We start from the raw sequence: 54,839 nt of genomic DNA, 5'->3' as shown, positions 1-54,839 counted from the left end.
CCGGCAGCGGCGGACACGGCTGCATCAGGTTCTGCGCCGACCGCCACCTCACCGCCGGCCGTCGTGCCGCCGGCGGGGCCGGGAACGGCGGCGAGGGAGCCCGCCTCGGCCACGAGCTCCGGCTCCGCCGCAGAGAATGCGGACAGCAACGAGGGCACCGATGGCACGGATCGCAGCGATGGCACCGACCGGTACGGCCAGCGCGTGGAGGACCCGTTCCCCCTCCAGGCCGCCGTCACTCATCGCGAGTGGGGCGACGGGGTGGTCATGAGCCACGAGGGCCGGGACCGGATCACGATCTTCTTCGACCGGGAGGGTTACAAGACACTCTCGCGCCGGCTCATCGCCGATCAGGGTCTGCTCCGGCGCACCGGGTCCGGAACCAGCTGAGCGACGGGCCGCTGAGCCGGTCCGGGCCGCTCCGGTCCGGCCCGGCCGGCGACAGCCCACTCGAGCCGGCGGGAAGTCTCGATGTCTATTGACTCCTGATCGCCGCGGCAAGAGGCTAAGAGCAGCGTTCTTCTTCTGCTGACGCCGGGTGGCCGGCTTGGATGAACGGGGGTGGACGACGTCATGGTCTCCGATGTCACGTTTCCTCGCTCGAGCGAGGACGGCGCCGCCGGCGAGGTCATGCTCCGGTCGACGGACGGGCGCGTGCGGCTCGTCCTGACGGGTGAGATCGACGCCAGCCTGGCGCCCAGGCTGTCCAGCGCTACGGCCGAGGCCTTGGCCCGAGAACTCCCGATCGACATCCACACCCGGAGCGTGACGTTCATGGACTCGTCGGCCCTGACCTACCTCGCTCGGATGGCTTCCACGTACCAGCCCCGCCGCCTGACCTTCGTCGATCCGTCGGACGTGGTGCTGTTCCTCCTCGACGTCACCAAGGTCGGGGACGTCGTCGAGGTCGTCGAGCGTGATCGGGGCATGGCCGGCCAGTAGCCGTGGGCGGCCAACCGGGTGACACGGCGTCCTGACCAGGCCCGACGGGTCCTGCTCCCCCCGTTGGCGCGGACGACTTCGAAGTGCGGAGCCGCTCGTCCCGGTCCATGCTCGTTCCCATGCCTTGCGGGACCTGTCCCGATCAGGATGAGGAGGGCCGCCGGTGAGTTTGGAGATCGAGCAGCACGAGCGCTTCCAGCGCCTCGAGTGGGCCTGGGAACGTGTCGGTACGGCGCTGGTGACGCTGTTCATCCTCGCCGGTCTGCTCGGCCTGGTCGCCGCCGGCCCACTGAGCTGGTCGAGCCGCTCCAGCGCGACGGAGGTCGTCACTGTGGAGTTCGACCGCGTCATCGGTCACGAGGCCGACGAGAGCATCACCCTGCATTTCGGCCCCGAGGCCGTCGTCGACGGCGCGATCACCGTCGAGCTGACCGGATCCTGGCCCGGTGGGATCAGCCTGCAGGGCATCACGCCCCAGCCGTCGGAGCAGCGGGCCGTGCCGGACGGCATGGTCCTGGAGATCCCGGTGGCCACCGCTGGGACGACAGAGGTCTCGGTGAGCTTCCGTGGCCAGGAGTACGGGACGCTCGACGGCGAGCTCGCCGTCGGTGACGAATCCGTGTCGTTCTCACAATTTGTGACGCCCTGAGGAGGCCCATTCCATGGATGCCGTGATCCGGGCTGCTGCGATCTACCTGATCCTCTTGCTCATCTTCCGGCTCACCGGGAAGCGCTCGCTCGCCCAGGTGACCACCTTCGACTTCGTCATCCTGCTCATTGTCGGTGAGGCGACTCAGCAAGCGTTGCTGGGCGAGAACTTCTCGATCACGCACGCCGCCCTCGCCATCGCCACCCTGGTGATCCTCGAGCGGCTCTCCGACTACGCCTCCTGGCGCTTCCCGATGTTCAAGCGCATCACCGAGAGCATGCCCGTGGTGCTGGTCGAGAACGGCAAGCAGCTCCGCACCGTGATGGCCAAGGAACAGGTCACCGCCGACGACATCCTCAGCTCGGCCCGTCAGACCCAGGGGCTGGAACGGATGGACCAGATCAAGTGGGCCGTGCTGGAGACCTCCGGCGGCATCAGCGTGGTGCCGAAAATGAACGCCGCGCCCCAGCAGTGACCCCGGGCAACTCGAGGAGGAGCATGGGAGGCGACGACACCGCGGAGGCCACGGCGCAGGAGGCGCGGGAGGTGGCCGGTCAGCACGAGCTGCCGCTGCTGGAGGACATCGGTCAGGTTGTCGACCTGCAGCGCAAGGTGGGCCAGCTGTACGTGCGCTACAGCAAGGGGCCGGACGCCGACGTGCCCGAGGAGAGCGTCGACAAGGAGAGCGGCTGCCGCCTCCCCGGGCTGAGCGCCAACCCCATCACGCCCGAGCCGTGGTGGGATCGCCCGTCCGAGCAGTGGGTCGCCCGCCAGCTCTGCCAGTACGACCACCTCAGCCGGCGGCGCGGGACGGTCGGTTGGCTGCTCACCGGGAAGATGGTGGGCCGCGGCCCCGACTGTGAGCCGTTGCTCAGCGATGTCGCCGCGCTCGCGGTGATCTCACCGAAGTGCCAGGACCAGGCGAAAGACGTCTACGAGAAGGCCTTCGAACCCGGCCGGCGGTGACCATCTGCTGACGCCGGCTCGGCGTCCGTCAGCCCGTCCCGTCCTCAGTCGAGGCCGAGGTTGTAGGCGCTCAGCCGCCAGGCGGGCTCGCGCCCGGGATTGGGATGCATCAAGGCCCAGCCGCAGTTCTCCAGGCCCGTCAGGCCGAACCACTGCGACGGCTCGAGGCCCAGCAGGATCGTCTGCCCCACCGTGATGGCCGCGCCGTGGCTGACCACGACGAGCACGTCGTCGGCGGCGAGCTCGTCCGAGACCTCGTTGACGGCGTCCGCCACGCGCACGCCGCACTCGGTGCGAGTCTCGGCGTCGACGCCCTCCGGTTCCCGGCCGTGTCGCCACGCCACGAACGCCTCGGGCCAGGACGCCTGGATCTCCTCCTGGGTCAGCCCCTCCCACCGGCCGAAGCTCCGCTCACGGAGACGGACGTCCGTCGTCGGCCGGACACCGGTGCGCTCGGCGAGGGCCTGCGCGGTCTTGGTCGCGCGGACGAGATCGGAGGTGATGATCCGGGTGGGCTCGAGAGGCGCGAGGGCCGTCGCCGCGAGGTTTGCCTGGCGGATCCCGGCGTCGTTGAGCCGGATGTCGGACTGGCCCTGGAGCCTGCCGGCAGCGTTGAACTCCGTCTGGCCGTGACGCCAGAGGACGACGGTTCCTGCCGTCATGCGCTCACGTCACCGTGGGCGTCACCCTCACCGTCGGCGGGACCGGACAGCTCGTCCGGCAGATCGATCGCCGGGCAGTCCTTCCACAGCCGCTCGAGGGCGTAGTACTCGCGGTCCTCCTCGTGCTGGACATGGACGACGATCTCGCCGTAGTCCACAAGGACCCAGCGTGCCTCGTTGACGCCCTCCTTGCGCGTGGCCTTCGCGCCCTCGCGGTGAAGGGCCTCGTCGATGCCGTCGACGATCGCCTTGACCTGGCGTTCGTTGTCTCCGGAGACCACGAGGAAGACATCGGTGAGGACCAGCCGCTCGGAGACGTCGAGGGCGATGATCTCGTGGGCCTTCTTATCGGCCGCGGCACGCGCCGCGACGACGGCAAGATGGCGGGCACTAGCGTCAGCAACCACAGGTCTCCTCGGGACGGACTCTTCTCCGGCGATCCTACGTGGTTGTGCCAGTCCATCCCGACGAGGCCGCGGCCACGGTGGACAGGGCCGATCGACCGGCTGCGCCGTCGTCACCCTGGTTGAGGTAGAGCAACGCGATGAGGATGCCGATGACGATGGCCGCGAGCACCAGCGCCACGATCCTGATGACGGAAGTCGCGGGGTTCCGGGCGCCCGTGCGCTCCTCGTCGTCCGCGCTGAGGCGGCGCGAGCCCTCCGTGGACCCGTACGAGGTCCCGGTCGCGGAGCTCTCCGCGTCCGCCTCACCGGCGGAGTCGGCCGCTCGGGCAGCGTCCGCGTCGTCGCGGCTGTCGGGAACGTCACCCATGCGTTCGCGCACGGAGCGGCGCTCGGGCTGAGCAGGTGTCTCGGCGCTGTCGGGCGAGTAGTCGGACAGCGGCGACCACCTCGGGGCGTCACTCCCGCCGGTCTCGTCGCTCTCCTCGTCCGCGGAGAGGGCCGCCGCCGCGACCGCCTCCGGGCCGGTCAGGGTCCGCTCGTCCGCGGACGACGTGTCCGCGGAGGTGGCGGCGGGTGTCGTCAACCAGCCCGGGACGGTCCGGGTGGACTCGGCACTGTGCGAGGTCGAGCCGGCGACTGTGTCGCCGGTCGCCCCCTCGTTCCCGTCCTCGACGTCGGCCGTGCTCGCGGCGCCAGCGTCACCCTCAGATGTGCTGTCGGCGTCTCCCTCCGGTTCCGGCGCCGGTGGCGGCCCGACCGACGACGGCGTCGCGGGCGCCTCGGGAGGTGAGACGACGGCGGACCAGGCGCCCGGGTCGGTCGTCGTCTCGGCCTCGTCCGGCTCGGGGGCGGGCTCGGGTTCGTGACGTGAGACCGGCTGGACCGCGGTGAGCGCGCCCGTCGAGTCGACGGAACGGATCCCGCTCGCCGTCCGCGGCGTGCGCACGACCGGTCGGCGCCCGGTGCCGGTGCGCTCGCTGGGAGCTTCCGGCTCGGCCGCTCCCGCGTCGGCCTGGCGGGCGCGCTCACGCATCGAGCGGCGGGAGGGAAGCTTGGCAGCACCGGCGACCGGCGTCGGTGGCGCAGGAGCGTTCGAGTCCGCCGTGCCGGCATCACCGGTGGTGTCATCATCGGCGGCGATGTCGCGCGCAGGCGCCTCGGCCTCGGCAGCCCTTCGGCCGGCGACCGGCTCATCGACAACCGGCTCCTCGTCCGTGGAAGCCTCCGCCGCCGACGTGCCCCCTGGGCTTCGCACCGCCTCCGTGCCGCCGTCGCTCGCCGTGGTGTCCGCGTCCGGGGCGCTCTCAGCGCTCTCCGTGGCCGAGCCGCTCTCGGTCCTCTCGACGCCGGAGCCGCCGCCTGAGCCAGGGTCGCCCTGCTCGGGGAGACGACGGCCGGCGGCAGGTGGCCTTGATCCCGGCTCCTCGTCCGTGACCTGCCCATCGGGTGCCTGCGTCGCGCCGGCGGCGTAGGCCTCCGCGACGACGGGGTTGCCGTCATCGTCGAGCAGCGGCAGCTCACCGGTGGCGATGGCTTCGAGCTTCGCCTCCTCCTCGAGCTGTCGGCGGCGCAGCTCGCGGCGCGTGAGCGGCTGCGGCACCCCGGCCTTCTCGGCGGCTTCGCGCGCGGCACGTTCGGCCTCGCGTCGACGGCGCCGCTCCCCGACCACGCGCTGCTGACCGGTGGCAGACAGATCCTGGTCGTTCAATTCCCTGCTCCCACTGCCCGGGGCGGCAGATTCACGCTCGCCTCCGAGCCCTCGTTCACCGTCCGCGGCCGCGGACGGGAGAAGTCGTCGACCCGCGCCCTGCCCTGGCGGTAGAGCCCGTACTTGGCGATGTATTGCACCACACCGTCCGGCACGAGGTACCAGACGGGATTGCCGGCCTCGACCCTCACCCGGCAGTCGGTGGAAGAGATGGCCATCGCAGGAACCTCGAGGAGGGACAGCCCGGTCTCGGGCAGGCCCGCTCGGTCCAGCGTGTGCCCCGGACGGGTGACGCCGATGAAGTGCGCCAGCGACCACAGCTCGTCGGCATCCTTCCACGTCAGTATCTGAGGAAGTACATCGGCACCGGTGATGAAGAACAGCTCGGCGTCAGACATCTGGACCCTGAGCTCCCGGAGCGTGTCGATCGTGAACGACTTGCCGGGCCGGTCGATCTCCATCCGGGAGACCGTGAAGCGCGGGTTGGACGCCGTCGCGACGACCGTCATCAGGTAGCGGTGCTCGGCCTCGGTGACCCGGCGGTTCTCCTTGAACGGCTGCTCACCGGTCGGGACGAAGACCACCTCGTCCAAGTTGAAGGACTCCATCACCTCGCTCGCAGCCACGAGGTGCCCATGGTGCACCGGGTCGAAGGTGCCACCCATGACACCGACCCGCCGTTTCGGCCGCACGCCCCACGCCATTCGTGCTCCCCGTCAGAGACGGTGCGCGACGTTACGGAAGGCGAAGGTGAACAGCAGGAGTGTCAGCAGCACGAGCAGCGCGATACCGCCGAGGAGATACGGGTTGATGGCGGCCGTCTCCGCGGCCTCGGCGTGCTCCGCCTCCTGCTGCGCGGCGAAGATCACGAGCGAGGTCTTCATGGGTTTCCTTCCTCAGGTCGTGCCGTTGCCAGGGAACAGTCTCGCACGAGCGCACCCTGCCGCTCACATGCCGGACGACGACGCAGGATGCCACATCGCCCGGGTCTGCGGTTCGGTCACCTTGAACAGAATGTTCAGTCGGACATGCGGAGCTTTCTGCCGAAGCGGTAGGACAGCTGTGGCCCCTTCCGAGCGTCGCCGGTGCCATGCACGTACCTCGGCTCGAGCTCGTCGATGCCCTTCAGGGTGGCGCGACGGAGCAGGTCGCGCTGCTCGTCCGAAAGACCGGCCAGCACCGTCCTTGCCTGCTCGTGGAAGCTCCGGCTCACGAACGTCAGTTCCTCCTCCGACGGCGCTCGCGCGGCGCGCACGGCATCTCTGTCGGCCCGTCTGGCTCGACGCACCTCTCTGGCCCCGGGTCGGGCCGAGATTGCGACAGCCAGTGCGAGCGCGGCGCCCGAGGCGAGCAGCGCCCAGGGCAGGGGGCCGACCGAGGCCTCGTCCACCCCGACCGAGCGCCACCGGATCAGCCCCGCCGCGACGGCTGCGACGCCCGCGACGAGGCCCGCCGCGACGTCGGTCGACCTCGGTCGGCGACCTAGCCGTCGCCGCACGGCCTCGTGGACCAGCAGGACGAGGGCCGCGGACACGGCCAGGGCACCGGCCGTCAGGGCCACACCAGGCAAGGCGAAAGATGGTTCACCCTCTCCCGCCAGCAGGAGGATCGGGCCGAAGACCGCGAGCGTGAAGGCCAGCCACCCGGGCCACTCCGCCTCGCTCGGTTCCGGGCTTTCCGGCACCACCCTCGTGGCCGCCCTTCGGGCGTCGGCCTCGTTGATGAGCCGATTGCGCTCGCGCGCGAACCGCTGGTCCAGCTCTGCCATGGCGTCGGCCGCCTCGACGTCGATCCGCCTGAGCGCCGCGTTCTCGATGTGCCCCACCCGGAACGGAAGCGACCCGGCGCCACCCTCCCGGCGCAGCTTCTCGCCCATGGAACGAGCCGCCTCCACCGCGGCGTCGGACTCGTGCTCCTTCATGACCGGCGAGCTCTCATGCCGGAGAGCCTGCCACAGCACCGCCGTCGACCCGCGACCCGTGACGCTTCGATCCAGCTGAACCTTGATGCCCGTGTGGGTGGGCGAGCGTACGTTGGCCATCGAGCGATCGCCGTCGAGACGAGGAGGACCCATGGCGCTGTCGAAGGACGACCGCGAGCAGTTCCTTGCCGAGCCGAGGATTGGCGCCCTGTCGGTGGCCGGTGAGGAGGGCCGCGGTCCGGTGACCGTGCCGATCTGGTTCCACTACACGCCGGGCGGGCCGCTGTGGGTGCTCACCGAGGCGGACTCGCGCAAGGTGAAGCTCATCCGTGCTGCGGGACGGTTCACGATCATGGCGGACCGGAAGAAGCCCTCGCTCCGGTACGTCTCGGTCGAGGGTCCAGTCACCCGGATCGAGCCCGGCACCGAGGATGATCTGCGCGCGATCACCTACCGGTACCTCTCGGGCGAGAGCGCGGAGAAGTACCTCGACTTCGCCCGCACGGAGCTGGGTGCAGAGGTGGTGGTCGAGATGCGGCCGGAACGCTGGTTGAGCGCCGATCTGGGCTGAGGGTCAGCCCGTGGCCCAGACGCCGAGCTCGTTGCCGCTCAGGGGCACGGAGGGCCGCCGGTGCCCGGCTCAGCTCGCGGCGTACTCGGCGAGGTGCCGGCCGGTGAGGGTGGCGCCGTCGGCGACGAGATCGGCGGGCGTACCGGTGAAGACGATCTCGCCACCCTCGTGACCGGCGCCCGGTCCCAGATCGATGATCCAGTCGGCGTGCGCCATCACCGCCTGGTGGTGCTCGACGACGACCACCGTGGCGCCACCGTCGACGAGCCGGTCGAGCAGCGCCAGCAGGTTGTCGACGTCGGCCAGGTGCAGGCCCGTCGTCGGCTCGTCCAGGACATAGACCTTGCCCTTGCCCCCATCTGGGTGGCGAGCTTCAGCCGTTGGCGCTCCCCGCCCGAGAGGGTGTTCAGGGGCTGGCCCAGCCCCAGGTAGCCGAGCCCGACGTCGGAGAGCCGCCCGAGGATGGCGCGAGCCTTCCCCATGCCCATGCCCATGCCGACGCCGCCGGCCGAGAAGAACTCCCGCGCCTGCTCGACCGACATGCTCAGCACTTCGTGGATGTTCTTGCCGGCAAGCCGGTAGCCGAGGACCTCCCTGGTGTAGCGGCGGCCGTCGCACATCTCGCACACGGTGGCGACGCCCATCATCATCGCGAGGTCGGTGTACACCAGGCCGATGCCGTTGCAGTTGGGGCAGGCGCCCGCGGAGTTGGCGCTGAACAGAGCAGGTTTGACGCCGTTGGCCTTCGCGAACGCTGACCGGATCGGGTCGAGGAGGCCCGTATAGGTCGAGGGATTCGAGCGACGTGAGCCCCGGATCGCCGACTGGTCGACGACGGTCACGCCCTCGTGCTCGGGCAGGTAGCCATGGATGAGCGAGGACTTGCCCGAGCCCGCCACACCGGTGACGACCGTCAGGACGCCGAGCGGGATGTCGGCTGCGTCGTCCTTGAGGTTGTGGAGCGTGGCTCCCCTGATCGGCAGGTGTCCCACCGGCGTGCGAGGCGTCTGCCGAAGCCGTGCCCGGTGGCTGAGGTGCTCGCCCGTGAGCGTTCCGGAGGCGTGCAGACCCGGGACGCCGCCCTCGAAGCACACATGTCCGCCCGCCGTCCCGGCGCCCGGCCCGAGGTCGACCACGTGGTCGGCGATCTCGATGACCTCCGGTTTGTGCTCGACGACGAGCACGGTGTTCCCCTTGTCCCGCAGCCGCAGGAGAAGGCGATTCATCCGGCGGATGTCGTGCGGGTGCAGGCCCACGGTGGGCTCGTCGAAGACATACGTCACGTCGGTGAGGGACGAGCCCAGGTGACGCACCATCTTGACGCGCTGCGCCTCGCCGCCGGACAGGGTCCCGGACTCGCGGTCGAGGCTCAGGTAGCCGAGTCCGATCTCGACGAGACTGCCGAGCGTCCCCCTGAGGTTGGTCAGCAGGGGCGCGACCGAGCTCTCCTCTATCTGGCTGACGAACTCGGCCAGGTCCGAGATCTCCATGGCGGCGCACTCGGCGATGTTGCGGCCGGCGATCTTCGACGACAGCGCAACTTCGTTCAGCCGGGTCCCGCGGCAGTCGGGGCAGGTCATGAACTTCACCGCCCGGTCGACGAACGCCCGGATGTGACTCTGCATCGCCTCGCGGTCCTTCGAGAGGTAGGTGCGCCGGACCTTGGGGATCAGGCCTTCGTAGGTGACGTTGTGCCCGCCGACCCTCACCTTCGTCTGCGGGTGGTGAAGGAAGTAGTCCCACTGTTCGTCGGTCCAGTCCCGGAGCTTGATGTCCGGGTCGACGACGTCCGGAGCGATCATCGTGTTCCAGTACCAGGTACCGACACCGAACTGCGGAACCGTGATCGCTCCCTCGTTGAGGCTCAGATTCCGGTCGACGAGCTCGTCGACGTCGATGTCCGAGACCCGACCGAGTCCCTCGCACGTGGGGCACATGCCGCCGCTCTGCTCGATGCTCGTGGTCCGCGACTCGCCGTCGTAGTACTCGGGGTCGCCGGTGGTCGGGCCCCCCGGGGGTGTCGCCGGTGGTCGGGCCCCCCGGGGGTGTTGAAAGAGAAGGCCGTCGACGGACCGATGTACGGGTCACCCAGACGGCTGAACAGGATCCGCAGCATCGTGTAGGCGTCGGTGGCAGTACCTACCGTGGAGCGGGCGTTGGCACCGAGGCGCTCCTGGTCGAGCACGATCGCGGCGCTGAGGCCGCCGAGGTGGTCGACGTCCGGGCGGCTGACCGCCGGCATGAAGGACTGGACGAACGCCGTGTACGTCTCGTTGATGAGGCGCTGGGACTCGGCCGCGATGGTGCCGAACACGAGGGATGACTTCCCCGATCCAGAGACGCCGGTGAAGACCGTGAGGCGGCGTTTGTGGAGGTCGAGGGAGACGTCCGCCAGGTTGTTCTCCCTGGCGCCGCGCACCTCGATGGTGTCGTGCGTGTCGGCCGGGTGTCGGTGGTCGCCGTCGGCAGGCTTCTCGAGATCGGTTGTGTGCGGCGAGGCCGGCGAAGAGGTAGGCATGAACTCGACGCTAAGGCCCTATGCGGTCAGCTCCTGACCTCATAGGGGACCTCGACCGGTCGAGTCAGCGCGCGTCGCGCCAGGCGATCCACTTCGTCAGCAGGTCGAGGTCGTAGTCCGGCCCGCCGATGCCGACCGTGAAGAGGGTGGCGCCTGCCGCGACGAGGTCGTCGCCGATCTCCTCCGGCGGCTTGCCGACACCGACCGACCGCTCGATGTCGTCGGGGTCGCGGCCGACATCGGCGCAGTGCCGGTCCAGGACCGCGCTCTTGTGCTTCAGCGTCTCGACGTCCGCGAAGCCGTGCCAGATGTTGGCGTGCTGCGCGGCGTAACGCAGCGTCTTCTTCTCGCCGCCGCCGCCGATCAGCACCGGGATGTCACGGGCCGGTGCCGGGTTCAGTCGCGCCCAGCGCGACTCGATCCGCGGCAGGGCCTCGGAAAGCGCCTCCAGCCGGCTGCCGGCCGTGCCGAACTCGTAGCCGTACTCGTCGTAGTCCTTCTCGAACCAGCCGGCACCGATGCCGAGGATCAGACGTCCGCCGCTGATGTGGTCGACGGTCCGCGCCATGTCTGCCAGGAGCTCGGGGTTGCGGTAGCTGTTGCAGGTCACCAGGGCGCCGATCTCCACGCGGCTGGTGGCCTCGGCCCAGGCGCCGAGCATGGTCCAGCACTCGAAGTGCTTGCCCTCCGGCTCGCCGGAGAGCGGGAAGAAGTGGTCCCAGTTGAAGGCGATGTCCACCCCGGCCTCCTCGGCCCGTGAGACGGCATCACGGATCTGGGCATACTCCGCGTGCTGGGGCTTGATCTGGACTCCGATACGGATGGGTCGACTCATGAGAGCGACCTTAGAGCCGGTCCCGACGTCGCCGCGAGGGATGCTCGCCGAGCGGTCCCGAACGCAACGGATGAGGACTTCTTCATGTTTGCTTCATGCGCGGATCATCGCGTCGGTGCAGGCTTGTGGCCATGAGCTGGTTGAGGCGTGTGCTGCTGGTGGTCGCCATCCTGGCGGTCCCGGTGGGTCTGACCGTCGCCAGCCAGGCGCTCAGCGGCCAGGCCGACGACCCGAGCGTCGGTGACGACACGATCGACCTCGAGATCCCCGCCACCCCTCCCTCGGCGGAGCCGACGCCCACCGCGTCACCGTCCACCGAACCGCCGTCGTCGCCGTCCCCCGACCCGTCGCCCAGCCCCTCACCCTCCGGGGGCGACGGGAACGACGGCTCGGGCTCCGGCGGATCCGGAGACACCTCCGGGTCCGGCGGTTCAGGCGGATCCGACGGTTCAGGCGGGTCGGACAGCGGCGATTCGACGCCGCGGACGGTGCCCGTGGACCCGAACCCGCCAGCTGTCGACCGGACGCCCGACGACGACGATGATGATGGCGACCGGGATGACGACGGCGGGGACGACGATGACGGTGGCGATGACGACGGCGATGACTAGCCGCCGCCCGGCGGCCGCTGCGTCGTCGTCGGGCTCGACGCCGTCCGCCACGGCGGATCGCTCGCAAGAGACTGGGGGCGGCGGCCAGGAGCACGGTAGGCAGGAGCACAGTGCCGAGCCCGATCCCCCGTCGGTAGAGCCGGCAGCGTCACGGGGCTCGCGGATCCCCGCTCGCTGGCGGATCGCCGGTTGGATCGTCCTGACCACCGGGTTCACGCTCCTCGTGCTGATCCTCGTCATGCGCTCGTTGCTCATCAACGACGTCGAGACCGCGGCCAACGTCGCGATCGAGCAGGAGGCCGATGAGTTCAGGACCTTTGCCCGGGAGGGTGTGGACCCGCGTACCGGTGAGCCGTTCGAGAGCGTCGCCGAGCTGCTCGAGCTCTACCTCTCGCGTCAGCACCCGGACCAGGGCGAGGTGCTGATCGGCGTCGGTGGGGACGAGATCCTCGTCTCGGACAACAGCCGGCTCACCACAGAGTCCGGCGAGGAGTACCACCTCGCCTCGGACACCGCGACCCTCGACCGGATCCTCGACTCCCCCGACAGCGGCGGCGTCCTGACGGGCGAGCAGGGGCAGCTCCGCTGGGGCAAGATCACCATCAACACCCAGGGCGAACCCGGCGTGTTCGTCGTGGCGGAGTTCGTCGAGAACAGCATGGAGGCCAACGACCGCATCATCCGCATGACCGTGCTCGTCGCGCTCGGCGGCCTGCTCCTCACCGCCGGGATCAGCTACCTGGTGGCGGGCCGGATCCTCGCACCGGTGCGCTCGATCGGCCGCGCCGCCGCCGAGATCTCCGAGTCGGACCTCAGCGTCCGGGTCCCGGTGCGCACCCGCGACGACCTCGGTGAGCTGGCCCAGTCGTTCAACAACATGCTCGACCGGATCGAGGACGCCCACACGGCCCAGCGCCGCTTCGTCGACGACGCCAGCCACGAGCTGCGCACACCCATCACGGTGATCCGCGGCCACCTCGAGCTCCTGGGCGAGGATCCCGGCGAGCGCGCCGCGACCCTCGCCGTCGTCGACCGGGAGCTGGGCCGGATGTCGCGGATCGTCACGGACCTGCTCATGCTCGCCAAGGCCGAGCGTCCCGACTTCGTGGTCAGGGAGGAGACGGACCTGGCCAAGATGATGCTGGACGTCGAGTCGACGCTCCAGGCCCTGGACGATCGCCCGTGGCTGCTCATGGAGGTCGCCGAGGGCCGGGCCGCGGTGGACGCGCAGCGCCTGACCCAGGTGATGGTCCAGTACGCCACCAACGCGGTCCAGTACAGTCCGCCGGGCACTCCCGTGCGATTCGGCTCGACGGTCGTTCCCGACGACGACGCGGGCGCGGGCGGCCCGGTCGGTGGGCTGCTGCGGCTGTGGATGTCGGACGCCGGACGCGGCATCGACGAGAAGGACATGCCGCGCGTCTTCGACCGGTTCAACCGCGCCGGCGCGGGCTCCGCGCACGAGCCGGGCGTCGGGCTCGGGCTGTCGATCGTCCGGGCCATCGCCGACGCGCACGGCGGACGGGCCTGGGTCGAGTCCGCCGTCGGCGAGGGGTCCACCTTCGGCATCGACGTCCCGGTCCCGCTCGACCGGACGGCGGTCGCGACGTCCGACGAGCACGCAGCCGTGAGCCCGCAGCGGGCGGCGCTGCGCGTGCGCCGCCACGGAAGGGAGCCTCGATGAGCCGCATCCTCATCGCCGAGGACGACGGCGGCATCGTCTCGTTCGTCCAGAAGGGCCTGCGGGCAGCGGGCTACAGCACCGTCGTCTCCGAGGACGGCCAGACCGCACTGATGATGGCTCGGGTCGGTGAGTTCGACCTGATCATCCTCGACGTCGGCCTGCCCGTCATGGACGGCTTCACCGTGTTGCAGCGGCTCCGCGAGGAGGGGGTGACCACGCCGATCATCGTGCTGACGGCGCGGGACAGCGTCACCGACCGCGTCCACGGCCTCGAGGGCGGGGCCAACGACTACATGACCAAGCCGTTCCAGTTCGCGGAGCTGTTGGCACGCGTCCGGCTGCGGCTGCAGGACCAGCCGACCACCACGGCGAGCGTCCTGCGAGCTGCCGGCATGACCCTCGACCTGCGCACCCGGCAGGTCGAGGTGGACGGGAGATCGGTGGACCTGTCCGGCCGGGAGTTCTCACTGCTCGAGGTCTTCATGCGGCACGAGAACCAGATCTTGTCCCGCGAGCAGATCCTCGGGCACGTGTGGGGCTACGACTTCGACCCGGCCTCGAACGTGGTCGACGTCTATGTCCGCGCCCTGCGCGGCAAGATCGGCTCCGAACGGGTCCAGACCATGCGCGGCTCCGGCTATCGCCTGGCGGCCGCCCGCGCCTGATCGCGCCTGATCGCGCCGAAGCACCTCAGGGACGGCGCCAGTCGTCCGACGTCAGGTGCGAGCCGGCCATCGGCCCCATGGTCAGCATGCCCCCGTCGACCGCCCAGGACGCACCCGTGACGTAGCCCGAGTCGGGGCCGCACAGGAAGGCCACGGTGGCCGCGATCTCGCGGGCGTCGCCGGGGCGCGCGACCGGGATGCCGGGTCGGTACTTGTCTTCCAGGACCGACTCGTCCTCCTGTCCGGTCATGGGGGTGGCGATCTCACCCGGCGCGACGGCGTTGACGGTGATCCCGTGCTCGGCCAGCTCGATGGCGGCGACCTTGACCAGCAGCCCGAGCCCGCCCTTCGCGGCGCAGTACGGGCCTGCCCCGACCCGAGGGGCGTGCTCGTGGACGGAGGTGATCGCGACGACGCGCCCGCCCCGCCCGGCAGAGACCATGTGCCTCGCCGCCGCCTGCAGGCAGCAGAACGCGCCGTCGAGGTCGACGGAGACGACGTCGCGCCAGTCCGCGTAGTCCATCTCGAGCAGGAGGGTCGAGCTGCCGGTCCCCGAGCACATGACGAGCGTGTCCACGCCGCCCATGAGATCGGCGACCTCATCGACCAGCGCGGTCCCGCTCGGCGGATCGGTCAGGTCGAGGTGCCGGACGTGCGCCGTGGCGCCGGCGGCGCGGACCTCCTTCGCCGTCTGCTCGGCACCACGCCGGTCGTGGTGCCAGGTGACGACGATCTGGCGGCCCCGCGCAGCCAGCTGGACCGCGGTGGCCTTGCCGATGCCGGAGTCGGCCCCGGTGATGACGATGCGGTTCGGCTCGAACGCGGCTGCGCCGTTGGTGGGTTCGGGCTGGGCGCTCACCGCGAGACCAGTTTGTGGAACGTGCTGTCACTGCCGTCGGCCTTCTCCTGCTGGTACAGCAACGCCAGGTTCTCCTGGTCGAACTTGGCGAACCACTCGTCCCAGCCGATGTGGTCGAGCTGGTCGGTGCCCGCGCCACCCGGGAAGTCGATGCGCAGCACACCGGCTCCCTCGGCGTTCTCGGTGCCGCTGACGCTGGCGGGCCGGCCGCCGTGGGCTTCGACCCAGCGGCGGATCTCGTCGTGGTCGGTGGTCGTCGTAGTCTCCGAAGCCATGGTCGGCTGCCTCCTCGATGAACGGACGGGTCGGGTCTGGTCTGGCGGGTCAGGTAGGTCTGAGCGGGTCGTGCCCGATGGACATCAGCCGATGCCGCCAGGCGGCGTCACCGGCCGTGGGCTCGAGGTCGTCGCCACGCTCGGCGCGGACCTCCTCGACGACGGAACGCATGGTTGCGACGTCACCCTCGGTCAGGTCGGTGCGGCGCTTGCCGAGGACCTCGAGCACGTCACGCGAGCGATCGCTGCCGGCCTGGTCGGGAAACCCTTCGGTGCCCTCCCCCGCCTCGTCGGTGGTGAGCCACTCGCGGAGCTCGGCGGAGGTCATGTTCACCAGCTGGTGGAACTCTTGCCAGAGCTCGTCGTCGACGGCAGAGTCGGCCATGCTCTTCTCCTCGGGTCGGGTGCTGTGCCCGCTCCGACGGTAAAGCGGTCCCTGTGGCTCCGCACGCCGGACGATCGTCAGGGCTCGATGCCGTCCACCAGGAGTTTGCGCGGGCCGGGACCGGAGGCGGCCATCTCGTCGCGGGCGTTGGTCAGGGCGCATCTGCGCAGGGACAGGCAGCCGCACCCGATGCAGTCGGTGAGGTCGTCCCGCAGCCGCTGGAGCTGCTCGATGCGGGCGTCGAGGTCGGCCTGCCAGCCCTTGGACAGGCGGCGCCAGTCCTTCGCGTCCGGAGTCCGATCCCCCGGCAGCGTCGCGAGAGCCTCGCCGATCCGCGCCAGGGGGATGCCGACGCGCTGCGAGACCCGGATGAACGCCACCCGCCGCAAGGTCGCCCGGTGGTACCGGCGCTGGTTGCCGGGGGTCCGGCGGCTGCTGATCAGGCCCTGGCGCTCGTAGAAGTGCAGTGCCGAGACCGCGACGCCGCTGCGGGCGGCCAGCTCACCGACGGTGAGTTCCTCGTGGTCCCACGGGACCGCTTCGGACATGTGTGCCACCTTTCTCCGTCCGGCACCCCTCGCTGTGCCGACCTACCGGACTTGACCTGAAGTTAGGTTCAGGTTCCAGGCTAGCGGCATGGACGCCATCCGACACCACTCCTACGGACCGCCGGAGACGCTCGTACTCGAGCAGATCCCCGAACCGACACCCGGCGCAGGCCAGGTCCTGATCGCCGCGACCGCGCACGGCGTGCACCTGATGGACACCTCGCTGCGCCGCGGCGAGGCCAGCGGGCCTCTCGAGGCGCCCGAGCTGCCCGCCGTGCCCGGGCGTGAGGTCGCCGGCACGGTCGTCGCGGTCGGCCCGGAAGTCGATCCGGCCTGGGTCGGCACGCGCGTGGCGGCCCACCTCGGTGCGACGCCGGACGGCGGCGGCTACGCCCGACGGGTCCGCGCACCGGCGAGCGCCCTGCACCTCGTCCCCGACGGTCTCGACGAGGCGGACGCGATCGCCATGATCGGCACCGGTCGGATGGCCCTGCACACACTCGAGATCGCGAGGCTGAGCGGCGACGACGTGCTGGTGGTGACGGCGGCCGCGGGCGGTCTCGGCTCCCTGTTCGTACAAGCCGGCCTCGCCGCCGGCGCGCGGGTGCTCGCACTCGCCGGCGGACCCGAGAAGGTCGAGCTGGTGCGCGGTCTCGGGCCGGCCGAGTCGCTGGTGGTGCTCGACTACCGCGCCCAAGGCTGGCCGGCGGAGGCGCTGGCCGTCCTGCGGACGCTAGGCGGCCCCGCCACGGTGGTGCTCGACGGTGTCGGAGGAGACCTCGGGACGGCGGCGGCCCGCCTGCTCGGACCCGGTGGCCGCCTGGTCGTGCACGGATGGTCCTCCGGGCACCCCAACCGCCTCGCCGACCCGGACGACGGCGGCACGAGCGAGATCGAGGTCCGGTACGCCGTCGGGCCTGGAGCGCCGGCACCGGCGGACCTGCGCGGCTACCAGGAGGAGGCCCTGGCACGCGCCGCCACCGGCTCCTGGCGAGTTCTGACGCACCGGGTGCCGTTCGCCGAGGCGGCCAGGGCCCACCGCGAACTCGAAGAGCGACGCACGACGGGCAAGGTGGTGCTCGTATAGCCGACCGAGCGCCGAAGCCTCTCACCGTCGCGCGCTAAGTCCAAGCACTCAGTCCAGGCAGAACTCGTTGCCATCGGGATCCTGCATGACGATGTGCCCGGCATCGAGCCCGCCTGGCTCGAAGCGCTTCACCCGCGTGGCCCCGAGCTCCACCAGCTCGGCCGCCCGTGCCTCGAACGCGGCCATGCGCTCCTCGCCCTCGAGCCCGACGGCGGATCGTACGTCGAGGTGCAGACGGTTCTTGGCCACCTTCTGCTCCGGGACCTTCTGGAAGAACAGCCTGGGCCCGCGGCCCTCCGGGTCGACGAGCGCCGACTTGTCGTTGCGGCGCTCTTCGGGGACGCCCCAAGCCTCCAGCGCCTCGTCCCAGCTGGCGAACCCCGCCGGTGGGTCGTCGAGCTTGTAGCCGAGAACCTCGGCCCAGAAAGTGGCGAGCGCGCCGGGGTCGGTGGCATCAAAGGTCAGCTGCACTGGTGCTGTCATGTCTCCTCCTCGTGTCGGAACGAGCCAATCACGCACCACCGACATGGCGGCCGAACGGCGCCGTGCGGACTCGCGCCCGCCGAACAAGCCCTGGGTGCGCATCCCGGCGCGCATTCGACCACTCAGGGCTTGCTCGGCGTGAAAATGCTTTTCATCGTGATTTGCGGCGACGTGCAAATCGTTGACAGCGGGCCGGGTCGGTCATAACGTGCTGGACGTCAGGCGCGGCCGAGCAACGACGCCCCGGCAGGCACGGTCGGGTGAGGACGCCCGCCGTCGCCGAGACCCACGCGCCTCGGACGATAGGAGGACCCGTGAGGCAATCACGACCACAGCGCCTCGTCCGCGCGACGACGTTGGCGGCGGCCGCCGGCCTGCTGGTCGCCGGCACCGTGCCGGCGCAGGCGAGCACCGGCACGACGGCGGCCGTCGGCGCCGTCGACAGCGACGTCGAGGCGATCATCGACTCGATGACGCTGGACGAGAAGATCGGCCAGATGACATGGACCCACGTCTACGGCTCGTCCGCGCAGGACACCTCGATGGCCGCGAGCAACCAGGCCCGGTACGGCGTCGACACCCCGGCGCAGGTCGTCGAGAAGTACGACCTCGGCGGAGTGCTCTACTTCGCATGGTCGGGCAATACCAATGACCCGGAGCAGGTGACCGACCTGTCCAACGGACTGCAGGACGCAGCCCTCGGCGAGGACGGACCCGGTGTCCCGCTCGCCGTGACCATCGACCAGGAGGGCGGGCTCGTCGCCCGGATCGGGCCGCCCGCGACGCAGCTGCCCGGCAACATGGCCCTCGGTGCCACCTTCGACACCGACCTCGCCCGCGCCCAGGGCGAGATCCTCGGCTCGGAGATGCGAGCGATGGGCATCAACGTCGACTTCGCGCCCGTCCTGGACGTCAACACCAATCCCGCCAACCCGGTCATCGGGATCCGGTCGATGGGGGCGGACCCGGAGGCGGTCAGCGAGCTCGGCGTCGCGCAGATCGAGGGGATGCAGGAGCACATCGCCGCGACGGCGAAGCACTTCCCCGGCCACGGCGACACCGAGACCGACTCGCACTTCGGCCTGCCCGTCGTCACCTACGACCGGCAGACGCTCGAGCAGCACCTCCGTCCCTTCCAGGCGGCGATCGACGCCGGCGTCGACATGATCATGACGGCCCACATCATCGTCGAGGCGATCGACCCGTCGCTGCCCGGCACCCTCTCCCCCGCCGTCCTGACGGGCCTGCTGCGAGAGGACATGGGCTTCGACGGCATCATCACCACCGACGCGCTCGACATGGACGCGCTCGCCTCGAACTGGAGCCAGGAGGAGATCGCCGTCATGGCGATCCAGGCCGGCTCCGACATCCTGCTGAACTCCCCCGACGTCGACGCCTCCATCGCCGGCGTCAAGCAGGCCGTCGCGGACGGCACGATCACCGAGGACCGTCTCGACGAGTCCGTGCGCCGCATCCTCGAGTGGAAGGCCGAGCGAGGCGTCCTCGACGACCCGTACGCCGACCCGGCCCGGGTCGACACCATCGTCGGCAACCCCGAGCACCTGGAGACCGCCGCGACGATCGCAGACGAGTCGATGACTCTGCTGCGGAACGAGGACCGCACTCTTCCGCTGGACCCGGGCGAGGACACCGTGCTCGTCGTCGGCTCCGGGTCCGCGTGGCCCGAGCGGCTCGGGCCGATGCTCGCCGACCGCGGGTTCGACGTGGTCGAGGAGTACGAGAACGGCCGCTCACCGTCGGACGCCTACCGGGCGCGGGCGGTGGAGGCGGCGTCGGACGACGCCGTGGACGCCGTCGTCTTCACCTCGTACAACGCGAGCGGCAACGCCGCCCAGGAGCAGATGGTCGACGAGCTCGCCGCGACCGGGAAGCCGGTGGTCGTCGTCTCGGCGCGCAACCCGTACGACATCAACGTCTTCCCGGACGCCGACGCCGTGCTGGCCAGCTACGGCTGGAACGTCGTCAACTATGCGGCGGTCGTCCGCGCTCTCGCGGGCGACATCGACCCTTCCGGCGAGGTGCCCGTCGCCATCCCGACGGCGGACGGCACCGAGACGCTCCTGCCGCTCGGGTACGGCAAGAGCTACCCAGGTCGGCCCGGCCACGCCGGACCGCCCGACCACGCCGGACCGCCTGACCACGCCGGACCGCCTGACCACGCCGGACCGCCCGACCACGCCGGCTGACCACGTCGACCACCGCTGACTGCTGAATCCTGCGGCCGGTGCTGATGTCTTGAACGTCAGCACCGGCGGGGATCGTCAGCAGTCGGCGGGGCCGCACCGCAGCCCGTGCCCCTCCCGCGGGCGTCCTTGAGCACGACGGCCCTCTCGGGCCGCGCACACCCGGAAGTTCACCAAGGGAGACAGACATGAGAATCCGCAAACGCACCGCGGCCGTCGGAGCCGCGCTCGCCCTCGTCGTCGCCGCCTCGTCGGCGTCCGCGCAGGGTGGACGGCCGGACACCCCGCCCGGCCAGGACCGCCCGCTCGAGCTCGGCGTCGAAGTCCTGCTCTCCGAGCGGCTCGGCCTCCTCGAGGGTCAGCGCGTGGGTGTGATCACCAACCCCACCGGCGTCACCAGCGACCTGACCCACACCGTCGACGCGCTCATCGCCGGCGAGGAGGCCGGCGGGTACGACGTCACCGCGCTGTACGGCCCGGAGCACGGCGTCCGCGGCGGCGTGCCCGCGGGTGAGTACGTGGAGAGCTACACGGACGAGCGCACGGGCCTGCCGGTGTACTCCCTGTACGGCGAGACCCGGAAGCCGTCGCCGGAGATGCTCGAGGGCGTCGACGTCCTCGTCTTCGACATCCAGGACATCGGCGCGCGGTACTACACCTACATCTGGACGATGTACTACGCGATGCAGGCAGCCGCCGAGAACGGCAAGGAGTTCGTCGTCCTGGACCGGCCGAACCCCCTCGGCGACCGCATGGACGGACCGGTGCTCGAGTATCCCGAGCTCAGCTCCTTCGTCGGCCTCCGGGAGATCCCGCTGCAGCACGGCATGACCGTCGGTGAGCTCGCGCAGCTGTTCAACGGCGAGTTCCTCGAGTCCCCGGTGGACCTCGAGGTCGTCGAGATGGCCGGGTACGAACCAGACGAGATCGTCACGGACTGGGACCTGCCGTGGGTGCTGCCCTCGCCGAACATCCCCACCCGCGAGACGGCGCTGGTCTACCCCGGCATCGGTCTCGTGGAGTCGATCAACGTCTCCGAGGGACGCGGCACGACCAAGCCGTTCCACTGGTTCGGCGCGCCGTTCATCGACGAGACCGAGTCCTACGCTCTGGCCGAGGACCTCAACTCCCGTGGTCTGGAGGGCGTGACCTTCCGGCCGGCGTCCGCCACGCCGTCGTCGAGCAAGCACGCCGGGGAGTTCTCGGGCGGCATCGAGGTCCACGTCACCGACGCGGCGACCTACGAGCCGGTGCCCGTGGGGCTGCACGTCCTCGACGCGCTCTTCAGCAACATCGACGAGGTCGACTGGCGCGAGGGCGAGAACTGCCGCACCGCGGACGACAGGTGCTGGATCGACCTGCTGTCCGGGACCAAGGACGTGCGCGCGCAGCTCGAGGCGGGCGTCGACCCCGATGAGATCGTCGCCGGATGGGACGAGGAGCTGGCGGCGTTCGCCGACCGGGCCGAGCCCTACCGGCTCTACGGCGACGACCACCCGGGCCGAGGTCGAGGTCACTGACCCGACCAGCATCCGCCGTTGAGAGGGAGAATCCGGTTGCTGAGAGCGACCAGATTCTCCCTCTCACGACCCGGACGGGCCGGAATGACGGCGGTGCGGCCGGGGTTGTGGCGGACATGAGCGAACCGATCTCCGTCCAGGTGTGGTCCGACATCGCGTGCCCGTGGTGCTACGTCGGGAAGCGGCGCTTCGAGAAGGGCGTCGAGAGCTTCGGCGGGGACGTCACGCTCGAGTACCGCTCCTTCGAGCTGGCCCCCGACACCCCGGTGGACTTCGAGGGTTCGGAGGTGGACTTCCTCGCCGGCCACAAGGGCATGCCGCGCGACCAGGTGCTCCAGATGCTCGAGCAGATGACGACGCTGGCGGCCGCCGAGGGCCTCGCGTACGACTTCGACGCGATCCGGCACACCAAGACGCTCAAGGCGCACGAGGTGCTGCACCTGGCCAAGGCGCGCGGCGTGCAGCTCGACGTCGTCGAGAAGCTGTTCTCGGCGTACTTCGCGGAGGGGCGGCACGTCGGACGCGACAAGGATCTCGCCGAGCTCGGCGCCCAGGCCGGCCTCGATGCCGAGGAGGTGCGCACCGCACTGGCCGAAGGCACCTACACGGAGGCCGTCCAGCAGGACATCGCCCAGGCGCGTGCCTACGGCATCACCGGGGTGCCGTTCTTCGTCATCGACGGCCGGTACGGCGTCTCCGGCGCACAGTCCCCCGAGGTCTTCGCGCAGGCACTCGCCCAGGTCGCGAACGAGAGGGCCGGGACGACGGCGGAGGAAGCCGTCCGGTGAGCGAGGCCTCCACTCCCAGGACCGGATACCCGGACGGCATCGCCGCGCCGAAGAGCGCCGTCAACCGGACGAACCTGCGGGAACTGACCGCTGTGCCCGGCCTCGAGAGGTTTGGTGCCGACGCCGTCGGGTACTGCGGCCCGGAAGGATGCGTCGTGCCGGACACAGAGACGACGAGCGCAGAGGTACGGGGCGCTAGCCTCGGACAAGGGTGATGCCGACGGAGGGAAGCCCGCGATGGTCGAGCGCTGGGAGTCCTTCCACGAGGGCGGCCACAAGATCGGCGGCCTGTGGCGGCTGTCCGAGGAGAACGACCTGTTTACCCGGATCGGGTTCTCCGCGGACGGGGCGATCGTCTGTGCCGAGTCCGTGATCACGTTCACCGGCGACGGCAGGACGTGGGTGTCGTCGACCTACCGCGAGGAACCTGGCGGGGTGCACGTCAACGTCGTGCGCGAGGAGGCCGGCCTCGGCGAGGACACGATCCCGACCTACGGCGAGCACATGCTGGTCCTCGACATGATCGCCACCGGCGACGACCGCCGGCACGTCACCCGCCTCATGGACTCCGAGCCCAACGACGCGGAGACCGTCTCGTTGACGTGGGCCGGGCCGGCACGGTCCGACCTTCCCGAGGGGCCGGGCGAGGCCCGACGCCTGGACGTGCGCGCCGGCGCGAGGCGCGTGGGCTCGTACTGGGTGGTCGACGACGAGATCGTCAAGAGCGACTGGGGCGGCGCCGAGTCCTACCCCGGCACCGCGGACGATGTCATCGACGGCCTTGATCCCGCCGTCGCCGCGTTCCTCGTCGACGGCTTTGACCCGGGGTTCCGGGACATCCGGGTGGCCGACGGCGCAGCCGCAACCGGTTTCCTCGCCCCGTGGGTCCTCGACGGCCCGGACGGGGACGCCGGCTGAGCCCCTGGCACCTCAGGCGCCGGGAACCAGCTTCTCGGTGAGCTCGCCCGGTGCCCAGGCGATCTCCCATCTGTAGCCGTCCGGGTCGCCGAAGTAGCCGCTGTAGCCGCCCCAGACCCGGTCGACCGCCTCGGACACCGGGTCGGCGCCGGCCCGCCGGGCGGTCTGCAGCACGGCGTCGACCTCTTCCCGGGACGCGAGATTGTGGGCGAGTGTGATCGGTACGAGACCTTCGCCGCGCCGGATCGGCCCGACCTCCTCCTCGAACTCGGTCTCGTCCCACAGCGAGAGCACGATGTGCTCTCCCACCAGGAGCATGAGCACGCCGGGTGCCTCGACCTCGGGGCGCCAGCCGAGGCCGTCGACGTAGAAGCGGCGGGTGGCGGACAGGTCGCGGACGGCGAGGGTCACGAGGGAGAGTCGTTGGTCCATGGGCGCCAGCCTGGCACGCCGCACCGACACCACGCCGGAACTGGGTGCGCCGACGCGGCTCAGCGCAACGTCGCGGTGACGGTGCGCCCGTAGGCCTGGCGGGTGTCGGCGGTGATCTCCGTGCCACCAGGAACACGCCGGATCGTCACCGCACCGTCGGCCGACTCGAGCTCCAGCGGCCGCCCCCGGACGGTGACGGTGACCGTGTCCCGCTCCATCGTCGGATCGCTGATGGCGATCTCCCGGTCTCGCCCCCGTGCCCGCGTCAGGACCGATGCCGGACCGTCCACGACGAGCCGTTCCGCCTGGTGCGGCCCGCCGGCGAAGGCGTTGAGCGCGACCAGACCGAGCCTGGCGTGCTTGACGGCCTGCAGCTGCGGGGTGTTCGCCAGCACGCTCAGCGCCCCGGGGTAGGCGGACAGCTGCTGCTCGTCGGCGTGGGGGACGAGGGCGTAGGCGAGCGAGGCCGGGCCACGATCGGCGGGGTGCTCGACGGTGAGGCCGAACACGTCCTTGGTGACGTCGGTGTCGGGGTTGCGGCTACGGATCACCCGGCGACTGCGGGTCACTCGCTCGAGGCCGACCTCGACCTCCTGGTCGTCCAGGAGCACGTAGCCGACGGCGACCTCGTCGGTGCGGTTCTCCCAGCGCAACCACGCGAGCCGGCCGGTACCCGTACCGGCCCAGGCCGCGCCGTCGCGTCCCGCCCCGGTGAGGCGCACGCCGTCGGACGGTGCCGAGATGCGGCTGTCGATCGTCGTGACGGCCGCCCGTCCCGACCCACCCTCGATGCCGGCGGCGAGGACCACGATCTCGTCGTCGAGCAGGAACCACGACTTGGTTCCGCGGGCGTTCTGGTAGACGACGAAGTCGTCCGGCAGGATGCCCGCCTGCTTGTCGACGTACGCGGCGTCGTCGGACAGCACCATGGCGGCGGCACCGTAGGCACCCAGCGTGGCGCCGCCGGAGATCTGGTTCGTCCCGCGCGGGAAATAGACGTAGGTGTTCTGGGACTCGGACGAGGACGTGAATCCGAGCGGGTGGTCGGGATTCTCGTACCAGTCCTGCCCGTACAGCTCGGGCACCGTCCGCCGCTCCTCCACCGGTGCCGTGACGCCGGCGAGCCGGTAGGGCGAGACGGTCGTGTAGTGGTCGACACCGAACGCACGCGTCTGGTTCTGGCCCGTGAGGTACAGGTAGTGGGCGCCGTCGCCCTGGAACCAGGGCACCAGGTTCTCGCCGCTCATGTACTCGTACCTGCTGATGCGCTCGGAGCTACGCGCAAGGGCGAACGCGTACCCGGGGCGGCGGTGGACGGTGCGGTCCATGGCGTTGAACGCCACGCTGCGGGCCGGCGGGTTGAGGTCCGCCTCCTCGATCGAGCCGTCCGCGACGATGTCCGCGTAGCGGGCGATGCTCAGCGGAGAGGCGAACGCCTCGGGCTCGAGCGACTCGGGCGAGGACGTGCGGATGTGCTTGACGTAGCCCTGGAGCGCGCGGGCGGCGTCCGGGTCGGTGTAGGCGCTGAGGTCGACGATCGCCTCGACCACGGCGCGCACGTCCGCGTAGCCGGTGCGCTGGCGGGAGACGGCGCGGCCCTTGACGACCTCCATCATCCAGCCCTCGACGATCAACGGGGCGAACCCGTTCTCGACCCAGCCGGTCACCACGGCGACCAGGTCGGTGAGGTCGCCGCCGCCGGTCGTGGCGCCGTCGAGCATCGTGACGGTCTGCACGATGCGGCCCAGCAGGACGCGGCCGTAGGAGCCCGTGTAGGCGACCGAGTGGTGCTGGATGAACGAGCCGTCGGCGTAGTAGCCGTCGGTGACGCCGTGGTCGAGGTGGTACGGGTCGATGGTGTCGTAGACGGTGGCCTGGTCGGCGATCGCCTTGGTGATGCGGGCGTCGTCGTCGAGCAGGGCGCCCTGCAGGATCCGGTTGGTCGTGATATCGGCGAGGTTGGCGCCGGTGTGGAACCGCGAGTCGAGGTCGACGTCGCCGTCGACGCCGTTGCGCAGGTATGCGTCCAGCGTGGCGACGTAGTCGGCGACGAGATCCGCAGCTGGCTCCTCCGAGGTGCCGGCGAGGAGGGCGAGGGTCCGGGTGGCGTGGGTCGGGATGCCGATCTCCCACGCGTACCAGTTGCCGTAGTAACCGGCGCCCTGGTCGGCCAGGTGGTGCTCGTGCAGCCAGGCGAGGGCGTCGACGACGAGGCCCTGCGTCGCGGCGTCGTCGACGAGGTCGGAGTCCGTGCCCGGGGTCCGGGTGGCCAGGGCGATCTGTGCAAGGTACTGGAACGAGCGCTGCAGGTTGGCCTCGTCGGACCCCAGGGGCAGTCCGGCGAAGAGCTCACCGTCCCCGGCGGTCTCCATCGCGGCGAGCCGGTCGCGGGCCGCGTCCTGGATCGCGTCGATCTTTTCTGCCACCTGGAGCCGCGTGTTCGACTCCGCGGTGCCGGCGAGCATGCCGACCGTGTTGGCCAGGATCCGCGACCCCTCGGCGGTCTCCGCGGCGGCCAGGGCCCGCATCGGCATGCCCACGGTGAGCAGGCCGGCAGCCGGGATCATGGACAGCACGCTTCGTCGGGTGAGTTCCATCGGTTTCCGTTCCTCGACATCTTTGTCGGAGCCGATTGAACCACGTTCGGCGCGGAGCCTGCCATCACGTCCGGCCGGCCCGGACCGGTTCGCGGCTCCCTGCCGGGCGCTACCTGTGCCCAGCCGCTACGCCGACGTCGTCGTCAGGCGTGGGTGGGGGCCGGCGGGGCTCCCGAGAGTTCGAAGAGCAGGTCGTCCGGGTAGCAGTAGAACCAGCTCTCCCCCGGCTCGTACGAGCGGATGACAGGATGCCCGGTGTCCATGACGTGGGTCCGGGCGTGACGGCCGGGCGAGGAGTCGCAGCACCCGATGTGGCCGCAGCGCTGGCAGGCCCGCAGGTGCACCCACTGTCCGCCGCCGGCGAGACACTCCTCGCACCCTTCCGCGTCCGGGTCGACCGAGTCGTAGTCGATCTGATCGAGATGGGTGCACAGGGTCATTGCCTTATCTCCTCGCACACGACCCCACATCGTCAAGCCCCTGGACATCGAACGTTGGACAGTCGTTCACTTTCGCACCGGAGGTTCACTCACGTCACCGTGCGCGTGGGTCGCGGGCCTGTCATTGCCGTTCCTCGGCGTGCGATGCTTGCGCCAGAACGGAAGGAGCCAGTGTGATTGTTACACCCCGCCTCGACGAGAAGATCCTGGTCGACAAGGCGGTGCGCGACTCCGCCGTCGCCCTCCGAACGGTCCTCGAGGCCATGGAACGTCTGGACGCCGACGCTCTGGCGCGGCCGTCGAGGCTGCCGGCGTGGAGCCGGGGCCACGTCCTCGCGCACATCGACGGCGCCGGCAACGCCGCGGCGCGGCAGGCCGAGGCGGCCGCTCGTGGCGAGCTCGTCGACTTCTACGACGGTGGTCGCGCGGGCCGGAACGCGGCCATCCATGCGGCCGCCGGCCGCACCGTCGAGGAACACACCGAGGCCCTGTGCCGGCTGGCCACCCGGCTCGACGACGCATGGCCCGGGGCCGGCTCACCGGTGTGGGACGCGCCCACCTCCTACCGCGACGGCCCGCTGTCCGGTGTCGCCCTGCTGTGGTGGCGAGAGACGCGGATCCACCTCGTCGACCTGCAGGTCACGGTCGGCCCCGGCTCCTGGGACGACGACTTGTGCCTGCACCTGCTCGACTTCCTCCAGCCTCGTCTGGACAGCGCCGGGCACGTGGAGCTCGTCGCCGACGACACCCCGGTGCGGTGGTCGGTCAACGACGACGCCGCGACCCAGAGCGCTCCGGTGGTCGTACAGGCTGCACTCCGGGACCTCGTGGCCTGGCTGGCCGGTCGCGAGCCCGAGGTGATGCCGGTGGCCGTCCGCGCCGACGAGCCCCACGAGCTTCCCGAGCTGGGTCCGTGGCCCTCGCTCGCCGCCGCACCGCAGGACAGCGGGCGCTGACGCCGATCCCTCAGCGGAGCAGCGCCACCGTTCCGTCCCCGAGAGCGACCACGGCCTCGGGCCCGTCGAGCAGGTACGCGTCCGTCGGCACCACGCCGAATTCCGGGTAGAGCGTGCTCGCCCGTGTCCCGTCCGGCTGCCACAGCGTGACCGCGGCGAGGTCGGCACCGCCGGCCCACCTCTGCCACCGGTCGGGCGAGTCCTCCGTCACGATTCCGTCCGCCCCGACGGCGAGCACGCCGCGCAACGTGGTGGACGACGGCGTAGCGGTCCAGGTGTGCTCCCACACACGATCGCCGGTCGCGGCGTCGTGGACGACAAGACCGTCCTGCGTCCCCGTCACGAACCACCGGTGACCCTGATCCAGCGGGAAGTACGCGCCGACGGAGAGGGTGTCCGGGGCAGAAACCGGAAGTTCCTGGGCGGCGCCGGACCTGAGGTCCAGGGCGATGACGCGCGCGCCGGCGTACGGGGACTCGCTGATGCTCGACGTCTTCGGAAGATCCGCGGCGACGTAGGCGTAGCCGCCGGCCGCGGATACGACCTGGCAGTTCTGCGGCTGGTCGATGTCGCCCCAGTCGACGCGGGTCTGCTCTCGCCCGCGCAGAACCCGCAGGTTGCACTCGGCGGTCTCCGTCACGACCGCCTCCCGCCCGACGACGACGCCGCCACCCGGCCCCGTCTCCACGGTCGCCACCACGGAACCGTCCGCGGTGGAGACCAGGGTGCGGACATCGCTGTCGAAGAGCTCGTCGGCGAGCACGCGGACCTCCGCAACCATGCTGTCCGCCATGAGGTGACCCGGCCGCCGGACCTGCGCCGCTGAGCGCGACCAGGCTTCCTCCCCGGTCCGACTGTCCAGACCCACCAGCGTCCCCGTCCGCCATTCGAAGACGACGACGATGCCGCCGCCGGGGTCGAGACCGACCACCTTGCGGCCCCGGTCCAGCTCGTGCCGCCACCGCCACCCACCGTCGAGCCCGAGGACCCCCGTCATCGAGTACCCGGCGCTGAATGACCCGGAGACGAGGACACCACCGTCGACGAAGGCCAAGGCGGAGCTGCCATGAGTCTGCAGCGCCTGGTCGTTGATGCCGGAGACGTCGTGGGCGGCGACGGGTCGGCCGTCGGAACGGGACAGCACCGTGTAGCCGGTTTCCGTCTGGAGGAGGATCCGCTCCTCGTCCGAATCGACGACACCGAGGACTCCGTCGACGTCCGTCGCCCAGACGGGATCGTCGTCGAAGTGCTGCCGCGCCCAGATGGCCGCAGCCACGAGCGCGACGACGAGGAGCACCGCGACCACGGCCACCCCTACCCGTGCCTTCTCTCCGCGACCGGCGGGCTCGGCGCCCACCCACCCCTCATCGCTCATGATTCGACCCTATGCAGGGCCGCGGCACGCGCGTGCCGGTTCCGGCCTCGCCGACGTCAGCACCGCCGCGGCCGTCGGCGCAGCACGAGGACGGCGCTGTCGTTGCGCGGCGGCGGCCGGAACGCGGACGCCGGCACGTGTCGGCCGAGCTGCGCCGTGAACCCGCGCGGGGGGTCGGCCAGGTACCGGTTCACCTGCCAGCGCGGCAGCACGAGGTCCCCGCGCATCAGAGCGCTCCCCCGGCCGGTGAGCCGCCGGACCAGGGCCGCGGCGACGTCGTACGGCGGGTTGGCGACGACCCGATAGGCGCGCCGCGGCAACGGTATGCGCAGCACGTCACCCTCGACGACCGTGACCCCGTCGGGGACGCGGCCCCGCAGCTGGGCGGCGCGCCCGGCGTGCAGCTCGACCGCGACCACGTGAGCCCCCAGCGCCGCGAGCGGAAGGGTCAGCGCACCTCGTCCCGCCCCCAGGTCAAGGACGAGATCGTCCGATCCGGCTCCGGCGGACGCGACGATCCGCCGGGCCCAACCAGGGCTCAGCTCATGCGCTCCCCATCGGTGCGGCCGGGAGCTGGTCCTCGAAGCGGCACTGCGTGCCGAGGCCCGCGCCCCGGACACGACGCACCATCACCATGATCATGGTGGTGACCGTACGGGGGGTGGAACCGCCGTCTCAACGGAAATTCGCCGGCCCGTACGCGTGGGCGGCGGGGCGGTGCCAGCTGTCGTCCGCGTCACGTCGAAGAGCGGGGCCCCTCCGGCCGTGCTACGACGTTGCGATGAAGATCCGGCGGCCGTCGATCCCTCCACCCTCGCGCGAGGAGATCCGCAGGCAAGGGCGGCTGCTGCGTGCCTACCGGCACCACCCCCGCATCGCGCTCGCGATTCGCGGCGCGATCGCCACCGCCCTCGCCTGGTGGATTGCGCTGCTCCTTCCCGCCCCGATGTCCGAGTACCCGTACTACGCCCCGCTGGGGGCGGTGGTCGCCACGACGATGACCGTCGCCGGTTCGGTGCGCGAGTCCGTGCGGGCCGTCACCGCCGTCCTCCTCGGCGGTGGGATCGCGTTCGCCGCCGACTGGTGGGCCTCCTCCGCCGATCCGGTCACCATCGCGCTTGCCGTGGCCCTCAGCATCCTGGTCGGTGGCTGGCGGTGGCTCGGCACGTTGGGGAGCTGGGCTCCGATGGCCGCGCTGTTCACGCTCGTCATCGCCGGTGGCGAGGCCTTCTACGTCGGGGCGTACGCGGGACTGATGCTGCTCGGCGCGGCGATCGGCGTCGGAGTCAACTTCGTCTTCCCGCCGCTGCCCCTCGCACCGCTGCGGCAGGTCCTGTCGAGGATGCGCAAGACCCTCGGGGACCAGCTCGGCGCCCTCGCGGGCGCGCTCGAGAACGACGAGATGCTGGACGAGGAGGCCTGGGCCGAGCGCAAGCACGACCTCGAGCCGCTCCGGTCCGAGATGCGTCAGGCGCTGGACACGGCGCGAGAGGCGCGGCGGGCGAACCAGCGGGCCCGCCGCTACGCCGTGGACTACGACCGCCTCGCCCGGCAGGCATACGCGTTCGACCGGATCTCCCTGCTGGTCGCCGACCTGACGGACCTCCTGGCGGAGCGGGAGATCGCGGGACGCGACGAGGTGGCGCTCGGTCCCCGCCTGCGGCCGGCGACCGCCGAGGTGCTGCATCACCTCGAGAACGTCGTCCGGGACGCCGGCGGCGACGGGCCCGAGGAGGCGCGCGCCGCCGGCGACTCCCTCGAGCGGCTCGTCGTCGAGATCGACCGCTCGCACAGCGACCGGATCAGTGGCAGCACGATGGCCGCGGCGGCGCTCGCGATGGCCATCCGTCGCAGCCTGGACGAGCTCGCCGTGCTGTACGCCGACTAGCTCACTCGCGGATCTGGCCGTCCCCCTCGACGATCCACGTCGTCGTGGTCAGCTCGGCCAGTCCCATCGGGCCGCGCGCGTGCAGCTTCTGGGTGGAGATGCCGATCTCCGCCCCGAGGCCGAACTGCGCACCGTCGGTGAAGCGGGAGGAGGCGTTGACGATGATCGCGGCCGAGTCCAGCTCGGTGGTGAAGCGCTGCACGGACACGGTGTCACGGGTGCAGATCACCTCCGTGTGGCCGGACGAGTAGCGGCGGACGTGGTCCAGCGCCTCGTCCAGGGAGTCGACCACCCGCACGGCGAGATCCTTCGAGAGGTACTCGGTCGCCCAGTCGGCCTCGGTGGCCGGCTCGAACCGCAGGCCTTCGGGTACGGCGGCGGCGACCGCGCCGTCACCGTGCACGGTGACCTCCTCCGCGCGCAGCGCCTCCAGCACGGCGGGCAGGACGGCGGGTGCGGCGTCGCGGTGGACCAGCAGGGTCTCGGCCGCGTTGCACACGCCGACGCGCTGGGTCTTGGAGTTGACCACGATCGCCGCGGACTGGGCGACGTCGGCGGACGCGTCGACGTAGACGTGGCAGTTCCCGACGCCCGTCTCGATGACGGGCACGACCGACTCCCGCACGACGGTCTGGATGAGGTCGGCCCCTCCGCGCGGCACCAGGACGTCGACGAGGCCGCGGGCACGCATCAGCGCGACCGCGCCGGGGCGGCCGTAGGCATCGACAGACTGGACGAGTTCGCGGGGCAGCCCTCGTGCGGCGAGGGCCTCGCCGAGCACGTCGACGATGACCGCGTTGGAGCTCGCAGCCGCGGACCCGCCGCGCAGCACGACGGCGTTCCCGGACTTCAGCGCCAGGCCGGCGGCGTCGACGGTCACGTTCGGCCTCGCCTCGTAGATCATGCCGACGACCCCCATGGGGACCCGGACCTGCCGAAGGCGCAGGCCGTTGGGCAGCGTGGAGCCGCGGACGATCTCGCCGACCGGGTCCGGCAGCGCGGCGAGCTCGCGGAGGGCGCCGGCGATCCCGGCGATACGGGCGTCGTCCAGGGCCAGCCGGTCGAGCAGCGACTCCTTCATGCCGTTCTCGCGGCCCCGGACCAGGTCCTCGGCGTTGGCCTCGACGATGCGCGGGGCGGCCGCGACGAGGGCGTCGGCCATGGCGTGCAGCGCGGCGTCCTTGGTGGTGCGGGTGGCGGTCGCCAGGGCACGCGAGGCCGTCTTGGCGGCACGCGCGATGGCGGCGACGGCCTCGTCCGGTGCTGCTGCGCCGGTGGCGGCCTCGTCATCCTTGTCTGCGCGGTCGTCACGGAGCGCCGGCATGGTCTCGGTCATGGCTCCAGCGTAGGCCGACGGGCCGAGAGCGCGGCGCCCCGGTACCGTCGGTGTTCAGCACGTGAACGTTCCATGCACATGGTCGGCCCCACAACCGGGAGGAGCAGTCATGGCCTTCGTCCGCAAGCTCTTCAAGGGCGCCCTGGCGTCCAAGGCGATCGGCGTCGTCCGCCGTCAGGCCGCCAAGCCGGAGAACCAGCGCAAGGCGCGCTCGCTGGTGCACAGGCTGCGGCCCCGCCGCCGGCGCTGATCCCGCCGCCGCCGCGCCCTCCACGGTTGCGGGCCCCGACCCGCCGGCGCAGGCTCGACAGCATGAAGGCAGCAGCGATCCGTTCGTTCGAGGGCCCGGACGCCGTCGAGATCACCGACCATGACAACCCGCTCGTCGGCCCCGACACCGTTCTTGTGGAGATGGCCGCGGCGGGCGTCAATCCGGTCGACTGGAAGATTCTCTACGGCGGCATGCAGGGCGCGATCCCGCACCACCTGCCGCTGATCCCCGGCTGGGACGTGGCCGGCAACGTCGTCGGCGTGGGGCCCGCCGTCGAGGGAGTCCGTCCCGGAGACCGAGTGGCCGCCTACGCCCGCAAGGATCACGTCCGGGACGGCACGTTCGCCGAGCTGGTGTCGGTGCCCGACCGGGCGTGGGCGCACGTCCCCGACTCGGTCGAGCTCGACGTCGCCGCGTCCGTGCCGCTCGCCGGCATGACGGCCGACCAGCTGATCGATGCCTCCGGTATGGCCATGGGTGACACGGTCCTGGTGCACGCCGCCGCGGGCGGCGTCGGCTCCTTCGCCGTGCAGCTGGCCCGATTGCGCGGCGCCACCGTCATCGGCACCGCCAGCGAGCGCAACCACGACTACCTCAGATCGCTCGGCACCACCCCGGTGACGTACGGCGAGGACCTCGTGGCGAACGTCCGGAGCGTGGCACCGGACGGCGTTGACGCCATCATCGACCTCGTCGGCGGCGACGCCCTCGATGCCACGCCGGAGCTGCTCGCCGAGGAGGGCCACGTGGCATCGGTGATCGATCCCGAGGTCAAGGAGCGGTTCGGCGGTTCCTATGTGTTCTGCGGTGCCGACCGTGCCCGCCTGACCCGCCTGCTGCACCAGGTCGCCGAGGGCGACCTGCGGGTGGAGATCGCGGAACGCTTCCCGCTCGACCACGCCAAAGACGCCCTGCAGACCAGCGAGGGCGGCCACGTGCGCGGCAAGGTGGTGGTGACGTCGACCTGAGGGCTCGGTGCCGGAACGCGATGCGACAACGAGCCGCGGGAATGAATCGCGGAGCGCCGTGTTGCACCCTGCAGTGCCATCGATCGGGAGAGGAAGCATGGCAACCAAGAACATCACCACCGAAGAGTTCAACAGCACGGTGAACTCCGAGGGCATCACACTCATCGACTTCTGGGCCGACTGGTGCGGGCCGTGCAAGCGCTTCGCCCCCGTCTACGAGGAGGCCTCCGAGACCAACCCGGAGATCACCTTCGCCAAGGTGGACACCGAGGCCGAGCAGGACCTCGCCGCGCAGCTGCAGATCACCTCGATCCCGACCCTCATGGCCTTCCGTGACGGGATCATGGTGTTCAACCAGGCGGGCGCGATCCCCGCGAAGGGCCTGAACGAGCTGATCGAGGCCGTGAAGGGTCTCGACATGGACGAGGTTCGCCGCCAGGTCGAGGAGAACGCCTCCGCCACGTCCTGACCCAGGACTGACTCACCGGCTCGCCCTCGCGACGAGCCGAACCGCCCACGAGAGTGTCGATCCTGCTGCTATAGCAGCGAGATCAACACTCTCGTGGGTTCTTTTCGGCCTGCAGCCGGTCCCAGACCTGGTCCGTGACGCAGCTCGCAGCTGCAGCGTCACCTTTGCGCGCACTGCGCCATGTACCCACGTCAAGCCAGGAGACCTCCTCCGGGGTCTCGGGCCATCGCGGCAGCAGGTGGACGTGCAGGTGCGGCACCCCGTGCCCCACGGCCATCACGTAGACCCGCTGAGCGCCGAGAGACTCCAGGGCCCGACTGAGACGGGCTATCCATCGCCCGACGGCGGCCGACTCTTCGTCCGAGAGGTCTGCGAAGCCGGGGACGTGGCGCCGGGAGGTGACCATGAGATAACCGAGGTAGACCTCATGGGCAGGAGGAGGCCACGGCGGAAGGTGGAATGCCACCACGGCGTCGTCCGCCACCAGGTGACCACCGGGAACGCGCACCTCTCCGCTGTGCTCCTGACAGACGAGGCACTCGTCGGTCGTCGGACTCATTCGTCGAGGATGGCACCGCGGCGCGGGGACGCCAATGCGTACTGCCTTGGACTCCTCAGGCGGACCTGGCCCGACGGCGGTGCTCGGCCACCTTGTGCCGGTTCAGGCACCCGTTCGAGCAGTAGATCTTGCGGCCCGACGGCGACAGGTCGGCGAACGCGTCGCCGCACCTGGTGCCGTGGCAGGTGCCGAGACGCTCGGCACCGCGGGTGTGCAGCCAGTCCAGCAGCGCGATGGCGATCGACGCCCGCAACGTGTCCGCACCCTTGTGCACCTCCCACTCGATGCCGCCCTCCGAGGTGCAGGTCGGCGTGGGCGCGGCCGGCGCCAGGAGTGCGTTGACCGGACCGGCCACGTCACTCCCGGCCTCCGCGGCGACGAAGACCTCGTAGGCCTCACCCGCGAGCGACTGCAGCTCGGTGAGCCGGACTGCCGGGAAGGCGTCCGCCGTCCCGCCGACGACCTCGGCCAGCAGCGGATAACCCTTGTGCTCGTCGTGCGCGGCGGCGCGGGCCTCGGCTGCGTAGCTGTTCACGATCTCGATGACCTCGGCCATCTCGAGCTTGGGCACCTCGACCATGCACCCAGTGTAACCACTGACATCGACCCTGTGGGTTACAGGGCCGTGTCGTCCGGGCAACTCACACACCCGTAGGCTCGTCCACCATGAGTTTGCCCGCACGCTCCGGCGGCGCCGACGACGCCCGCCGGGCACGGGCCGCCGTCTCCGCCGTGTTCCTCACCAACGGCGCCCTGCTGGCGAACATTGCCCCACGGCTACCGGAGATCAAGGCCTCGCTGGGCCTCAGCGACGCCGCCTACGGCACCACGCTCGCCGCGATCCCGACCGGCGCCCTGATCGCGGGACTCTTCGCCCCCGCCCTCATCGGACGCTTCCGCTCCTCCCGCGTCGCCACGATCGGCATCGTCGCCCTCGCGGCCGCGACGTTCTCGGTCTCGGTGGCCCCGATCCCCGCCGTCCTCGCCGCGGCGTTCCTGCTCATGGGAGCGGTCGACTCCGTGGTCGACGTCTCCCAGAACGCCCACGGGCTGCGTGTCCAACGCATCTACGGACGCTCGATCCTGAACGCCTTCCACGGCCTGTGGAGCGTCGGCGCTGTCACCGGTGGCCTGATGGGCTCCGCCGCCGCGGGCCTGGGCGTACCGCTGCCGGTCCACCTCGGCATCTCCGCCGGAATCTTCGCGACGGTCGCTCTCGTCGCGCTGCCGTTCATGCTGCCGGGGCCGGAGAACGCCGAACGCGCGAAGCCGGTCGTCGACCCGAACGCCCAGACGACGCCCAGGCCTCGCCGCATCCGGGTGCCGCGCCCCGTCGTGACGGCACTGACGCTCCTCGGGGTGATCGCCGTCTGCGGCGCACTCGTCGAGGACGCCGGCAGCTCGTGGGCCGCCCTGTACCTCGGCCGCGACCTCGGCGCGCCGAGCGCCGTCGCCGGGCTCGGGTTCGTCGCCGTGAACGTCGCGATGACCGTCGGCCGGCTCACCGGAGACCGCTTCGTCGACCGGTTCGGGCAGGCCGGCGTCGTGCGGTCCGGCGGCCTCCTCATCGCCGCCGGCATGGGCCTCGCACTCGCCCTACCGAGCGTGCCCCTGACGATCATCGGCTTCGGCGCGGCCGGGCTCGGCTGCGCCACCCTCATCCCCGCCGCCATGCACGCCGGCGACGAGTTGCCCGGCTTGGCGCCGGGCGTGGGCCTGACCGTCGTGAGCTGGGTGCTGCGGATCGGCTTCCTCGCCTCTCCCCCGCTCGTCGGGTTCGTCGCCGAGCACACCAGCCTGCGTGTCGGCCTGCTCGGCGTCGTCATCGGCGGCCTGGTCGCCGCCCTGTTCGCGGGCGTGCTCGGTGGCAGGCGCCCCCGCGCACACCTGTGACGCACCCTCGCCAACCTGAGCCGTCGGCATGCCGCACCAGCACCCGCTGCGGCCTCGATGTCAGTGGTCGGTGATGGAGTCGTCCCTACCACCGGAACGCGACTAAGAGACCAGCAGTAACCTCTAATCCGTTGACAACAGGTTACGACGGTGCGTAACCTGAACCACACGTTCAACTAGTTACATATCCACGACACGGACCCCGTGCCGCAACCGCGTCACCACGAGATTCACCGGGCAACGAGGACGAAGGAACGAGACGTGAACCCCTACATCGGCGAGCCGCACGACGTGCTCGCGCGCATCCACCACGAAGAGCTGGTCGCACGCGCGGAGGAGATCCACCTCCTGCGTGACCTGCGCCGCGCGAGCCGGGTCGAGCGCCAGGCCCGGCGTCGACAGCGCCGCGCCGGCCTCATCTGAGAGCGCCTGACCCGAGAACGCCTGCGCTCCAACCAGCGCGCCGTTCTCGACGAGACCGCCGTTCGGTCGCCGGGCGAGCGGCTCACGGAGCCTGATCGTCCCGGATCCGCCTCGGGACGGTCAGGCTTTCGTCGTCCCGGGCGCGGCCACCAGATCGTCGGGGCGCGGCTCGACGTCGGAGGGGGCCTTGTCCGGTCGCCAGCCGCGCCACCGCGGGTGCCGCATCCGCCCGTCCTTGGTCCAGTGTGCGAGCTCGACCTCGGCCACCCGTTCCGGATCGACCCACACGGCGTCACGCGCCTCCAGGCGTGGCACGTCCCCGACGGCTGAGGACGAGCGGGCGCGCCGCTGCAGCTCGTCCTTCCACCGCACGGCCTCCGCATGGCTGAAGCCCGTCCCCGCCCGGCCGGCATAGTGCAGCGTCCCGTCGTCGTCGGGCACGGCGAGCAGGAGCGATCCGACGGCGCCCTCGCGGTTCCCGCGGCCGGGCCGGTACCCGATGACGACGGCCTCGTGCGTGACGGTGTGCTTGAGCTTGATCCAGGCCCGCGAGCGCCGCCCGACGGCGTAGCGGGAGTCACGTCGCTTGGCCACCACGCCCTCGAGACCCCAGCGCTCGGACGCCTCCATCGCGGCATCGACGTCGCCGTCGAAGGCGTCTGGGACCGCCACGCGGGCGTGTGCGTCCGGGTCGACGATCTCTCGGAGCCGCTCGCGCCTGCGGTCGTAGGTCTCCTTCACCGTCGACTCCCCGTCCACCTCCAGGACGTCGAAGAGCATCAGATGGACGGGCGCGTCCCGCACGCCGCGGTCGATATCGGCCTGCCGGGTGTGGTTGAAGCGCTGCTGCAGGCGGCCGAAGCTCGGGCGGCCGCGCTCGTCCAGGGCGACGATCTCGCCGTCGAGGATCGCGGCCCCGGGGCCGGCCAGGCAGCGGGAGACGTCGCCCAGCTCCGGGTACAGGGCCGTGACGTCGTTGCCGTTGCGGCTGACGAGGCGGACGTCGTCACCGTCGACGACGACGGTCGCCCGGACGCCGTCCCACTTCATCTCCAGCGCCCAGTCGAGGTCCGGCAGCAGGTCCCGCACCTCACCGGTGGTGGCCATCATGGGCAGCGGCGTTGGCTTCCTGTTGCGGCGCGGGGCCGCGCCCTTCGGCGCAGGATCGGGCCGCGAACGGCTGTCCGACCGGCTCGCCGAGCGGGAACCGGTACGCCCTTTTCCGGCCTTCGAGTCGGCGTCGTTCTTGGTGTCCTTCTTGGTACGTCCGACTCGGCTGCCCTCCATGAGGTGCACGAGCCAGTTCTTGTTGTCCTTCTCGTCCCGGCCGCCGGTATGGATCAGGGCGATCTTCGCGATGCGGCCGGGTCCGTCGGGACCGGCGAGGCCGCCGTCCTCCTGACCGGTCAGGGTGACGATCACCTCCTTGCCCTCGCGCCACTTCTCGACCTCGTAGGTGCCGGTGTCCCAGATGGACATCTCGCCGCCGCCGTACTCGCCGGCCGGGATGGTCCCGGAGAAGGTGAGGTACTCCATCGGGTGGTCCTCGGTGTGGACGGCCAGGTGGTTCGTGGCGTCCGTGGGCACGTTCTTCGGCATGGCCCAGGAGACGAGGGTGCCGCCGTGCGCGAGACGCAGGTCCCAGTGCAGCCGGCGGGCGTGGTGCTCCTGGATAACGAAAGCACTGGACGCGTTCGTCCGCTGCCCGCTCGCCGGGGCGAGCGGGTCGGGGACGGGCTCGGGCGTCCGCGAGGCGTCGCGCATCGAGCTGTACGTCGCCAGGGCGTCCTGCCCGTACAGATCGGCCATCGGATCGCCGCGCCGCCGGACCAGCTCGAGCACCTCGCCGTACTCGAGGTGGCCGAGGTCCTTCTCCGCCAGCTCCTCCCAGGTCCGCGGAGCGGCCACCGTGGGACGGGCCCGCCCGCGCAGGGAGTACGGCGCGATCGTCGTCTTGCTCGCGTTGTTCTGCGACCAGTCGACCAGGACCTTCCCCTTGCGCAGCGACTTCTTCATGTCCGAGACGATCAGGTCCGGGTGGTCGGCCTCGAGGGCGCGGGCCAGCTCGTGCGCGACGGCGTTGATCTCGTCAGAGGTGTGGCTCCCGTCCAGCGCGGCGTAGAGATGGATGCCCTTCGACCCGGAGGTCACCGGTACCGGCTCGAGTCCCATGCCCTCCAGGACCGGGCGGGCGATGCGGGCGACCTCGGCGCACTCGGCGAGCCCCGTGCCGGGCCCGGGGTCCAGGTCCAGCACGATCCTGTCCGGGTTGCGGGGCTGTCCGTCCGAGCCGAACCGCCACTGCGGGACGTGAATCTCCAGCGCGGCGACCTGGCCGAGCCACGCCAGGGTCGCCGCGTCGTCGACTATCGGATAGGTCTTCGGCCCGGCGGAGTGCTCGATGTCCCCGCGCACCACCCACGGCGGCGCCGAGGACTCGAGGTCCTTGATGAAGAAGAACTGGCCGGGCTCGGCCTCGGTCCCGACGCCGTTCGGCCACCGCTTCCGGGTCGCCGCGCGCCCGGCGCAGTGCGGCACCATGACCGGCGCGATCTCCGCGAGATAGGCGAGCACCTCGGCCTTGGTGGTCCCCGTCTCCGGGTAGAGCACCTTGGACAGGTTGCTGACGCGCAGACGGCGGCCGTCGATCTGCACCGTCTCGGGGTGCTCGCGGGTGGCCATGGCTCCATCGTGGCGCACCAGGAGGCATGGCCTTCGGCATTTCAGCCCTTGCGAGTCACGCGGCCGAGGGGCTCCCGGCGGGGATCCGCGTCCCGGCGGGTCTCGGCGGTCTCGGCGGGTCTCGGCGGGTCTCCGCGGGCCTTCGCGGCGCCGGCACAACGGCGCCGCTTCCGCAGCCATACCCTTCCCTTCTCCAGCCAGGGCAACGGCGGAGCCAGCGACGTGTTGGCAACCGGCGGAGCGGTCTAGCTTCAGCAGGCATAACCTGCGGGATTCCAGCCGCAGCGAGTCACACGACCGGCAGGCTCGTCGGCCGAGGCCGAGCGGGGCGGTCGGTGAGGAGCGACCGGACGTCCCGCGGCCGGGAGCGGCTGACGGGCTGGGGCCCGGGAGCGGCTGACGGGCTGGGGCCACCGAGCCGACCTGCACCGGGGCTCACTCCCTCGAACTGCGGAACACCGTCTCCTGTGGAACTGTGACGCGCGTCCGAAAGTGTGCGACCGCACACCGCGACGACCACCACTGGGGGTGGACGAGTGTCTGGGTCACGCCGGAAGCAGGCGCTGGGCCTGCTCCTGGGGTTCCTCATGCTCGCGTCGAGCTGCAGCGCACTGACGCCGACGGACCGGGGCACCAGGCTGGAGAACGGCACGGTCGTCGTCGGCCTCGCGCAGGAGCCCGCCATCATGAACCCGTGGGTCAGCGAGGGAAACCTGCAGGCGACTCACTCGCTCAGCCTGATGGTCCTCTACCCGTTGTGGCGGCTGACGCCGGACTTCGAGTACGAGCCGCTACTGCTGGACGGCGAGCCGGAGGTCAGCGAGGACCCGTTCACGGTGACCTACCGCCTCAAGGAGGAGGCCACCTGGAGCGACGGTGTCCCGATCACCGCCGAGGACATCCGCTTCACGCTGGAGACCTGCCTGAACGAGGACTTCGCCATCGCCGTGCGCGCCGGCTGCCAGATGGTCGACATGGAGGCCTCGGAGATCGTCGACGACAAGACGTTCCGCATGGTCTTCAAGGAGCCGTACGCCCCGTGGCGCTCGCTCTTCAGCAACGCCGCGGGCTCGATCCTGCCTGCCCACGAGCTCGAGGGCGAGGACTTCGACGAGGTCTGGGACGACGGCATCACCGTCTCCAGCGGGCCGCTGAAGTTCGAGAGCTGGAACCGTGGCCAGCAGATGACGCTCACCCGCAACGAGAACTTCTGGGGCGAGTCGCAGCCGGGGTTCGAGCGGTTCGTGCTGCGGTTCATCGAGGACTCCAGCGTCCAGGTCCAGGCGCTGCGCGGGGCGGAGATCGACGCGCTCAGCTCCCAGCCGCAGATCGACCTCGTCGACCAGGTCGAGGACCTGGACGGCATCGACTACGAGGTGACGTCCGGCGGTGTGTGGGAGTTCTTCGAGTTCAACCACGGCGTGGAAGGTCTCGGGGAGGACCATGCCTTCGTCCGCGAGGCGATCGCGATGGGCATCAATCGCGAGGAGCTGGTCGACGTCCTCATCGGGCCGATGAACCCCGAGGCGGAGCCTCTCCAGAGCATCATCTACGTCAACGACCAGCCCGAGTACGAGCCCGCGTTCGACCAGTGGTCCTTCGACCCCGAGGGAGCGCGCGCCCTGCTCGAGGAGAACGGGTGCGTCACCGGGGACGACGGGATCTACGTCTGCGACGGCGTCCGCCTGTCGTTCGACTACGCCTACACCTCCGGCAACGAGCTGCGCGAGCTCCAGTTCGTCATCATCCAGGCCTACATGAAAGACATCGGCATCGCGCTGAGCTCGCAGACGCAGGACCCGGCCTCGTTCTTCGGAGACCTGTGGCCCTCGGGCACCGACGGTGCGTGGGAGCTGTTCAACCAGGCCTGGCTCAACACCGCCGATCCGAACCCGGCACTGGAGTTCTGGGTCTGCGACGGGGCGATGAACTTCCGCTCCTACTGCAACGAGGAGGTCGACAGGCTCATCGCCGCCAGCCGCACCGAGCTGGACCCGCAGCGCCGGGCCGCGCTGCTCAACGAGGCCGACGAGATCATGGCGGACGACCTGCCCGCGTTGCCGCTGTACCAGAGCCCCGTCTTCCTCGCGTGGGCGCGGCAGATCGAAGGCGCGCAGCCCAACCCCACCGACTGGGGCCACTTCTGGAACGTCGAGGAGTGGGGCCTACGATGATCGGTTACGTCGTCCGACGGGTCGTCTACAGCATCCCGGTGGTGTTCGCCGCGAGCGTCGTCGTCTTCTTCGGCATCTCCTCGATCGGCGACCCGCTCGCCCAGCTGCGCCGTTCGCCGAACGTCAGCGAGGCCACCATCGCGTCCATCGTCGAGGCCAAGCACCTCGACGAGCCGCTGTTCCTCCAGTACGGGTACTGGGTGCGGGACGCGGTCACCAACGCCTTCGGGACCACGACCTTCGGCCAGCCGATCTGGCCCGACCTCTCGAACGCGGCGCTGAACACGCTGCAGCTGGTCGTGGCCGCGGAACTCATCGCGCTGCTGATCGCCGTGCCCATCGGCGTCATCTCCGCGCGGCGCCAGTACAGCGCCCTGGACTACGGGCTGACCGGTCTGAGCTTCCTCGGCTACTCGATCCCCGTGTTCTGGTTCGCGCTGATCCTGCAGGTCATCTTCACCAACCTCTACCTCGAGTCCGGCGTTCGGATCCTCTACACCTCCGGACTGAGCTCGATCGACCCGGGGACCGGCCTGGCGTTCTTCATCGACCGCCTCCAGCACCTGGCGCTGCCGGTCGCCGCGGTGGCCTACGTCAACGTCGCGGCCTACAGCCGCTACATGCGCAGCGAGATGCTCGAGGTGCTCAGCGCCCAGTACCTGCAGACCGCCCGCGCCAAAGGCGTGCCCGAGAAGGCGGTGATGCGCCGACACGCGCTGCGCAACGCGCTGATCCCGATCACCACGGTGGTGGGGCTGAACATCGGCCTGACCTTCGGCGGCTCGATCGTGGCGGAGACGGTGTTCAGCCTGGACGGCATGGGCCTGTTCTTCATCGAGGCGCTGAACGAGCGTGACGTCTACAGCGTCATGGCCTTCTTCATGATCACCGCCGTCCTGGTGCTCCTCGGCAACCTCCTCGCGGACCTGACCTATGGGTACCTCGACCCCCGGAGCAGGACATGAGCCAGACTCCCCTTCCCGAGCAGGAGCAGCCGCACGACGGCCCGGGCACGGCCGGGACCGAGCGTGAGCGGGCGGTCGAGCAGGAGCAGCCGGTCCTGCAGTCCCAGACCCAGCGGGCCATGCGACGCTTCCTGCACCACCGCCTGGCCATGGCGAGCCTCCTCGTGTTCGTCCTGATCACCATCGCCGCGTTCCTCGCGCAGTGGATCGCGCCCTACGAGTACGACGAGCTGGACCTGAACAACGTCAGCCAGCCGCCCACGTTCACCGACAGCCACTTCTTCGGCACCGACAAGGTCGGGCGGGACTACTTCAGCCGGGTGCTGCACGGCACCCGGACCTCGGTGCAGGTCGCCATCCTCGTCGCCGTGCTCTCCACGATCATCGGCACGGTGGTCGGGGCGATCGCCGGTTTCTACAGCGGCCTGGTGGACAACGTCCTGATGCGCGTCGTGGACTTCATCATGACGTTGCCGTTCCTGGCGGTGGTGCTGGTCTTCGCCGCCTTCCTCGGCGGCGGGTCACCCATCCGCATCGCCTTCATCCTGGGCGTCGTGATGTGGACGACCATCGCCCGCATCGTGCGCGGGCAGTGCCTGACCCTTCGGGAGGCGGAGTACGTTCAGGCCGGCCGGGTGCTGGGCGCCGGCGACCTCCGCCTGATGTTCCGGCACATGGTGCCCAACACGATGGGACCGATCATCGTCAATGCGACGCTGGTCGTCGCCCAGGCGATCCTGCTCGAGTCGACGATGTCCTACCTCGGCTTCGGCATCGACCCGCCGACGCCCGCGCTGGGCAAGCTGATCTCGGACGGGCAGAGCTCCATGCTCACCCAGTGGTGGCTCGTGGTGATGCCCGGCCTGACGATCGTCATTCTGGCCCTCGCGGTGAACTTCATCGGCGACGGCCTGCGGGACGCTTTGGACCCGGAGTCCGGAGAGGGGGCCGAGTGATGGGTGAACCGCTCCTGTCGGTCGAGGACCTCGTCACCGAGTTCCACACGCCCGACGGCGTGGTCCGGGCGGTGGATCACGTCAGCTTCGACGTCGGTCACGGCGAGATCGTGGGCGTGGTGGGCGAGTCGGGTTCGGGCAAGAGCGTCACTGCGATGTCCGTGCTCGGACTCATCCCCCCGCGTACCGGTCAGGTGGTGCAGGGACGGGCCCTCTTCGACGGCCGCGACCTGCTGACCATGCCGCCGGAGGAGCTGCGCGGCCTGCGGGGCAACGAGCTGGCGCTGATCTTCCAGGACCCCATCACGTCGCTGAACCCGGTGCTCACGGTCGGGCGCCAGATCGCCGAGGCGATCCTCACCCACCGCGACGTCACGAACGACGAGGCACGGGCGGAGGTGGTGGGGCTGCTCCGCGCGGTCGGCGTCGACGACGTCGAGCGGCGGGTGGACCAGTACCCGCACGAGTTCTCCGGCGGGATGCGCCAGCGCGTGATGATCGCCATGGCGATCGCCAACCGTCCCCAGCTCCTCATCGCCGACGAGCCGACGACCGCCCTGGACGTCACGGTCCAGGCGCAGGTCCTCGAGCTGCTGACGCGCACCCAGCAGGAGATGGGGTCCTCGATCATCCTGATCACCCACGACCTGGGGATCATCGCGGAGATGGCCGACCGGGTGGTGGTGATGTACGCCGGCCGCGTGGTGGAGACCGGCGGCGTGCACGACGTCTTCCGCGAGCCGCGGCACCCGTACACCCGGGGGCTGCTGGCCAGCCGGCCCGGGCTGGCGGGATCCGAAGAGCTCCCGGCGATCCCCGGCCAGGCGCCCAGCCTGCTCGCCCTGCCCACCGGCTGCACGTTCCACCCGCGGTGCGACCAGTCCCACGGGCGCGCGCCGTGCCGTGAGGAGGAGCCGGTCCTGCTGCCCATCGGTACCGAGGCGATCGAGCGCGGCAGCCGCTGCCACTACCACGACGAGCTCGCCAAGGGACCCGACGACGACGGGCACCCGCCCGCCGGGAATGGCGAGGACCGATGAACCCCTCGGACGACGTCGTGCTGCGTGTCAGCGGCCTCGTGAAGGACTTCCACGGCGCTGGGGGCCTCGGCCGGCGCGAGGCTCGGACGACGCGTGCCGTGGACGACGTGAGCTTCGAGATCCGTGAGGGCCGGACGCTGGGCCTGGTCGGTGAGTCGGGCTCGGGCAAGTCCACCGTGGCGCGCTGCATCGTCCGGCTGCTCAGGCCCACCGCGGGGACCGTGGAGTTCCGTGGCCGTGATCTCGCGGCGCTGAGCAAGCGGCATCTGCGCCACGCGCGCCAGGACCTGCAGATGGTCTTCCAGGACCCGTACGCCTCCCTGGACCCGCGGCTCACGGTGAACGAGATCATCGCGGAGCCGCTGCGGATCCACGGCCGGTACCGGCGCGGCGGGACCGAGCGGGTGCGGGAGCTGCTGGACATGGTCGGGCTGAAGCCCGAGCACGCCAACCGCTACCCGCACGAGTTCTCCGGCGGTCAACGCCAACGGGTCGGGATCGCCCGGGCCCTCGCTCTGGAGCCGCAGCTGCTGGTGCTGGACGAGCCGGTCAGCGCCCTGGACGTCTCGATCCAGGCGCAGGTGATCAACCTGCTTCGCGAGCTGCAGGAGCGACTGGACCTGACCTACCTCTTCATCGCTCACGATCTGGACGTCGTGCGCCACATCTCCGACGACATCGCCGTCATGCGCGGCGGCCGGATCGTCGAGGCCGCGGACCGGAAGCAGATCTTCGACCAGCCCCAGCACAGGTACACGCAGGCGCTGCTGTCCGCCGTGCCCATCAAGGACCCGTCCCAACGGGGCACGAAGCAACGGATACTGCCGGACGAGGAGGACGCCGACCGGTAGCCGCGCGGTCGCTAGGCCGCGAGCGCCGCGCGCAGCACGTCGGCGAGAGGCGTGGCCGGGCGTGCCAGCAGCGACTCGAGGTCCGCCGTGTCACCGTCGAGCTCGCCCTGCGCGATGCCCGTGTCGACGGCGGTCAGGAAGCCAGCGGTGCCGGCGTCCAGGCCCGCCTCCTGGAGGGTGGCGGTCAGCTGCTCGGCACTCACCGCGCGGGCCTCGACCGGGGTGCCGGTGATCTCCGTCAGGGTCGCCGCCAGGTCGGCGTAGGTGAATGACGGGCCGGCGAGCTCGTAGACCTCACGCGGCTCCTTCGAGAGCAGCGCGACCGCTCCCGCCTCGGCGAGGTCCGCGCGCGTGGCGGCGGCGATGCGCCCGTCGCCGGCGGCGTGCGTGATGACGCCCCGCGCGAGGTGCTGGGGCGCCGCGGCGGCGTAGTTCTCGGCGTACCAGCCGTTGCGCAGGAACGTGTGCGGGATGCCTGAGGCGGCGATGACCTTCTCGGTGGCCGTGTGCTCAGGTGCGATGACGAGCGTGGTGGTGTCCGCGCGCAGCACCGACGTGTACAGGATGTGCCCCACGCTGGCGGCCTTGGCGGCCTCGATGACGGCGGTGTGCTGCGGAACCCGGCTGCCGACCTCGCTGCCGGACACCAGGAGGAGACGGTCGACCCCCGCCAGCGCGGGCGCCAGCGTCTCGGGGCGGTCGTAGTCGCCCAAGCGGACCTCGACGCCGGCGCCGGCGAGCGCGTCTGCCTTCTCGGGAGAGCGGGCGATCGCGACGATGTCTCCCGGCACGACCCCGCGCGCCAGCAGCTGCTCGACGGCGATCGGTCCGTAGTGCCCGGTGGCTCCGGTGACGGCATAGGTGGTCATGGTTCTCCTCAGGTCGGCTCGCCGGAGCAACTCCCGGTGGGTCGAGGTTTATTTCGTGTCGACCGTGATCGGAGGGAGCATCGACGAGCGGGCGCTTGGTAGGTCGCCACCTCAGGACCATCGGTCCCACCAGCGCCGAGCGGTCCGTGCGGCTACGAGCGGGGGGCGGCACGGCGGCGCCTACGCTGAGCGGATGACGGACACACGCTGGCTCACGGCCGACCAGGAGGACGCCTGGCGCTCGCTCATGGCCGTCCTGATGCTGCTGCCCGGCGGGCTGGACGCCCAGCTCCAGCGGGACGCCGGGATCACCCATGCCGGGTACGCCGTCCTGTCGACGCTGTCCGAGGCCCCGGGCGGGACCATCCGGATCAGCCGGCTCGCGACGATGGCCAACATGAGCGTCTCCCGGCTCTCGCACCTGCTGGACCGCCTGGCCGGCCACGGCTGGGTGGAACGACACCCCGACCCCTCCGACGGCCGCAGCACGATGGCCGTGCTGACCGACGCCGGCTGGGACAAGGTGGTCGAGACCGCCCCGGGCCACGTGGACAACGTCCGTTCCCTCGTCTTCGACGGCCTCGACGCGGAGCAGGTGGGCCAGCTCAAACGCATCTCGGCGACGATCGCCGCGCGGCTCGACCCGGAGCACAAGCTGGGGCTGGTCGGCACCGTGCGCCGCTGACCGATGCCCGTCCCTGCGCTCGGCCCCCGCGCACCGGCTGCTGAGTCCTGCGCCGGGTGCTGACCTCTGAACGTCAGCGCTCGGCTGGATCGTCAGCAGTCGGCGCGGCCGGCTCGGGCAGCCAGAAGCACTCGGCGTAGCGCACGAGTGCCGCGCGGTCACCCTCGAGCGTGGCGGCGCCGGACTCGAGCGCCTCGTCGAGGGCGACGCCGTCGTAGAGAATCCCGGCCAGCACCTCCGGCGTCGTGGTCACCACGGCGGCCGGCCCGCCGTGCTCGGGAGCGGCAAGGGCGTCCACCGGTCCGACGTCGAGCGAGCCCTCCGTGATGCGGCCCAGGACCTGCAGCTCCTCCAGGCGGAAGCCGACCCGGAGGTCTAGCCCTGCGGCCGCCTCGGGCCGGAACATCGTGCGCATCGACAGCACCACGGACGTGCAGCTCAGCCTGGACTCGCGGCCGAAAGCCGGCGACCGGACCGCCCATCGCCCGAGGTGGACGATGACCGGCTCCAGCTCGGCTCCCCACTCGGTCAGCTCGTACACCCAGGCCGATGCCGGCGGAGGGAGACGGCGACGGCGGACGATCACCCGCTCCTCGAGCTCGTCGAGGCGCTGGGCAAGGACGTTGCTGCTGATGCCCGGCAGATCCCCGCGCAGGTCGGCGAAACGTTTTGGACCGAGCAGCAGCTCGCGGACCACGTGGAGCGCCCAGCGGTCCCCCACCAGGTTCAGGCCCAACGCCATGCCGCAGGCGTCGTCGTACCAGCGTTTGCCCGTCATCGCCCTAGCCTAACCCTGCGGTTAGCAAATTGCATCGATTAGTCGTTTTTTAGGACTGCCCGATAGTAGCGTCTCCGCCATGACGACGGAGCAGGCCGGCCCGGCCACCACCACCCCCGCACGTGCAGGCCGCCGCGAGTGGATCGCCCTGCTGGTGCTCGCGCTGCCGGCCCTGCTGGTCTCGCTGGACATGTTCGTCCTGCTGCTGGCCATGCCGTACCTCTCGGCCGACCTCGGGGCCTCCAGCATCGAGCAGCTGTGGATCCTCGACGTCTACGGGTTCCTGCTCGCGAGCCTCATGCTGACCATGGGCACGCTCGGCGACCGGATCGGACGCCGGCGTCTTCTCCTGCTCGGCGCGTCCGGCTTCGCCGTGGCCTCCGTGCTCGCCGCGTTCGCGGTCAGCCCGCTGATGCTGATCGTCGCCCGCGGACTGCTGGGCGTGGCGGGGGCCACCTTGGCGCCCTCGACCCTGGCGCTCATCACGAACCTGTTCCGCGACCCGGCGCAGCGGGCGCAGGCCATCGGCATCTGGCTGGTCTGCTTCATGGGCGGCGCAGCCATCGGCCCGCTCGTGGGCGGGGCCATGCTGGAGAGCTTCTGGTGGGGCGCGGCCTTCCTGCTCGGCGTGCCGGCAATGTTGCTGCTGCTCGTCCTGGGTCCCATCCTGCTGCCCGAGCACCGCGACACCGCTGCCGGCCGGATCGACCTGACCAGCGTCGCGCTGTCCCTCGCCGCGATGTTGCCCGCCGTCTACGGACTCAAGGAGCTGGCACGCGGCGGGTGGCAGGCCGTGCCGGCACTCGCCCTCGTCGTCGGGCTGACGACCGGCGTCGCGTTCGTGCGGCGGCAGCTCCACCTCGAGGACCCGCTCGTCGACCTCCGACTCTTCCGCAACCGCGCCTTCTCCACCGCCGTCGCCGGCATGCACATCATCACCATCACCGGGGTGACGATGTACTTCGTCACCCAGCACCTGCAGCTCGTCGAGGGCCTCGCTCCCCTGGTCGCCGGTCTGGTCATGCTGCCCGGCGTGCTGGCGTCGGTCACGAGTTTCGTCATGGCACCCGTGCTCGCGCGGCGCATCCGGCCGGCACCGCTGATCGCCACCGGCCTCGTCGTGGCGACGGCCGGCGTCGTCGTCCTCACCCGGGTGGAGCCCGGCTCGCTGGTGCTGCTGGCCGTCGGGTATGTGCTGTTCCAGCTCGGCTGCGGACCGATGGTCACGCTCTCCACGGACATCGTCGTCGGATCGGCGCCTCCCGAGCGAGCGGGCTCGGCGGCGGCGACGTCCGAGTCCGTCTCCGAGCTGGGGTACTCGCTCGGCATCGCGACCCTGGGCACCGTGGCCGCCGTCGTCTACGGCCGGGTCATCGAGATCCCCGCAGCGCTCGCGCCCGCCGCGGAGGCGCAGGCGCGCGAGAGCCTCACCGGGGCGATCACGGCGGCGCGGGAGCTGCGTCCGGGCCTCGCTGACTCCCTCGTCGGCGCCGCCCGCGACGCGTTCATGCTCGGCGCCGACGTCGCGCTGTGGATCGTCGCCGGCCTCCTCGGCGGCCTCGCCGCCGTCGTGCTCAGGATGCTGCGACACCTGCCCCCGAGCCGGCCCGCCCCGCACGAGGCCACCGGCGACCACACCGCCGACGGCGCAGGCGCGAGCCCGTCCGACGAGATACACCCAACCGAGACCGTTCCGGCTCTGGTGCCGGACGCCCGGCGGGAGGACAGTTGACCACGACGGAAGGACGACCGATGGAGCACGTCACCTCGTTCGACGGGACCCGCATCGCCTACGACGCGAACGGCAGCGGACCCCCAGTCATCCTCGTCGCCGGCGCACTCGGTGGCCGGCCCACCTGGCAACCGCTCGTGCACAGCCTCGGCGACACCGTGACCACCTACGCCTACGACCGGCGCAACCGCGGCGGGAGCAGCGACGCCGCCAAGGTGAACCGGTGCGTCCCCGTGGCCGGGGCCGTCGAACGTGAGCTGGAGGACCTGTCGGCGCTGATCGACGAGGCCGGCGGGAGCGCGGTTCTCGTCGGGTACTCCTCGGGTTGCCAGCTGGCCGTCCTGGCCGCCGCCCGGGACGAGCGGGTCAGCGGTCTGGTGCTCTACGAGCCGCCGTACAACGACGGCAGCGAGGACGAGGCGATGGCGCCCGGGATGCCTGGCCGGCTCGCCTACCTCGTCAGCCACGACCGCAGCGGTGACGCCGTCAGGACCTGGCTCGGCGAGGTCGTCGGCCTGCCGGAGGACATGGTCGCCGGGATCGAGGCGTCCCCGGAGTTCGCCACGATGGAGGCCGACGCCGGATCGCTCGTCTACGACGCCGCCCTCCAGTCCGAGCACCCGACGGTCCGTCCGGTGGCCGACGGCGTCCGGGTCCCCACGCTCGTCGTCCGCGGCGGTGACACCTGGCCGTTCTTGGCCACCGCGTCCCAGGCGGTGGCCGACCTGATCCCGGCCGCCGAGCTGCGCACCGTCGAGGGCGCGGACCACACGCTGGTACCGGACGCCGTCGCACCGGCCGTGCTCGACCTCGTGGCGCGCGCCGGTCGGGCGACGGCGAGCACCACCTTCGTCATCTGCCACGGCGCCGGTGGGTCGGGCTGGGAGTGGCACCTGGTCCGCGACGAGCTCACGGCCCGCGGCCACCGTGTCGTGGCGACCGACATGCCGAGCGAGGACGACGGTGCGGGCCTGGCGGACTACGCGGACGCCGTCGTCAGCGCTGTCCGCGCCGAGTACGGGGACGTGGACGGCCGGGACGTGGTCGTCGTCGGGCACTCCCTCGGCGGCTTCGTCGCGCCGCTCGCGGCGGACCGGCTCCGCGCCCGCCACCTCGTCCTCGTGGCCGCGATGATCCCGCTGCCCCGTGAGACGGCCGGCGAGTGGTGGCAGACCAGCGGGTTCACGGCCACGCAGCGCGAGGAGTACGACGACGAGGTCGCCGCCTTCCTGCACGACCTCGACCCCGACCTTGCCGCCGAGGCGTTGCGGCGTTCGCGAAACCAATCGGGGCGGATGATGGCTGATCCCTTCCCGCTGCCGGCCTGGCCGGACATCCCCACCTCGTTCCTGGTCTTCCGGGACGACAGGTTCTTCCCCGCACCGTTCCTCCACCGTCTCGCCCGCGAGCGCCTCGGCGTCGAGGCCGACGAGATGCCCGGGAGCCACGCCGCGTATCTCTCGCGGCCCACAGAGCTGGCCGATCGCCTGCTCGCATACGCGGGCGCCGCCGCGCCGTCGGCCCAGCCCGCCACCTGACCGACCCTCCTGCACCTCTCCCTGACCCTGACCTGGCTGAAGAGGACCACACCATGTACATCGACGGATTCAGCGGCTTCTCGGTGGACGACACCGAGCGTGCCCGGCAGTTCTACGCCGACGTCGTCGGCCTCGACGTCACCACCGGCGCGATGGCGGGGCTGATCAACCTGCACCTGCCCGGCGGCGGCGAGGTCCTCGTCTACCCCAAGGGCGAGGCGCACACGCCCGCGACGTTCACGGTGCTCAACCTCGTCGTGCCCGACATCGACGCCACCGTCGCCGAGCTGTCCTCCCGCGGCGTCGCCTTCCTGCACTACGACGGCGAGATCCGCACCGACGACTCGGGGGTCCACCGCGGCACGCCCACCCTCGCCTGGTTCGCCGATCCGGCGGGCAACGTCGTCTCGATCATCGAGCGCGACGGGGAGGGCACCTGACACGACGGCTTGTCGTAGTCCGCCCTGCCGGAGGACGATGTCGGCAGGCAAACGGCTGGCGCGCATGGCCGCGCACGAGTTGACTGACCAGCGGAGCGTCGAGAAGGGACTGCACATGCGCGCGATCTGGAAGGGCGCGATCACCTTCGGGCTGGTCAACGTGCCCGTGAAGCTGTACAGCGCCACCGAGAGCCACGATGTCTCGCTCCGCCAGGTCCACGACGTCGACGGCGGACGGATCCGTTACCAGCGCCGCTGCGAGGTGTGCGGTCAGGTCGTCGACTACGAGAACATCGACAAGGCCTACGACGACGGGCAGCAGAGCGTCGTGCTGACCAAGGAAGACTTCAGCTCGCTCCCGGTCGAGCGCACTCGTGAGATCGACGTCCAGGAGTTCGTGCCGTCCGAGCAGGTCGACCCGATCATGATGGGCAGCGCCTACTACCTGGCGCCGGACTCGAAGTCACCGAAGTCGTACGCCTTGCTGCGCGAGACCCTCCAGCAGACGGACCGCACCGCGATCGTCACCTTCACGCTGCGGCAGAAGACCCGCCTGGCCGCGTTGCGCGTGCGTGACGACGTCCTCGTCCTGCAGTCGCTGCTGTGGGAGGACGAGGTGCGCGAGGCCTCCTTCCCGGAGCTCGACCAGCACGTGGAGATCTCCGCCAAGGAGCTGGAGATGTCCTCCGCGCTGGTGAAGAGCTACGAGTCCGACTTCACCCCGAGCGAGTTCACCGACGAGTACCAGCTCCAGCTCCGCGAGCTCGTCACCGCGAAGCTCGAGCAGGGCGAGGCGGTGGACACCGAGGCGACCTTCGGCGGGCAGGGCGAGGCCGACGAGGGCGGCCAGGTGCTCGACCTCATGGATGCCCTGCGCAGGTCGGTCGAGGAGTCCCGCAAGACCCGGGGCGCGAAGAAGGGGGCGGCCGAGGGCGCCGAGGAGGAGCCGGCCGGGACCGAGGCCGTCGACGAGACCGAGGACGAGGCCGAGGAGAAGCCCGCGCGCAAGAAGGCCGCGAGCAAGAAGGCGGCCCCCAAGAAGCCGGCATCCAAGAAGCCCACGTCGAAGACCAAGGCGAAGACCGCCTGAGCCGTGGCGCGTCTCCGTACGCTCAGCGGCTCAGCCGGACGCGGAGGCGGAACGCAGCTTCTCGAGCAGCGGTTCGGCGGCGTCGGCGAGGAACGCCTCCTGGGAGTCGCCGCCGATCTGGACCAGCGCGATGTCGGTGAAACCGGCCTCCCAGTACGGGCGGACCTTCTCCACGATGGCGTCGAGGTCCGGGCCGCACGCCACCGACTGCGCGACATCCTCCGGCCGTACGAACGACGTGGCCGCCTGGAACGCCGTCGTGGTCGGCAGGTCGGCGTTGACGTGCCATCCCATCCCGGACCACCGGAACAGCTCGTGCGCGCGCCGGAGCGCCTCGTCGGGGTCGGGACCCCAGCTCACCGGGATCTGGCCGATCACCCGTGACTCGGGCAGGCCGGCCTCGCGCCGGCCCTCCTGCCACGAGGCGACGAGGTCCGCGTTCGGCTCCGTGTTGATCAGGTGGTCACCCAGCTCCGAGAACCGCGAGACGGACTCCGAGCCGGAGGCCGCCACGCCGATCTCCAGTGGTTCCTCGGGCCGGTCCCACAGCTTGGCCTGATCCACCCGGAAGTGGTCACCGACGAAGGTCACCTGCTCACCGTCTAGGAGGTCGCGCATGATGACGAGCGCCTCCTCGAGCATCTCGTGCCGCTCGGCGACGGCGGGCCATCGCTCCCCCACGACGTGCTCGTTGAGGTTCTCCCCGGCTCCGACGCCGAGCGTGAACCGGCCGTCGGAGAGCAGTCCCAGCGTCGCGGCCTTCTGTGCGACGACCGCCGGGTGGTACCGCATCGTCGGGCAGGTCACGTACGACATGAGTCCGATGCGCCGGGTGGCGTGCGCGGCGGCGCCGAGCACGGCCCAGGCGTACGGCGAGTGCCCCATGGAGTCCAGCCAAGGGAAGTAGTGGTCGGAGCAGACCTCGAAGTCGAACCCGTGCCGCTCGGCCTCCTGGGCGTACCGCACCAGCTCCTTCGGCCCGGCCTGCTCGGTCATCAACGTGTAGCCGAATCGCGTCATGCGACCAGGCTGGCACCACGAGTGGCGGCCGGCACCCCGTGAGGCGTGGCGCCACTCGAGGGCCCGTACTGTGACTCGCCCTCAGGCCACGGCAACGGCGCGACGCCGGTCCGCCTGGGCAATCGCCGTCGTCGATCCGGCCGCCGAACGAGCGAGCGGTGCCGACGCTGGGCCGCCCGGGCGGTCCTCGAGGATCCCCCGGGCCCGCAGCTCGGGGACGATCCCGCGCACGAGCGCCGCGACGTCGGCCGGCAGGGAGCCTGGGAGGACGACGAAGCCGTCCGCGGCACCGCCGTCCGTCCAGCTCTGGATGACGTCCGCGACGTCGCCCGCGGTGCCGTAGGCGGCCAGCGCGCCGGCCCAGGTGACGGCTTCGCCAGCGATGTCGGTGATGAGGCCGGCACGTTCCTGCGCACTTTCCCGGTCGGCGGAGACGACCGTGTGCAGGTCGGCGACGACACGGACGGCCCCCTCGCGGCCCGCGGCACGGGCCGCGGCACGCACGGCGTAGCGCAGCTCGCGGGCCCACTCGACGTCGGTCTCGCGGATCCGGACGACGTCGGCGTACCGGCCGGCGAGCTCGACATCCTCCTCGCTCGCGACGGGCAGGACCACACGCGGCCGCGGGCCACGCTGCGACCTGGTGCTGCGCCGGGGCGTCGCCGCGCGGGCGGCGTCGGCGCCGGTGAGCTGCAGGCCGGCCCAGGCCCCCTGCTGGCGGGAGGCCTCGGCGAGCGCGCCCTCCACAAGGTCCAGGTCGGCGCCGGCTGGGACGCAGGGGACGATCCCGGCGCAGGCGTGCGGGGCGATGCGGCGGGCGGCGACGACGGGATCCAGCCAGTCGTCGTGGCGCACGGCGCGGTCGGAACGCAGGCGGAAGGACTCGCCGAGAGCGACGAAGGAGACGCCGCTGGTGTGCGCGGCGCGGGTGTAGGAGGCGATGCGGGCCACGTCGGCCTTCTCGACGGGCAGGTCGGCACCGTCCGCGAACGAATCGGCCGGGACGCCGAGACCGGTCAGATCGAGACCGATGGTGGCGTAGCCGGTGACGGGGGTACGGGAGGGAAGCAGGGAGAGACTGGTGGAGGAAGCCACGGTGCACATCCAAGGGGTGTCGTCGCGCCGGTCAGGCGCGGTGAGGCGAAGGACACCTGACCAGGCGTGGTCCGACGGCGGCGTGCCACTCGCCGCGTACGGGGCTCAGGT

The 54,839-nt window shown here is 71.0% G+C and carries 56 protein-coding genes and 1 pseudogene (1 of these 57 cut by a window edge); 31 read left to right on the top strand and 26 right to left on the bottom strand.

The features are described 5' to 3' along the window. From ABD907_RS16935 to ABD907_RS16915, 5 genes are all read left to right on the top strand, one after another. Nucleotides 1-390 carry the 3' portion of a RecQ family ATP-dependent DNA helicase gene (locus ABD907_RS16935; protein ID WP_345217691.1) on the top strand. The gene continues 1,464 nt to the left of window position 1, outside the view, so the window shows 390 of its 1,854 coding nt (coding positions 1,465-1,854); its start codon lies off the left edge, out of view; its stop codon occupies nt 388-390. Nucleotides 391-561: 171 nt separating this feature from the next. Further along, complete coding sequence (locus ABD907_RS16930) at nt 562-942, top strand: STAS domain-containing protein (protein ID WP_345217689.1); 381 nt, start codon at nt 562-564, stop codon at nt 940-942. A 163-nt stretch (nt 943-1,105) separates the two neighbouring features. Next, on the top strand, nt 1,106-1,591 hold the full coding sequence (locus ABD907_RS16925; protein ID WP_345217687.1) for a hypothetical protein: 486 nt from the start codon (nt 1,106-1,108) through the stop codon (nt 1,589-1,591). Between the two features lie 13 nt (nt 1,592-1,604). Further along, nucleotides 1,605-2,066 carry a DUF421 domain-containing protein gene (locus tag ABD907_RS16920; protein WP_345217685.1) on the top strand — a complete coding sequence of 154 codons (462 nt, stop codon included), beginning with the start codon at nt 1,605-1,607 and terminating at the stop codon, nt 2,064-2,066. Nucleotides 2,067-2,089: 23 nt separating this feature from the next. Further along, a complete protein-coding gene (locus ABD907_RS16915) occupies nt 2,090-2,557 on the top strand; it encodes a DUF6098 family protein (RefSeq protein WP_345217684.1) in 468 nt (155 codons plus the stop codon). Nucleotides 2,558-2,601: 44 nt separating this feature from the next. Here the strand turns inward: ABD907_RS16915 and ABD907_RS16910 are convergent, their stop codons facing one another. The 6 genes from ABD907_RS16910 to ABD907_RS16885 all read right to left on the bottom strand — a co-directional run bounded on the left by ABD907_RS16910 (nt 2,602) and on the right by ABD907_RS16885 (nt 7,255). Continuing rightward, complete coding sequence (locus ABD907_RS16910) at nt 2,602-3,219, bottom strand: histidine phosphatase family protein (protein WP_345217682.1); 618 nt, start codon at nt 3,217-3,219, stop codon at nt 2,602-2,604. Next, nucleotides 3,216-3,626, bottom strand: coding sequence for a ribosome silencing factor (gene rsfS / locus ABD907_RS16905; protein ID WP_345217680.1), 411 nt, complete (start codon nt 3,624-3,626; stop codon nt 3,216-3,218). Before rsfS ends, ABD907_RS16910 begins: the two co-directional genes overlap by 4 nt. A gap of 34 nt (nt 3,627-3,660) precedes the next feature. Next, nucleotides 3,661-5,334, bottom strand: a complete 1,674-nt coding sequence (locus ABD907_RS16900) for a hypothetical protein (RefSeq protein ID WP_345217677.1) — start codon at nt 5,332-5,334, stop codon at nt 3,661-3,663. After that, entirely contained in the window at nt 5,331-6,038 is a 708-nt protein-coding gene (nadD, locus tag ABD907_RS16895; RefSeq protein WP_345217676.1) for a nicotinate-nucleotide adenylyltransferase, read from the bottom strand. Before nadD ends, ABD907_RS16900 begins: the two co-directional genes overlap by 4 nt. A gap of 12 nt (nt 6,039-6,050) precedes the next feature. Next, the gene (locus ABD907_RS16890; protein ID WP_345217674.1) at nt 6,051-6,218 is read right to left on the bottom strand and encodes a hypothetical protein; all 168 of its coding nucleotides are present in this window, start codon (nt 6,216-6,218) and stop codon (nt 6,051-6,053) included. Nucleotides 6,219-6,352: 134 nt separating this feature from the next. Then, a complete protein-coding gene (locus tag ABD907_RS16885) occupies nt 6,353-7,255 on the bottom strand; it encodes a hypothetical protein (RefSeq protein WP_345217672.1) in 903 nt (300 codons plus the stop codon). A 151-nt stretch (nt 7,256-7,406) separates the two neighbouring features. On the opposite strand from ABD907_RS16885, the gene ABD907_RS16880 reads away from it, so the two are divergent. Beyond that, nucleotides 7,407-7,826, top strand: a complete 420-nt coding sequence (locus tag ABD907_RS16880; protein ID WP_345217670.1) for a pyridoxamine 5'-phosphate oxidase family protein — start codon at nt 7,407-7,409, stop codon at nt 7,824-7,826. 69 nt (nt 7,827-7,895) lie between these two features. On the opposite strand, the pseudogene ABD907_RS16875 reads toward ABD907_RS16880, so the two are convergent. Both ABD907_RS16875 and ABD907_RS16870 read right to left on the bottom strand, forming a co-directional pair. Next, nucleotides 7,896-10,344, bottom strand: a pseudogene (locus ABD907_RS16875) (ATP-binding cassette domain-containing protein). Nucleotides 10,345-10,408: 64 nt separating this feature from the next. Further along, the gene (locus ABD907_RS16870) at nt 10,409-11,179 is read right to left on the bottom strand and encodes an LLM class F420-dependent oxidoreductase (protein WP_345217669.1); all 771 of its coding nucleotides are present in this window, start codon (nt 11,177-11,179) and stop codon (nt 10,409-10,411) included. Nucleotides 11,180-11,310: 131 nt separating this feature from the next. On the opposite strand from ABD907_RS16870, the gene ABD907_RS16865 reads away from it, so the two are divergent. Genes ABD907_RS16865 through ABD907_RS16855 form a run of 3 tightly spaced genes read left to right on the top strand, consistent with a single transcriptional unit; the run spans nt 11,311 to nt 14,139 of the window. After that, on the top strand, nt 11,311-11,790 hold the full coding sequence (locus ABD907_RS16865) for a hypothetical protein (protein ID WP_345217667.1): 480 nt from the start codon (nt 11,311-11,313) through the stop codon (nt 11,788-11,790). Next, nucleotides 11,720-13,474, top strand: coding sequence for a sensor histidine kinase (locus ABD907_RS16860; protein ID WP_345217665.1), 1,755 nt, complete (start codon nt 11,720-11,722; stop codon nt 13,472-13,474). Before ABD907_RS16865 ends, ABD907_RS16860 begins: the two co-directional genes overlap by 71 nt. Continuing rightward, nucleotides 13,471-14,139, top strand: a complete 669-nt coding sequence (locus tag ABD907_RS16855) for a response regulator transcription factor (protein ID WP_345217662.1) — start codon at nt 13,471-13,473, stop codon at nt 14,137-14,139. Before ABD907_RS16860 ends, ABD907_RS16855 begins: the two co-directional genes overlap by 4 nt. 25 nt (nt 14,140-14,164) lie before the next feature. On the opposite strand, the gene ABD907_RS16850 is transcribed toward ABD907_RS16855, so the two are convergent. From ABD907_RS16850 to soxR, 4 genes are all read right to left on the bottom strand, one after another. After that, the gene (locus ABD907_RS16850) at nt 14,165-14,998 is read right to left on the bottom strand and encodes an SDR family oxidoreductase (RefSeq protein ID WP_345217660.1); all 834 of its coding nucleotides are present in this window, start codon (nt 14,996-14,998) and stop codon (nt 14,165-14,167) included. Continuing rightward, the gene (locus ABD907_RS16845) at nt 14,995-15,273 is read right to left on the bottom strand and encodes a hypothetical protein (RefSeq protein WP_345217658.1); all 279 of its coding nucleotides are present in this window, start codon (nt 15,271-15,273) and stop codon (nt 14,995-14,997) included. Before ABD907_RS16845 ends, ABD907_RS16850 begins: the two co-directional genes overlap by 4 nt. 49 nt (nt 15,274-15,322) lie before the next feature. Then, nucleotides 15,323-15,658 (bottom strand): DUF3140 domain-containing protein, encoded by a 336-nt coding sequence (locus tag ABD907_RS16840; RefSeq protein ID WP_345217655.1) that lies wholly within the window; start codon nt 15,656-15,658, stop codon nt 15,323-15,325. 77 nt (nt 15,659-15,735) lie between these two features. Then, nucleotides 15,736-16,206 (bottom strand): redox-sensitive transcriptional activator SoxR, encoded by a 471-nt coding sequence (gene soxR / locus ABD907_RS16835; RefSeq protein ID WP_345217653.1) that lies wholly within the window; start codon nt 16,204-16,206, stop codon nt 15,736-15,738. Between the two features lie 88 nt (nt 16,207-16,294). Here soxR and ABD907_RS16830 point away from each other — a divergent pair, with 88 nt between their 5' ends. Continuing rightward, the gene (locus ABD907_RS16830; protein ID WP_345217651.1) at nt 16,295-17,293 is read left to right on the top strand and encodes an alcohol dehydrogenase catalytic domain-containing protein; all 999 of its coding nucleotides are present in this window, start codon (nt 16,295-16,297) and stop codon (nt 17,291-17,293) included. A 48-nt stretch (nt 17,294-17,341) separates the two neighbouring features. Here the strand turns inward: ABD907_RS16830 and ABD907_RS16825 are convergent, their stop codons facing one another. After that, entirely contained in the window at nt 17,342-17,776 is a 435-nt protein-coding gene (locus ABD907_RS16825) for a VOC family protein (RefSeq protein ID WP_345217649.1), read from the bottom strand. Between the two features lie 356 nt (nt 17,777-18,132). Between ABD907_RS16825 and ABD907_RS16820 the strand changes: the two genes are divergently transcribed. The 4 genes from ABD907_RS16820 to ABD907_RS16805 all read left to right on the top strand — a co-directional run bounded on the left by ABD907_RS16820 (nt 18,133) and on the right by ABD907_RS16805 (nt 23,206). Further along, entirely contained in the window at nt 18,133-19,983 is a 1,851-nt protein-coding gene (locus tag ABD907_RS16820) for a glycoside hydrolase family 3 N-terminal domain-containing protein (protein ID WP_486334126.1), read from the top strand. A 185-nt stretch (nt 19,984-20,168) separates the two neighbouring features. Next, nucleotides 20,169-21,500: an exo-beta-N-acetylmuramidase NamZ family protein gene (locus ABD907_RS16815; protein ID WP_345217645.1), complete on the top strand. Its 1,332-nt coding sequence runs from the start codon at nt 20,169-20,171 to the stop codon at nt 21,498-21,500. 116 nt (nt 21,501-21,616) lie between these two features. Next, entirely contained in the window at nt 21,617-22,288 is a 672-nt protein-coding gene (locus tag ABD907_RS16810) for a DsbA family oxidoreductase (protein WP_345217643.1), read from the top strand. A 237-nt stretch (nt 22,289-22,525) separates the two neighbouring features. Continuing rightward, a complete protein-coding gene (locus ABD907_RS16805) occupies nt 22,526-23,206 on the top strand; it encodes a hypothetical protein (RefSeq protein ID WP_345217641.1) in 681 nt (226 codons plus the stop codon). A gap of 12 nt (nt 23,207-23,218) precedes the next feature. Here ABD907_RS16805 and ABD907_RS16800 read toward each other — a convergent pair whose 3' ends face one another. From ABD907_RS16800 to ABD907_RS16790, 3 genes are all read right to left on the bottom strand, one after another. Next, nucleotides 23,219-23,638, bottom strand: a complete 420-nt coding sequence (locus tag ABD907_RS16800; protein ID WP_345217637.1) for a VOC family protein — start codon at nt 23,636-23,638, stop codon at nt 23,219-23,221. A gap of 59 nt (nt 23,639-23,697) precedes the next feature. Further along, complete coding sequence (locus tag ABD907_RS16795) at nt 23,698-26,235, bottom strand: polysaccharide lyase family 8 super-sandwich domain-containing protein (protein WP_345217634.1); 2,538 nt, start codon at nt 26,233-26,235, stop codon at nt 23,698-23,700. A gap of 143 nt (nt 26,236-26,378) precedes the next feature. Then, nucleotides 26,379-26,675 (bottom strand): UBP-type zinc finger domain-containing protein, encoded by a 297-nt coding sequence (locus ABD907_RS16790; RefSeq protein WP_345217632.1) that lies wholly within the window; start codon nt 26,673-26,675, stop codon nt 26,379-26,381. A gap of 173 nt (nt 26,676-26,848) precedes the next feature. On the opposite strand from ABD907_RS16790, the gene ABD907_RS16785 reads away from it, so the two are divergent. After that, a complete protein-coding gene (locus ABD907_RS16785; RefSeq protein ID WP_345217630.1) occupies nt 26,849-27,631 on the top strand; it encodes a maleylpyruvate isomerase family mycothiol-dependent enzyme in 783 nt (260 codons plus the stop codon). A 10-nt stretch (nt 27,632-27,641) separates the two neighbouring features. Here ABD907_RS16785 and ABD907_RS16780 read toward each other — a convergent pair whose 3' ends face one another. Both ABD907_RS16780 and ABD907_RS16775 read right to left on the bottom strand, forming a co-directional pair. Then, complete coding sequence (locus ABD907_RS16780) at nt 27,642-29,006, bottom strand: hypothetical protein (protein WP_345217628.1); 1,365 nt, start codon at nt 29,004-29,006, stop codon at nt 27,642-27,644. Between the two features lie 56 nt (nt 29,007-29,062). Then, nucleotides 29,063-29,548, bottom strand: coding sequence for an rRNA adenine N-6-methyltransferase family protein (locus tag ABD907_RS16775; protein WP_425555800.1), 486 nt, complete (start codon nt 29,546-29,548; stop codon nt 29,063-29,065). 239 nt (nt 29,549-29,787) lie between these two features. Here ABD907_RS16775 and ABD907_RS16770 point away from each other — a divergent pair, with 239 nt between their 5' ends. Next, nucleotides 29,788-30,894 carry an FUSC family protein gene (locus tag ABD907_RS16770; RefSeq protein ID WP_345217627.1) on the top strand — a complete coding sequence of 369 codons (1,107 nt, stop codon included), beginning with the start codon at nt 29,788-29,790 and terminating at the stop codon, nt 30,892-30,894. A 1-nt stretch (nt 30,895) separates the two neighbouring features. Here the strand turns inward: ABD907_RS16770 and ABD907_RS16765 are convergent, their stop codons facing one another. After that, nucleotides 30,896-32,230, bottom strand: a complete 1,335-nt coding sequence (locus ABD907_RS16765; RefSeq protein ID WP_345217625.1) for a glutamate-5-semialdehyde dehydrogenase — start codon at nt 32,228-32,230, stop codon at nt 30,896-30,898. A 109-nt stretch (nt 32,231-32,339) separates the two neighbouring features. On the opposite strand from ABD907_RS16765, the gene ABD907_RS16760 reads away from it, so the two are divergent. The 3 genes from ABD907_RS16760 (at nt 32,340) to trxA (ending at nt 33,938) form a co-directional block, all read left to right on the top strand. Next, nucleotides 32,340-32,480, top strand: a complete 141-nt coding sequence (locus ABD907_RS16760) for a hypothetical protein (protein ID WP_345217622.1) — start codon at nt 32,340-32,342, stop codon at nt 32,478-32,480. A gap of 62 nt (nt 32,481-32,542) precedes the next feature. Next, nucleotides 32,543-33,469 (top strand): NADP-dependent oxidoreductase, encoded by a 927-nt coding sequence (locus ABD907_RS16755; RefSeq protein ID WP_345217621.1) that lies wholly within the window; start codon nt 32,543-32,545, stop codon nt 33,467-33,469. A gap of 97 nt (nt 33,470-33,566) precedes the next feature. Next, nucleotides 33,567-33,938, top strand: coding sequence for a thioredoxin (gene trxA / locus ABD907_RS16750; RefSeq protein WP_345217618.1), 372 nt, complete (start codon nt 33,567-33,569; stop codon nt 33,936-33,938). A gap of 82 nt (nt 33,939-34,020) precedes the next feature. On the opposite strand, the gene ABD907_RS16745 is transcribed toward trxA, so the two are convergent. Together ABD907_RS16745 and ABD907_RS16740 are read right to left on the bottom strand one after the other, a co-directional pair. Continuing rightward, nucleotides 34,021-34,497 carry an HIT family protein gene (locus ABD907_RS16745; protein ID WP_345217616.1) on the bottom strand — a complete coding sequence of 159 codons (477 nt, stop codon included), beginning with the start codon at nt 34,495-34,497 and terminating at the stop codon, nt 34,021-34,023. 55 nt (nt 34,498-34,552) lie between these two features. Continuing rightward, on the bottom strand, nt 34,553-35,077 hold the full coding sequence (locus ABD907_RS16740; RefSeq protein WP_345217613.1) for a CGNR zinc finger domain-containing protein: 525 nt from the start codon (nt 35,075-35,077) through the stop codon (nt 34,553-34,555). A gap of 86 nt (nt 35,078-35,163) precedes the next feature. Between ABD907_RS16740 and ABD907_RS16735 the strand changes: the two genes are divergently transcribed. Both ABD907_RS16735 and ABD907_RS16730 read left to right on the top strand, forming a co-directional pair. Beyond that, entirely contained in the window at nt 35,164-36,390 is a 1,227-nt protein-coding gene (locus tag ABD907_RS16735; protein ID WP_345217611.1) for an MFS transporter, read from the top strand. Nucleotides 36,391-36,651: 261 nt separating this feature from the next. Next, a complete protein-coding gene (locus ABD907_RS16730) occupies nt 36,652-36,813 on the top strand; it encodes a hypothetical protein (RefSeq protein ID WP_345217608.1) in 162 nt (53 codons plus the stop codon). 120 nt (nt 36,814-36,933) lie between these two features. Here ABD907_RS16730 and ABD907_RS16725 read toward each other — a convergent pair whose 3' ends face one another. Then, the gene (locus ABD907_RS16725; protein ID WP_345217606.1) at nt 36,934-39,495 is read right to left on the bottom strand and encodes an ATP-dependent DNA ligase; all 2,562 of its coding nucleotides are present in this window, start codon (nt 39,493-39,495) and stop codon (nt 36,934-36,936) included. 536 nt (nt 39,496-40,031) lie between these two features. On the opposite strand from ABD907_RS16725, the gene ABD907_RS16720 reads away from it, so the two are divergent. From ABD907_RS16720 to ABD907_RS16700, 5 genes are read left to right on the top strand one after another with little or no spacing between them, the layout of a single operon-like run. Continuing rightward, on the top strand, nt 40,032-41,669 hold the full coding sequence (locus ABD907_RS16720; protein WP_345217604.1) for an ABC transporter substrate-binding protein: 1,638 nt from the start codon (nt 40,032-40,034) through the stop codon (nt 41,667-41,669). Then, nucleotides 41,666-42,634: an ABC transporter permease gene (locus tag ABD907_RS16715; RefSeq protein WP_345217602.1), complete on the top strand. Its 969-nt coding sequence runs from the start codon at nt 41,666-41,668 to the stop codon at nt 42,632-42,634. The genes ABD907_RS16720 and ABD907_RS16715 overlap by 4 nt, the downstream gene beginning before the upstream one ends. Then, the gene (locus ABD907_RS16710) at nt 42,631-43,590 is read left to right on the top strand and encodes an ABC transporter permease (protein WP_345217599.1); all 960 of its coding nucleotides are present in this window, start codon (nt 42,631-42,633) and stop codon (nt 43,588-43,590) included. The genes ABD907_RS16715 and ABD907_RS16710 overlap by 4 nt, the downstream gene beginning before the upstream one ends. Continuing rightward, nucleotides 43,590-44,630, top strand: a complete 1,041-nt coding sequence (locus tag ABD907_RS16705; RefSeq protein ID WP_345217597.1) for an ABC transporter ATP-binding protein — start codon at nt 43,590-43,592, stop codon at nt 44,628-44,630. Before ABD907_RS16710 ends, ABD907_RS16705 begins: the two co-directional genes overlap by 1 nt. After that, complete coding sequence (locus tag ABD907_RS16700) at nt 44,627-45,481, top strand: ABC transporter ATP-binding protein (RefSeq protein ID WP_345217595.1); 855 nt, start codon at nt 44,627-44,629, stop codon at nt 45,479-45,481. The genes ABD907_RS16705 and ABD907_RS16700 overlap by 4 nt, the downstream gene beginning before the upstream one ends. 11 nt (nt 45,482-45,492) lie before the next feature. On the opposite strand, the gene ABD907_RS16695 is transcribed toward ABD907_RS16700, so the two are convergent. Beyond that, nucleotides 45,493-46,350, bottom strand: a complete 858-nt coding sequence (locus ABD907_RS16695; protein WP_345217592.1) for an SDR family oxidoreductase — start codon at nt 46,348-46,350, stop codon at nt 45,493-45,495. A gap of 193 nt (nt 46,351-46,543) precedes the next feature. Between ABD907_RS16695 and ABD907_RS16690 the strand changes: the two genes are divergently transcribed. Further along, nucleotides 46,544-47,035 carry a MarR family winged helix-turn-helix transcriptional regulator gene (locus ABD907_RS16690; RefSeq protein WP_345217590.1) on the top strand — a complete coding sequence of 164 codons (492 nt, stop codon included), beginning with the start codon at nt 46,544-46,546 and terminating at the stop codon, nt 47,033-47,035. 73 nt (nt 47,036-47,108) lie between these two features. Here ABD907_RS16690 and ABD907_RS16685 read toward each other — a convergent pair whose 3' ends face one another. Beyond that, entirely contained in the window at nt 47,109-47,813 is a 705-nt protein-coding gene (locus ABD907_RS16685) for a winged helix-turn-helix transcriptional regulator (protein WP_345217587.1), read from the bottom strand. Between the two features lie 79 nt (nt 47,814-47,892). On the opposite strand from ABD907_RS16685, the gene ABD907_RS16680 reads away from it, so the two are divergent. The 4 genes from ABD907_RS16680 to ku all read left to right on the top strand — a co-directional run bounded on the left by ABD907_RS16680 (nt 47,893) and on the right by ku (nt 52,613). Further along, a complete protein-coding gene (locus tag ABD907_RS16680; RefSeq protein ID WP_345217585.1) occupies nt 47,893-49,545 on the top strand; it encodes an MFS transporter in 1,653 nt (550 codons plus the stop codon). Between the two features lie 20 nt (nt 49,546-49,565). Then, nucleotides 49,566-51,083 carry an alpha/beta fold hydrolase gene (locus tag ABD907_RS16675; RefSeq protein WP_345217583.1) on the top strand — a complete coding sequence of 506 codons (1,518 nt, stop codon included), beginning with the start codon at nt 49,566-49,568 and terminating at the stop codon, nt 51,081-51,083. Nucleotides 51,084-51,136: 53 nt separating this feature from the next. Further along, nucleotides 51,137-51,523: a VOC family protein gene (locus ABD907_RS16670; RefSeq protein ID WP_345217580.1), complete on the top strand. Its 387-nt coding sequence runs from the start codon at nt 51,137-51,139 to the stop codon at nt 51,521-51,523. Nucleotides 51,524-51,638: 115 nt separating this feature from the next. Next, complete coding sequence (gene ku, locus ABD907_RS16665) at nt 51,639-52,613, top strand: non-homologous end joining protein Ku (protein ID WP_345217577.1); 975 nt, start codon at nt 51,639-51,641, stop codon at nt 52,611-52,613. 30 nt (nt 52,614-52,643) lie between these two features. Here the strand turns inward: ku and ABD907_RS16660 are convergent, their stop codons facing one another. Both ABD907_RS16660 and ABD907_RS16655 read right to left on the bottom strand, forming a co-directional pair. After that, a complete protein-coding gene (locus tag ABD907_RS16660; RefSeq protein WP_345217575.1) occupies nt 52,644-53,633 on the bottom strand; it encodes a TIGR03557 family F420-dependent LLM class oxidoreductase in 990 nt (329 codons plus the stop codon). Nucleotides 53,634-53,714: 81 nt separating this feature from the next. Beyond that, on the bottom strand, nt 53,715-54,728 hold the full coding sequence (locus tag ABD907_RS16655) for an LLM class oxidoreductase (protein WP_345217573.1): 1,014 nt from the start codon (nt 54,726-54,728) through the stop codon (nt 53,715-53,717). Between the last annotated feature and the right edge of the window lie 111 nt (nt 54,729-54,839).

Source organism: Georgenia halophila, from assembly GCF_039541595.1.
The sequence above is the reverse complement of the archived record's forward strand: the minus strand, read 5'-3'. Positions and strand labels throughout refer to the sequence as shown.

Coding starts and splice junctions, on each gene's coding strand:
- ABD907_RS16725 (WP_345217606.1), bottom strand. CDS start 39,495: ATGGCCACCCGCGAGCACCCCGAGACGGTGCAGATCGACGGCCGCCGT.
- ABD907_RS16915 (WP_345217684.1), top strand. CDS start 2,090: ATGGGAGGCGACGACACCGCGGAGGCCACGGCGCAGGAGGCGCGGGAG.
- ABD907_RS16675 (WP_345217583.1), top strand. CDS start 49,566: ATGGAGCACGTCACCTCGTTCGACGGGACCCGCATCGCCTACGACGCG.
- ABD907_RS16885 (WP_345217672.1), bottom strand. CDS start 7,255: ATGAAGGAGCACGAGTCCGACGCCGCGGTGGAGGCGGCTCGTTCCATG.
- nadD (WP_345217676.1), bottom strand. CDS start 6,038: ATGGCGTGGGGCGTGCGGCCGAAACGGCGGGTCGGTGTCATGGGTGGC.
- soxR (WP_345217653.1), bottom strand. CDS start 16,206: ATGTCCGAAGCGGTCCCGTGGGACCACGAGGAACTCACCGTCGGTGAG.
- ABD907_RS16685 (WP_345217587.1), bottom strand. CDS start 47,813: ATGACGGGCAAACGCTGGTACGACGACGCCTGCGGCATGGCGTTGGGC.
- ABD907_RS16740 (WP_345217613.1), bottom strand. CDS start 35,077: ATGGTCGAGGTGCCCAAGCTCGAGATGGCCGAGGTCATCGAGATCGTG.
- ABD907_RS16795 (WP_345217634.1), bottom strand. CDS start 26,235: ATGGAACTCACCCGACGAAGCGTGCTGTCCATGATCCCGGCTGCCGGC.
- ABD907_RS16790 (WP_345217632.1), bottom strand. CDS start 26,675: ATGACCCTGTGCACCCATCTCGATCAGATCGACTACGACTCGGTCGAC.
- ABD907_RS16780 (WP_345217628.1), bottom strand. CDS start 29,006: ATGAGCGATGAGGGGTGGGTGGGCGCCGAGCCCGCCGGTCGCGGAGAG.
- ABD907_RS16870 (WP_345217669.1), bottom strand. CDS start 11,179: ATGAGTCGACCCATCCGTATCGGAGTCCAGATCAAGCCCCAGCACGCG.
- ABD907_RS16920 (WP_345217685.1), top strand. CDS start 1,605: ATGGATGCCGTGATCCGGGCTGCTGCGATCTACCTGATCCTCTTGCTC.
- ABD907_RS16760 (WP_345217622.1), top strand. CDS start 32,340: ATGGCCTTCGTCCGCAAGCTCTTCAAGGGCGCCCTGGCGTCCAAGGCG.
- ABD907_RS16860 (WP_345217665.1), top strand. CDS start 11,720: ATGATGATGGCGACCGGGATGACGACGGCGGGGACGACGATGACGGTG.
- ABD907_RS16800 (WP_345217637.1), bottom strand. CDS start 23,638: ATGGACCAACGACTCTCCCTCGTGACCCTCGCCGTCCGCGACCTGTCC.
- ABD907_RS16815 (WP_345217645.1), top strand. CDS start 20,169: ATGAGAATCCGCAAACGCACCGCGGCCGTCGGAGCCGCGCTCGCCCTC.
- ABD907_RS16700 (WP_345217595.1), top strand. CDS start 44,627: ATGAACCCCTCGGACGACGTCGTGCTGCGTGTCAGCGGCCTCGTGAAG.
- ABD907_RS16865 (WP_345217667.1), top strand. CDS start 11,311: ATGAGCTGGTTGAGGCGTGTGCTGCTGGTGGTCGCCATCCTGGCGGTC.
- ABD907_RS16705 (WP_345217597.1), top strand. CDS start 43,590: ATGGGTGAACCGCTCCTGTCGGTCGAGGACCTCGTCACCGAGTTCCAC.
- ABD907_RS16715 (WP_345217602.1), top strand. CDS start 41,666: ATGATCGGTTACGTCGTCCGACGGGTCGTCTACAGCATCCCGGTGGTG.
- ABD907_RS16825 (WP_345217649.1), bottom strand. CDS start 17,776: ATGACAGCACCAGTGCAGCTGACCTTTGATGCCACCGACCCCGGCGCG.
- ABD907_RS16755 (WP_345217621.1), top strand. CDS start 32,543: ATGAAGGCAGCAGCGATCCGTTCGTTCGAGGGCCCGGACGCCGTCGAG.
- ABD907_RS16805 (WP_345217641.1), top strand. CDS start 22,526: ATGGTCGAGCGCTGGGAGTCCTTCCACGAGGGCGGCCACAAGATCGGC.
- ABD907_RS16745 (WP_345217616.1), bottom strand. CDS start 34,497: ATGAGTCCGACGACCGACGAGTGCCTCGTCTGTCAGGAGCACAGCGGA.
- ABD907_RS16765 (WP_345217625.1), bottom strand. CDS start 32,230: ATGACCGAGACCATGCCGGCGCTCCGTGACGACCGCGCAGACAAGGAT.
- ABD907_RS16830 (WP_345217651.1), top strand. CDS start 16,295: ATGGACGCCATCCGACACCACTCCTACGGACCGCCGGAGACGCTCGTA.
- trxA (WP_345217618.1), top strand. CDS start 33,567: ATGGCAACCAAGAACATCACCACCGAAGAGTTCAACAGCACGGTGAAC.
- ABD907_RS16690 (WP_345217590.1), top strand. CDS start 46,544: ATGACGGACACACGCTGGCTCACGGCCGACCAGGAGGACGCCTGGCGC.
- ABD907_RS16890 (WP_345217674.1), bottom strand. CDS start 6,218: ATGAAGACCTCGCTCGTGATCTTCGCCGCGCAGCAGGAGGCGGAGCAC.
- ABD907_RS16770 (WP_345217627.1), top strand. CDS start 29,788: ATGAAGATCCGGCGGCCGTCGATCCCTCCACCCTCGCGCGAGGAGATC.
- ABD907_RS16710 (WP_345217599.1), top strand. CDS start 42,631: ATGAGCCAGACTCCCCTTCCCGAGCAGGAGCAGCCGCACGACGGCCCG.
- ku (WP_345217577.1), top strand. CDS start 51,639: ATGCGCGCGATCTGGAAGGGCGCGATCACCTTCGGGCTGGTCAACGTG.
- ABD907_RS16840 (WP_345217655.1), bottom strand. CDS start 15,658: ATGGCCGACTCTGCCGTCGACGACGAGCTCTGGCAAGAGTTCCACCAG.
- ABD907_RS16670 (WP_345217580.1), top strand. CDS start 51,137: ATGTACATCGACGGATTCAGCGGCTTCTCGGTGGACGACACCGAGCGT.
- ABD907_RS16695 (WP_345217592.1), bottom strand. CDS start 46,350: ATGACCACCTATGCCGTCACCGGAGCCACCGGGCACTACGGACCGATC.
- ABD907_RS16735 (WP_345217611.1), top strand. CDS start 35,164: ATGAGTTTGCCCGCACGCTCCGGCGGCGCCGACGACGCCCGCCGGGCA.
- ABD907_RS16880 (WP_345217670.1), top strand. CDS start 7,407: ATGGCGCTGTCGAAGGACGACCGCGAGCAGTTCCTTGCCGAGCCGAGG.
- ABD907_RS16845 (WP_345217658.1), bottom strand. CDS start 15,273: ATGGCTTCGGAGACTACGACGACCACCGACCACGACGAGATCCGCCGC.
- ABD907_RS16855 (WP_345217662.1), top strand. CDS start 13,471: ATGAGCCGCATCCTCATCGCCGAGGACGACGGCGGCATCGTCTCGTTC.
- ABD907_RS16810 (WP_345217643.1), top strand. CDS start 21,617: ATGAGCGAACCGATCTCCGTCCAGGTGTGGTCCGACATCGCGTGCCCG.
- ABD907_RS16680 (WP_345217585.1), top strand. CDS start 47,893: ATGACGACGGAGCAGGCCGGCCCGGCCACCACCACCCCCGCACGTGCA.
- ABD907_RS16660 (WP_345217575.1), bottom strand. CDS start 53,633: ATGACGCGATTCGGCTACACGTTGATGACCGAGCAGGCCGGGCCGAAG.
- ABD907_RS16910 (WP_345217682.1), bottom strand. CDS start 3,219: ATGACGGCAGGAACCGTCGTCCTCTGGCGTCACGGCCAGACGGAGTTC.